53 protein-coding genes and 1 pseudogene (2 of these 54 cut by a window edge) are annotated in these 56,356 nt (G+C 69.5%); 33 read left to right on the top strand and 21 right to left on the bottom strand.

What is annotated here, in order from left to right; translation table 11 throughout:
- A protein-coding gene (locus tag L324_RS33300) for a LytR C-terminal domain-containing protein (RefSeq protein WP_152547072.1) crosses the window boundary here: on the top strand, window positions 1-631 show its 3' portion. It extends 17 nt beyond the left edge of the window; the window shows 631 of its 648 coding nt (coding positions 18-648); its start codon lies off the left edge, out of view; the stop codon is at window positions 629-631.
- Window positions 632-688: 57 nt separating this feature from the next.
- Here L324_RS33300 and L324_RS33295 read toward each other — a convergent pair whose 3' ends face one another.
- The 4 genes from L324_RS33295 to L324_RS33280 all read right to left on the bottom strand — a co-directional run bounded on the left by L324_RS33295 (window position 689) and on the right by L324_RS33280 (window position 5,587).
- A complete protein-coding gene (locus L324_RS33295) occupies window positions 689-2,968 on the bottom strand; it encodes an AAA family ATPase (RefSeq protein WP_037318103.1) in 2,280 nt (759 codons plus the stop codon).
- Between the two features lie 145 nt (window positions 2,969-3,113).
- Entirely contained in the window at window positions 3,114-4,085 is a 972-nt protein-coding gene (pssA, locus tag L324_RS33290) for a CDP-diacylglycerol--serine O-phosphatidyltransferase (protein WP_037318101.1), read from the bottom strand.
- A 3-nt stretch (window positions 4,086-4,088) separates the two neighbouring features.
- Window positions 4,089-4,817 (bottom strand): phosphatidylserine decarboxylase, encoded by a 729-nt coding sequence (locus tag L324_RS33285; protein ID WP_037318099.1) that lies wholly within the window; start codon window positions 4,815-4,817, stop codon window positions 4,089-4,091.
- A 479-nt stretch (window positions 4,818-5,296) separates the two neighbouring features.
- Complete coding sequence (locus tag L324_RS33280) at window positions 5,297-5,587, bottom strand: GlsB/YeaQ/YmgE family stress response membrane protein (RefSeq protein WP_037318864.1); 291 nt, start codon at window positions 5,585-5,587, stop codon at window positions 5,297-5,299.
- An 81-nt stretch (window positions 5,588-5,668) separates the two neighbouring features.
- On the opposite strand from L324_RS33280, the gene L324_RS33275 reads away from it, so the two are divergent.
- Together L324_RS33275 and L324_RS33270 are read left to right on the top strand one after the other, a co-directional pair.
- Window positions 5,669-6,232, top strand: a complete 564-nt coding sequence (locus L324_RS33275; protein ID WP_037318097.1) for an ArsR/SmtB family transcription factor — start codon at window positions 5,669-5,671, stop codon at window positions 6,230-6,232.
- Complete coding sequence (locus L324_RS33270) at window positions 6,229-7,473, top strand: MFS transporter (protein ID WP_037318095.1); 1,245 nt, start codon at window positions 6,229-6,231, stop codon at window positions 7,471-7,473. The genes L324_RS33275 and L324_RS33270 overlap by 4 nt, the downstream gene beginning before the upstream one ends.
- A gap of 23 nt (window positions 7,474-7,496) precedes the next feature.
- Here L324_RS33270 and moeA read toward each other — a convergent pair whose 3' ends face one another.
- Window positions 7,497-8,690 (bottom strand): molybdopterin molybdotransferase MoeA, encoded by a 1,194-nt coding sequence (moeA, locus tag L324_RS33265; RefSeq protein ID WP_037318093.1) that lies wholly within the window; start codon window positions 8,688-8,690, stop codon window positions 7,497-7,499.
- Window positions 8,691-8,763: 73 nt separating this feature from the next.
- On the opposite strand from moeA, the gene L324_RS33260 reads away from it, so the two are divergent.
- The 5 genes from L324_RS33260 to groL all read left to right on the top strand — a co-directional run bounded on the left by L324_RS33260 (window position 8,764) and on the right by groL (window position 13,765).
- On the top strand, window positions 8,764-9,441 hold the full coding sequence (locus tag L324_RS33260) for a TIGR00266 family protein (protein ID WP_007033418.1): 678 nt from the start codon (window positions 8,764-8,766) through the stop codon (window positions 9,439-9,441).
- Window positions 9,442-9,444: 3 nt separating this feature from the next.
- On the top strand, window positions 9,445-10,068 hold the full coding sequence (locus L324_RS33255; RefSeq protein ID WP_037318090.1) for an AIM24 family protein: 624 nt from the start codon (window positions 9,445-9,447) through the stop codon (window positions 10,066-10,068).
- Window positions 10,069-10,182: 114 nt separating this feature from the next.
- Complete coding sequence (locus L324_RS33250; RefSeq protein WP_005164266.1) at window positions 10,183-10,389, top strand: cold-shock protein; 207 nt, start codon at window positions 10,183-10,185, stop codon at window positions 10,387-10,389.
- A 67-nt stretch (window positions 10,390-10,456) separates the two neighbouring features.
- A complete protein-coding gene (locus L324_RS33245) occupies window positions 10,457-11,890 on the top strand; it encodes a serine/threonine-protein kinase (protein ID WP_037318088.1) in 1,434 nt (477 codons plus the stop codon).
- Window positions 11,891-12,136: 246 nt separating this feature from the next.
- On the top strand, window positions 12,137-13,765 hold the full coding sequence (gene groL, locus L324_RS33240) for a chaperonin GroEL (protein ID WP_037318086.1): 1,629 nt from the start codon (window positions 12,137-12,139) through the stop codon (window positions 13,763-13,765).
- Window positions 13,766-14,024: 259 nt separating this feature from the next.
- On the opposite strand, the gene L324_RS33235 is transcribed toward groL, so the two are convergent.
- A complete protein-coding gene (locus L324_RS33235; RefSeq protein ID WP_037318084.1) occupies window positions 14,025-14,249 on the bottom strand; it encodes a PspC domain-containing protein in 225 nt (74 codons plus the stop codon).
- Between the two features lie 119 nt (window positions 14,250-14,368).
- Here L324_RS33235 and L324_RS33230 point away from each other — a divergent pair, with 119 nt between their 5' ends.
- The 3 genes from L324_RS33230 to L324_RS33220 all read left to right on the top strand — a co-directional run bounded on the left by L324_RS33230 (window position 14,369) and on the right by L324_RS33220 (window position 16,967).
- Window positions 14,369-15,163 (top strand): transporter substrate-binding domain-containing protein, encoded by a 795-nt coding sequence (locus tag L324_RS33230; RefSeq protein ID WP_037318082.1) that lies wholly within the window; start codon window positions 14,369-14,371, stop codon window positions 15,161-15,163.
- 77 nt (window positions 15,164-15,240) lie between these two features.
- Window positions 15,241-15,900, top strand: coding sequence for an SCO2207 family protein (locus L324_RS33225; protein ID WP_037318080.1), 660 nt, complete (start codon window positions 15,241-15,243; stop codon window positions 15,898-15,900).
- A 158-nt stretch (window positions 15,901-16,058) separates the two neighbouring features.
- The gene (locus L324_RS33220; protein ID WP_051174229.1) at window positions 16,059-16,967 is read left to right on the top strand and encodes a M23 family metallopeptidase; all 909 of its coding nucleotides are present in this window, start codon (window positions 16,059-16,061) and stop codon (window positions 16,965-16,967) included.
- A 59-nt stretch (window positions 16,968-17,026) separates the two neighbouring features.
- Here L324_RS33220 and L324_RS33215 read toward each other — a convergent pair whose 3' ends face one another.
- Complete coding sequence (locus L324_RS33215; RefSeq protein ID WP_037318076.1) at window positions 17,027-17,971, bottom strand: o-succinylbenzoate synthase; 945 nt, start codon at window positions 17,969-17,971, stop codon at window positions 17,027-17,029.
- Between the two features lie 66 nt (window positions 17,972-18,037).
- On the opposite strand from L324_RS33215, the gene L324_RS33210 reads away from it, so the two are divergent.
- Window positions 18,038-20,857, top strand: coding sequence for an AfsR/SARP family transcriptional regulator (locus L324_RS33210; RefSeq protein WP_438938471.1), 2,820 nt, complete (start codon window positions 18,038-18,040; stop codon window positions 20,855-20,857).
- 120 nt (window positions 20,858-20,977) lie between these two features.
- Here L324_RS33210 and L324_RS33205 read toward each other — a convergent pair whose 3' ends face one another.
- From L324_RS33205 to L324_RS33195, 3 genes are all read right to left on the bottom strand, one after another.
- On the bottom strand, window positions 20,978-21,793 hold the full coding sequence (locus L324_RS33205) for a DUF72 domain-containing protein (protein WP_152547071.1): 816 nt from the start codon (window positions 21,791-21,793) through the stop codon (window positions 20,978-20,980).
- A gap of 118 nt (window positions 21,794-21,911) precedes the next feature.
- Window positions 21,912-22,667, bottom strand: a complete 756-nt coding sequence (locus tag L324_RS33200) for a DUF4253 domain-containing protein (RefSeq protein ID WP_037318860.1) — start codon at window positions 22,665-22,667, stop codon at window positions 21,912-21,914.
- Between the two features lie 212 nt (window positions 22,668-22,879).
- Complete coding sequence (locus L324_RS33195; protein WP_037318072.1) at window positions 22,880-24,526, bottom strand: DNA repair helicase XPB; 1,647 nt, start codon at window positions 24,524-24,526, stop codon at window positions 22,880-22,882.
- A gap of 84 nt (window positions 24,527-24,610) precedes the next feature.
- Here L324_RS33195 and L324_RS33190 point away from each other — a divergent pair, with 84 nt between their 5' ends.
- Entirely contained in the window at window positions 24,611-25,258 is a 648-nt protein-coding gene (locus tag L324_RS33190; protein ID WP_037318070.1) for an LppU/SCO3897 family protein, read from the top strand.
- Window positions 25,259-25,373: 115 nt separating this feature from the next.
- On the opposite strand, the gene L324_RS33185 is transcribed toward L324_RS33190, so the two are convergent.
- Window positions 25,374-26,321: an ABC transporter substrate-binding protein gene (locus L324_RS33185; RefSeq protein WP_235783732.1), complete on the bottom strand. Its 948-nt coding sequence runs from the start codon at window positions 26,319-26,321 to the stop codon at window positions 25,374-25,376.
- Window positions 26,322-26,521: 200 nt separating this feature from the next.
- On the opposite strand from L324_RS33185, the gene L324_RS33180 reads away from it, so the two are divergent.
- The 3 genes from L324_RS33180 (at window position 26,522) to mdlC (ending at window position 31,607) form a co-directional block, all read left to right on the top strand.
- Complete coding sequence (locus L324_RS33180) at window positions 26,522-29,224, top strand: sensor histidine kinase (protein WP_173426429.1); 2,703 nt, start codon at window positions 26,522-26,524, stop codon at window positions 29,222-29,224.
- Window positions 29,225-29,240: 16 nt separating this feature from the next.
- Complete coding sequence (locus L324_RS33175; protein ID WP_037318066.1) at window positions 29,241-29,918, top strand: copper homeostasis protein CutC; 678 nt, start codon at window positions 29,241-29,243, stop codon at window positions 29,916-29,918.
- Between the two features lie 105 nt (window positions 29,919-30,023).
- Window positions 30,024-31,607, top strand: coding sequence for a benzoylformate decarboxylase (mdlC, locus tag L324_RS33170; RefSeq protein ID WP_037318064.1), 1,584 nt, complete (start codon window positions 30,024-30,026; stop codon window positions 31,605-31,607).
- A 195-nt stretch (window positions 31,608-31,802) separates the two neighbouring features.
- Here mdlC and L324_RS33165 read toward each other — a convergent pair whose 3' ends face one another.
- Genes L324_RS33165 through L324_RS33150 form a run of 4 tightly spaced genes read right to left on the bottom strand, consistent with a single transcriptional unit; the run spans window position 31,803 to window position 35,247 of the window.
- Entirely contained in the window at window positions 31,803-32,669 is an 867-nt protein-coding gene (locus L324_RS33165; protein ID WP_037318062.1) for an ABC transporter ATP-binding protein, read from the bottom strand.
- Between the two features lie 24 nt (window positions 32,670-32,693).
- The gene (locus L324_RS33160; RefSeq protein ID WP_037318060.1) at window positions 32,694-33,527 is read right to left on the bottom strand and encodes an ABC transporter permease; all 834 of its coding nucleotides are present in this window, start codon (window positions 33,525-33,527) and stop codon (window positions 32,694-32,696) included.
- Window positions 33,524-34,294, bottom strand: coding sequence for an ABC transporter permease (locus L324_RS33155; protein ID WP_037318058.1), 771 nt, complete (start codon window positions 34,292-34,294; stop codon window positions 33,524-33,526). The genes L324_RS33160 and L324_RS33155 overlap by 4 nt, the downstream gene beginning before the upstream one ends.
- Before the next feature lie 8 nt (window positions 34,295-34,302).
- The gene (locus L324_RS33150; protein ID WP_037318056.1) at window positions 34,303-35,247 is read right to left on the bottom strand and encodes an ABC transporter substrate-binding protein; all 945 of its coding nucleotides are present in this window, start codon (window positions 35,245-35,247) and stop codon (window positions 34,303-34,305) included.
- Between L324_RS33150 and L324_RS42585 the strand changes: the two genes are divergently transcribed.
- Window positions 35,246-35,443, top strand: a complete 198-nt coding sequence (locus L324_RS42585; RefSeq protein WP_152547068.1) for a hypothetical protein — start codon at window positions 35,246-35,248, stop codon at window positions 35,441-35,443. The genes L324_RS33150 and L324_RS42585 overlap by 2 nt on opposite strands.
- 112 nt (window positions 35,444-35,555) lie before the next feature.
- On the opposite strand, the gene L324_RS33145 is transcribed toward L324_RS42585, so the two are convergent.
- Window positions 35,556-36,398, bottom strand: a complete 843-nt coding sequence (locus tag L324_RS33145) for an ABC transporter substrate-binding protein (protein ID WP_418189801.1) — start codon at window positions 36,396-36,398, stop codon at window positions 35,556-35,558.
- Between L324_RS33145 and L324_RS44335 the strand changes: the two genes are divergently transcribed.
- The 8 genes from L324_RS44335 (at window position 36,388) to L324_RS33110 (ending at window position 44,438) form a co-directional block, all read left to right on the top strand.
- A complete protein-coding gene (locus L324_RS44335; protein ID WP_418189802.1) occupies window positions 36,388-36,630 on the top strand; it encodes a hypothetical protein in 243 nt (80 codons plus the stop codon). The genes L324_RS33145 and L324_RS44335 overlap by 11 nt on opposite strands.
- A 606-nt stretch (window positions 36,631-37,236) precedes the next feature.
- Window positions 37,237-40,341 carry a sensor histidine kinase gene (locus L324_RS33140; RefSeq protein WP_037318856.1) on the top strand — a complete coding sequence of 1,035 codons (3,105 nt, stop codon included), beginning with the start codon at window positions 37,237-37,239 and terminating at the stop codon, window positions 40,339-40,341.
- Between the two features lie 20 nt (window positions 40,342-40,361).
- Window positions 40,362-40,820, top strand: a complete 459-nt coding sequence (locus L324_RS33135; RefSeq protein WP_085939650.1) for a roadblock/LC7 domain-containing protein — start codon at window positions 40,362-40,364, stop codon at window positions 40,818-40,820.
- Between the two features lie 25 nt (window positions 40,821-40,845).
- Complete coding sequence (locus L324_RS33130) at window positions 40,846-41,628, top strand: DUF742 domain-containing protein (protein ID WP_037318052.1); 783 nt, start codon at window positions 40,846-40,848, stop codon at window positions 41,626-41,628.
- Entirely contained in the window at window positions 41,609-42,217 is a 609-nt protein-coding gene (locus tag L324_RS33125) for a GTP-binding protein (RefSeq protein ID WP_007033392.1), read from the top strand. Before L324_RS33130 ends, L324_RS33125 begins: the two co-directional genes overlap by 20 nt.
- A gap of 428 nt (window positions 42,218-42,645) precedes the next feature.
- Window positions 42,646-43,068 carry a roadblock/LC7 domain-containing protein gene (locus L324_RS33120; protein WP_037318050.1) on the top strand — a complete coding sequence of 141 codons (423 nt, stop codon included), beginning with the start codon at window positions 42,646-42,648 and terminating at the stop codon, window positions 43,066-43,068.
- 6 nt (window positions 43,069-43,074) lie between these two features.
- On the top strand, window positions 43,075-43,683 hold the full coding sequence (locus L324_RS33115; protein ID WP_037318048.1) for a DUF742 domain-containing protein: 609 nt from the start codon (window positions 43,075-43,077) through the stop codon (window positions 43,681-43,683).
- 422 nt (window positions 43,684-44,105) lie between these two features.
- Window positions 44,106-44,438 (top strand): hypothetical protein, encoded by a 333-nt coding sequence (locus L324_RS33110; RefSeq protein WP_037318046.1) that lies wholly within the window; start codon window positions 44,106-44,108, stop codon window positions 44,436-44,438.
- Between the two features lie 56 nt (window positions 44,439-44,494).
- On the opposite strand, the gene L324_RS33105 is transcribed toward L324_RS33110, so the two are convergent.
- Complete coding sequence (locus L324_RS33105) at window positions 44,495-46,738, bottom strand: helicase-associated domain-containing protein (protein ID WP_037318044.1); 2,244 nt, start codon at window positions 46,736-46,738, stop codon at window positions 44,495-44,497.
- Between the two features lie 93 nt (window positions 46,739-46,831).
- On the opposite strand from L324_RS33105, the gene L324_RS33100 reads away from it, so the two are divergent.
- The 5 genes and pseudogenes from L324_RS33100 to L324_RS44040 all read left to right on the top strand — a co-directional run bounded on the left by L324_RS33100 (window position 46,832) and on the right by L324_RS44040 (window position 51,610).
- Complete coding sequence (locus tag L324_RS33100; protein ID WP_037318042.1) at window positions 46,832-47,014, top strand: hypothetical protein; 183 nt, start codon at window positions 46,832-46,834, stop codon at window positions 47,012-47,014.
- 101 nt (window positions 47,015-47,115) lie between these two features.
- Window positions 47,116-48,516, top strand: coding sequence for an NAD-dependent malic enzyme (locus L324_RS33095; protein ID WP_037318040.1), 1,401 nt, complete (start codon window positions 47,116-47,118; stop codon window positions 48,514-48,516).
- A 149-nt stretch (window positions 48,517-48,665) separates the two neighbouring features.
- Window positions 48,666-50,210, top strand: coding sequence for an alpha/beta hydrolase (locus L324_RS33090; protein WP_037318038.1), 1,545 nt, complete (start codon window positions 48,666-48,668; stop codon window positions 50,208-50,210).
- Window positions 50,211-50,226: 16 nt separating this feature from the next.
- Complete coding sequence (moaC, locus tag L324_RS33085; RefSeq protein WP_037318036.1) at window positions 50,227-50,697, top strand: cyclic pyranopterin monophosphate synthase MoaC; 471 nt, start codon at window positions 50,227-50,229, stop codon at window positions 50,695-50,697.
- Window positions 50,694-51,610 (top strand): annotated as a pseudogene (locus L324_RS44040) (molybdenum cofactor biosynthesis protein MoaE). The gene moaC and the pseudogene L324_RS44040 overlap by 4 nt, the downstream one beginning before the upstream one ends.
- A gap of 175 nt (window positions 51,611-51,785) precedes the next feature.
- Here the strand turns inward: L324_RS44040 and L324_RS44035 are convergent.
- From L324_RS44035 to moaA, 4 genes are all read right to left on the bottom strand, one after another.
- The gene (locus L324_RS44035; protein ID WP_037318030.1) at window positions 51,786-52,421 is read right to left on the bottom strand and encodes a transglycosylase family protein; all 636 of its coding nucleotides are present in this window, start codon (window positions 52,419-52,421) and stop codon (window positions 51,786-51,788) included.
- A 455-nt stretch (window positions 52,422-52,876) separates the two neighbouring features.
- Window positions 52,877-53,728: a phosphatidylinositol-specific phospholipase C/glycerophosphodiester phosphodiesterase family protein gene (locus L324_RS33065; protein ID WP_037318028.1), complete on the bottom strand. Its 852-nt coding sequence runs from the start codon at window positions 53,726-53,728 to the stop codon at window positions 52,877-52,879.
- 284 nt (window positions 53,729-54,012) lie between these two features.
- On the bottom strand, window positions 54,013-54,267 hold the full coding sequence (locus L324_RS33060; RefSeq protein ID WP_037318026.1) for a MoaD/ThiS family protein: 255 nt from the start codon (window positions 54,265-54,267) through the stop codon (window positions 54,013-54,015).
- A 1-nt stretch (window position 54,268) separates the two neighbouring features.
- Window positions 54,269-55,333, bottom strand: coding sequence for a GTP 3',8-cyclase MoaA (gene moaA / locus L324_RS33055; protein WP_051174226.1), 1,065 nt, complete (start codon window positions 55,331-55,333; stop codon window positions 54,269-54,271).
- Between the two features lie 100 nt (window positions 55,334-55,433).
- Between moaA and L324_RS33050 the strand changes: the two genes are divergently transcribed.
- The 3 genes in view from L324_RS33050 to modA are tightly spaced (at most 33 nt apart) and all read left to right on the top strand, a layout consistent with a single transcriptional unit that may run on beyond the window.
- Window positions 55,434-55,907 (top strand): MarR family winged helix-turn-helix transcriptional regulator, encoded by a 474-nt coding sequence (locus L324_RS33050; RefSeq protein ID WP_037318022.1) that lies wholly within the window; start codon window positions 55,434-55,436, stop codon window positions 55,905-55,907.
- Between the two features lie 33 nt (window positions 55,908-55,940).
- The gene (locus L324_RS33045; RefSeq protein ID WP_037318020.1) at window positions 55,941-56,345 is read left to right on the top strand and encodes a TOBE domain-containing protein; all 405 of its coding nucleotides are present in this window, start codon (window positions 55,941-55,943) and stop codon (window positions 56,343-56,345) included.
- Window positions 56,342-56,356 carry the beginning of a molybdate ABC transporter substrate-binding protein gene (gene modA / locus L324_RS33040; protein ID WP_037318018.1) on the top strand. Its footprint extends 741 nt past the window's final position, so the window shows 15 of its 756 coding nt (coding positions 1-15); it begins with the start codon at window positions 56,342-56,344; its stop codon lies off the right edge, out of view. Before L324_RS33045 ends, modA begins: the two co-directional genes overlap by 4 nt.

Below are 56,356 nucleotides of genomic sequence, written 5' to 3'. Positions count from 1 at the left end.
CCTGTCCCGGCCGATGAAGGCCGCCGGACTGGCCTTGGTCGGTGTCGCCGTGATCGCCGCCGTGATCGGCGGGATCACCCTGGCCACCGGGGGCGGCGATTCGGACACCGCCACCCCGCCGGGGACCACGCCGACGACCTCGGACGGCGGCGTCTCGCCGTCGTCCCCCGCGCCGGGTTCGCCGCCGGCCAGCACGCCGCCCGCCTCGTCGGCACCGCCGTCGAGCCCGCCCGCGAGTTCGGCGCCGCCGGGACAGCCGGGACAGACCGGTCAGCCGGGGCCTGGGCAGCCAGGGCCGGGTCAGCCCGGCGGTGACCAGCAGGCCTCCCACAAGTGGGTGACCGTGCGCGTCTACAACAACAGCACGATCCAGGGGCTGGGCGAGCAGGCCGCGAAGGACTTCCGCGCCTCCGGCTGGAACGTCACCGACGTCCACGGCTACCAGGGCAAGCTTCCCTCGACGGCGGCCTACTACCGGCCGGGCACCGACGAGGAAGCGGCCGCGAAGGCGTTGGCACTGGAATTCGGTTTCCAAGCCCTGCCGAGGTTCGCGGAGATCCAGAACGCGGCCCCCGGTGTGATCGTCATCGTCACCAAGGACTACAAGGTCAACGACAAAACCGGCTCCTAGCAGTACGCGAAGGCCCCCTTCACCGCGTCAGGCGCGGTGAAGGGGGCCTTCACGTACTTACGCCTGGGCTTGCGCGTAGGCCTCCAAGGCCGCGAGCTGGGCCGGGTCGAGCGAGGGACGCACAGCCTCGGCCGCCTTCGCCAGATGCCCGGCGGTGACCTCCTTGGCCTCCAGGGACTCCCGCATCGCGGTCAGCGCGGCCTCCCGGATCAGTGCCGCGCAGTCCGCCGCCGAGTAACCGTCCAAAGTGGCCGCATACGCCGCGAGGTCCACATCGGACGCCAGTGGCGTGTTCTTGGCGCTGGCGGCCAGGATCGCCTCACGCGCGTGCGCGTCCGGCGGCGGGACGTAGACGCGGCGCTCCAGCCGTCCCGGTCGCAGGAGGGCGGGGTCGACCAGTTCCGGCCGGTTCGTCGCGCCGAGGACGACGACCTCGCGCATCGGCTCGACACCGTCCAATTCGGTCAGCAGGGCGGCGACGACGCGGTCCGACACGCCGGAGTCCGAGGACTGGCCGCGGCGCGGGGCGAGCGCGTCGATCTCGTCGAGGAAGATCAGCGACGGCGCGGCCTCGGCGGCGCGGCGGAAGAGTTCCCGCACCGCGCGCTCGGACTCGCCGACCCATTTGTCCATCAGTTCGGCGCCCTTGACCGCGAAGACGTTCAGCGCGCCGGTGCCGGCGAGCGCGCGGACCAGGAACGTCTTGCCGCCGCCGGGCGGCCCGTACAGGAGCACGCCGCGCGGCGGGTCGACGCCGAGGCGCGCGAACGAGTCCGGGTAGCGCAGCGGCCACAGCACCGCTTCGGTGAGCGACTGCTTGACGGCGGTCATGTTGCCGACGTCGTCGAGGGTGAGCCCGCCGGTGGCGAGAGTGTCCGAAGTGGACATCGAGATCGGGCGGACGGTGGTCAGCGCGTCGAGCAGATCCTGCTGGGAGATCCGGGGTTCGTCCGCGTCACGCTGCCGCAGCGCGGCCCGGAGGGCGGCGTCACGGCGGAGCGCGATGAGGTCGGCGGCCACGAAACCGGGGGTGCGCTCGGCGATCGGGCCGACGTCGACCCCGGACTCCAGCGGGGCGTCGCGCAACAGGACACGCAGGAGTTCCGTGCGGGTCTTGGCGTCCGGCAGCGGGAGGCCGAGTTCGCGGTCGAGCAGATCGGCGGCGCGCAGCCGCGGATCGGTGGACTCGGCCCGTCCCGTACTGGCGATGACGGCAAAACCCTTGTTGCGCAAGGCTTTGCGCAGTTCGTCAAGGACGACCGTGGCGAGCGGCGGCGGCTGGGACGCGGGCAGCAGCGCGTCGATGTCGGTGATCAGCAGGACGGTGGGCTCTTCGTCGCGGGTGGCCTGCTCGATCGCCGAACGCAGCCGCGCGGCGGCGACATTCGGTTCGAGGACGGCGATGTTCGGCGCCGCGAGCGACACCACGCGGACCTTTTCGGCCTGCGCCACGGCGCGGACCAGGGTCGCCTTGCCGACGCCTTCCGGACCGGACAGCAGAACCCCGAGATGCGCCGACGTCCCCAGTTTGGCCAGCAGTTCGGGGCGGTGGAACGCCAGGTCGAACCACTCGGCGAGCTTGCGCGCGGCCGATTCGGAGCCGGCGAGATCGGACAAGGGAGGCACGGACTCCTCGGCCTCTTCGTCGATCTGCTCGTCTTCGACGATCTCGGCGTCGATGAAATCCTCGTGCGGGGTGGCAGGCGTGCTGCGCACCAGCGTCGTCCCGGCACGGGCCGGTGCCGCGGCGGGCTCGGCCTCACCGGTGCGGGCGCCGTCACGCCAGCTGACCACAGTGGACGGTCCGACGGCGACCGGGCCCGACGGCTCGGTCGCGGTGACGGTGAGCAGCTCGTTCGTCCACGTCATGCCGATGGCGCGGGAAAGCTGGCCGCGGACCGCGGAGACGTCGGAGCCCGGCGCGGGCGCGAGATCCTGCGGGAGCAGGGAAACCGCGTCGCCGACGGTCAGCACCTTGCCGATCAGGGCGAGCCGCAGGGTGTGCGGGGAGAGCGACACGCTGGCGATCCGCGAGCCCGCCACGGTGACCGTTTTCGCGGCCGACACCTCGGCAGGCGCGACGACCACCTCCGACCCCTCGGTCACGCCGAGGTTCGACATCGTGACGTCGTCGAGGAGGATCACGCCGGGAAGGCCCCCGGCGTCCGCCGGGGCGGCCAGCGCCGAGCTGACCCGCGCCCCGGTGACGCGGACGGCGTCCCAGGCCATCAGGCCGAGCGCGTCGAGGACTTCGGGATGCAGCCGGACGACGCCGCGGCGGGAATCCAGGGCGGACGGGGTGTGCCGGACGGTCAGCGTGATCTGGGGTGCGCTCACCCCGCCACCCTATCCACAGGCCTCACCCATTGTGGACAACTCTCACCTCGGAGCCCCGGTTTCCCAGTTCCGGTCGGAGAGCACCGATACGCTGGGCGCGGGGCCGTCCCCCAGGGACGGGCGGGGGGCTGGGAGTGGCGCGCGATCAGCGTTTCCGCAGGCCGATCCGCCGCCAAGAGCGGCGCCGCGGACCGCGGCCGTTTTCCCGGTCCTTCTCGGTGCTGAGGGTGCGCGGGGCGCGCGCGACGTGCTGTTCGCCCCGCTGCAGCCGGACACGCTGGGCGGCACCGGCCACCACCCGCCGCAGGGGCGGGCGCAGGCCGAGACGGCGACGGCTCGTGCTCCGCCGGATCGCCCGCCGTTCCCTCGGCCGGGCCATCCACGCTTCCGGATGCTTGGCGAGCCAGCGGTACCGGTACACCGAGTACGGGATGTGCGCCAGGTACAGGATCAGCGCGATCGCCAGCGCCACCAGCGGGAACTGGATGATCGCGGCGGCCAGCAGGCCCACCCCGACCAGCAGCGGCGCGATGGCCTTCGGCGGCGCCTTCACCGTCTTCAGCGAAAGCGTCGGGATCCGGCTGATCAGCAGCGCGGCCACGGCGATCGTCCACACCCACACCATGTACTGGTGCGACCACCAGCCCTTCCCGAACTGCAGCTCCAGGATCAGCGGCAGCATCGCCAGCAGACCACCGGCGGGCGCGGGCACACCGACGAAGAACTCACCCGCGTACGGCGGCTGCTCGGTGTCCTCGATCAGCGTGTTGAACCGCGCCAGCCGCAGGATCATGCAGACGGCGAAGATCAGCGACGCGACCCAGCCGATCCGCTCGCCCTCGGCGTGCCAGACGTACAGCACCAGCGCGGGCGCGACACCGAACGAGATGCCGTCGGACAGCGAGTCGAGCTCCTGCCCCATTTTCGACGTCGCGTCCAGCAGCCGCGCGATCCGGCCGTCCAGGCTGTCGAGTACCGCGGCGATCCCGACCGAGGCGATCGCCATCGGATAGTTGTCGATCAGCGCGAACTGCACCGACGACAGACCGGCGCACAGAGCGAGCACCGTGATGGCGTTCGGCAGCAGCCGGACGCCGGGAGTGGTCACGCGGACCATGGATCAGCCTTCCGGGTGCGGCGCCGTGGGCAGCTCGGCGATCGGGGTCTCGCCGCCGATCGTGCGCTGGCCCTTCGAGACGAGGACCTTGCTGCCCGGCGGCAGGTACAGGTCGACTCGCGAGCCGAAGCGGATGATGCCGTACGTCGAACCGACGCCGACCTTGTCACCCTCGCGGATCTCACAGAGGATGCGCCGGGCCACCAGCCCCGCGATCTGCACCACGACGAGCTCGTGGCCGTCTTCGGTGCGCATGAGCACGGAGTTGCGCTCGTTGTCGTCGCTCGCCTTGTCCAGGTCCGCGGACAGGAACTTCCCCGGCCGGTAGGCGACCCGCTCGATCACCCCGGACGCCGGGATCCGCTGGACGTGCACGTCGAACACCGACAGGAACACGCTCACCCGCATCCGCGGTTCGGCGGGCAGCCCCAGCTCGGGCGGCGGCACGGCCTCTTCGATCAGCGAAACCAGACCGTCCGCCGACGCCACCGCGAGGCCCTGCTGGGCGGGCGGGACGCGCTTCGGCTCACGGAAGAACGCGGCCGTGGCGGCCGTCGCGAGCGCGCCGACGACGCCAAGGCGCTTGGAGAACCTCCGCAGCACCAGCGTCGCGGCGAGACCGCCGAACACGAACGGCCTGCCGGCCGGGTGCATCGGCGGAACGGTCTCGCGGGCCAGCTTCACGGCGTGCGTGAGTGGGTTTCCAGTGGCTTCCGGCCGGTTGCCGCTCATTGGTCGGGTTCACCGCAGTTCGTGTCGGAGGTGTGGGGTCTTGGAAGAGCCACCACGCTACCGCCCTGTCCGGGACCGGTCCGTGGCCTCCCCCGGAAGGGTTTCCCCGGGCTGGGTGGGAGGGGCCACATCCCGGTAACAGATGGTCGAAATACGCGATAACTCTAGGTAATTGCTGCCGATCGCCGACCTTGAGGACCCGCGAATGCCCGCCAGCCCGGACCCCGCAGGCGAGCGACTCGCCGAGTTGTTCCGAGCCTGGAAGAGGGACATTTCGGCGGCGCCGATGCCACCACTCGTCGACCCCGTCCGCGCCGCCTCGATCATCGCCGAGGCGCGGGCGTCCGGGTGCATATGCCCCCCGACGGCACATGCACCCGGACGCGGGCGCTGGAACTGAGCGAAAGTCCCACTTTAGTTCGCTGGGCGCCGGTGATCACCGGTCGCGAGAAAACCGTTACCAACGGTTACTCCATCGGTCACCGCTGATAGGGCGGGCGCGGATCGCGCCGTCCGGAGCCCCGTACCAGCCGCAGCAGGGCGAGCAGCACGATCGAGCCCAGGATGGCGACGCCGAAACTGGGGAAGTCGAACTCGAAACTCCGCTCGGTACCCGTCGCGAGCCGGTAGACGAAACCGCCGAGGGCCGCGCCGAGTACGCCGATCAGGATGCTGAACAGGCAACCGCCCCGGCGGTCCGGGCCACCCACCACGACGTTGGCCAGCCAGCCGGCGATGGCGCCGAACACGATCCACGAGAAGAAACCCATGCCTCCGAGGTTACCGACCCGGATGGAGTAGCGCACAAGGATACTTGTGCAAGAGTTCTTGTGCAACTACTGTTGTGCGTTATGGCCGACCGTGAAGTCCGTGAAGTCCACGATTCGAAGGTGCTCGCCGCGATGTCCCATCCGCTGCGGCGCCGCCTGCTCGACGTCCTCCGCGTCGACGGCCCGTGTACCGCGTCCGTGCTCGCCGAGCGGACCGGGCAGGCGGTCGGGAACGTCAGTCACCATCTCAAGGTGCTGGCGGCCAGCGAGCTGGTGGAGGAAGCGCCCGAACTCGCCCGCGACCGGCGCGAGCGCTGGTGGCGGAAGGTCGGGTACGCGGTTTCCTGGTCTCCGTCGGACTTCCCGGACGACCCGGTCGCGGCCGCCGCCGAGTCCCTCGCGCTCGAACGCCAGGTTTCGATGGCGCGGCAATGGTTCGCCGAACGCGACAGCTATCCCGAAGAGTGGCATCGGGCGGCTTTCGCCACCGACAGCTGGGCGAAGATGTCGGTCGCCGAGCTGGCCGAACTCGAGCAGAAGGTCCACGAGCTGATCAAGTCCTACAGCGACCGCGCGCTCCCCGACGACGGCCAGGAGCGCCGCCCCGTCTTCATCTCCACCCGCGCCGTCCCGGCCCGCCCGTGACCACCCGCGAACGCGGCGGCTTGCTGCGCTCCCGGGACTTCCGCCTGCTGTGGACCGGCGAGACGACCAGCGTCCTCGGCAGTTCCATCGCCGTCGTCGCGCTCCCGCTCGTCGCCGTGGTCACCTTGCAGGCGAGCACCTTCGCGGTCGGCCTGCTGACCGCGGTCGCCTGGCTGCCGTGGCTGCTGATCGGCCTGCCCGCCGGCGCCTGGGTCGACAGACGGCCGAAACGCCCGGTCATGCTGATCTGCAACACCCTCTCCATGCTCGTGTTCCTGAGCGTCCCGGTCGCCGCTTGGTTCGGGCTGCTCACGATGACCCAGCTGATCGTCGTCGCCTTGGCGGGCGGCGTCGCGAAGGTGTTCTTCAACGTCGCGTACCGCGCGTACCTGCCTTCGCTGGTCGACAAGGAACAACTTCAGGAAGCCAACGAGAAGCTGCAGGGCAGTGAATCCGCCGCGCAGATCGGCGGACCCGGGCTGGCCGGTCTGCTGGCGCAGGGTTTCGGGGCGGTCAGCGGGGTGCTCGCCGACGCCGTCAGCTTCGGGATCTCCGTGCTGTGCCTGCGATCCATCCGCCACCGCGAGCCCGAACGCCCGGCGAAGACGCGTTCACGGCTGCGGGACGAGATCCGCGATGGCCTCGATTTCGTCGTCCACGACCCTTACCTGCGGGTTCTGGCGGTCTTCGGCGCGATCTCGAACGTCGCGCTCATGGGCTACCAGGCGATCGAGGTCGTGTTCCTCGTCCGCGATCTCGGCGTCGGGGCGGGGACCGCGGGACTCGTGCTCGCCCTCACCGGCGCGGGCGGGATCTTCGGCGCCGCGCTGTCGGGCAAATTCGCCGCGCGGGTCGGCACCGCGCGTGCCTTCATCCTCTGTGAGGGCTCCGGAGCGCTGATGATGTTGCTGGGACCACTCGCCCAAGGCGGCTGGGGACTCGCGTTCTTCGTCGTCGCCGGGTTCTCGCTCAGCGCCGGGGTCGTCGGCTCGAACGTCCTCAACGCCACGTTCAAACAGCGGTACGTCCCGGCGGCGATGTTCGGCAGGGTCACCGCGAGCATGTCCGTGCTCAGCCTCGGCGCGATCGCGCTGGGCGGACTGCTCGGCGGGATCCTCGGCGAGACCGCCGGGGTGCGGCAGACGCTGGGCCTGATGGCCGGGCTGGAGGTCGTCGCCGTCTTCGCCCTGCTGTTCACGCCGATCGGCCGGTGCCGCGACTTCCCGGCGGGTCGCGTTTAGCCCGCTAAAGGCGACCTGGGGCGTCAGAGCAGGAGGACGTCGACTTCGTCGCCTTTCGCCGCCGAGTCGACGTCCTCCGGCAGCACGATCAGGCAGTTCGCCTGCGTGAACGACGCCAGCAGATGCGATCCCGGCCCGCCGCGCGGTCCGACTACCCCGGTGACCTCGCCTTCGGAATGTGTGTAGAAGCCCCGCCGGAACTGACGCCGTCCGGCGGGGGACGTCATCGACTCGGTCAGCCGGGCCCGCACCTTCTGCCGGTCGACCCCGGAATGCCCCATCGCCGCGAGCAACGCCGGCCGCAGGAACGCTTCGAAGGAGACGAGCACGCTCACCGGATTGCCCGGCAGCGTCACCACCGGCACGCCGTTCCACCGCCCGCAGCCCTGCGGCCCGCCCGGCTGCATCGCGACCTTCCGGAATTCCACGCCCTGCCCGGTCAGCGCGTCCTTCACCACTTCGTACGCGCCCGCGCTGACCCCGCCCGACGTCACCAGCAGATCCACGTCCGCCAGCCGGGGCTCGATCGCCGCGCGGAACTCGTCGACGTCGTCGACGACACTGCGCACGACTTCGGCCTCGCAGCCGAGCGCCCGGATCGCGGACGCCAGCATGATGCTGTTCGACTCGTAGATCTGCCCGTGCCGCAAGGGATTCGGCGCGTCGACGAGTTCGGTCCCCGTCGACACGACGAGCACCTTCAGCGGCCGCCGCACGGGAACCTCGGCGAGCCCGACGGCCGCGGCGAGCCCCAGGTGCGCCGGTCCCAGCACGGTTCCGGCCGAAAGCGCCACCGTGCCCTCGACGACGTCCTCGCCGAGACGGCGGATATGCGCGCCCGGGACGGCTGTCCTGAAAATCCGGACGTCCGTCACACCGGCGTCCGTGTGCTCCACCATCACCACCGCGTCGGCGCCGGGCGGCAGCGGGGCGCCGGTCATGATCCGGTGCGCCGTCCCCGGCTCCAGCCTCCCGATGTCGACGCGGCCCGCGGGGATGTCGTCGGCGACCGGCAGCGTCACCGGCGCTTCCGCGACGTCTTCGGCACGGACGGCGTAACCGTCCATCGCGGAGTTGTCGAACGGTGGCAGCGAGACCCCCGCGAGCACGTCCTCGGCCAGGACGAGCCCGGCGGCGGAGGCGAGCGGAAGGCGGATGACGGGGGCGTTTCCGAGCAGGCCGGTGACGGTCTCACGGTGGGCGTCGACGGAGATCACCGGACCATCCTCCCCGGTCGGGGGCCGCATGCAAGACTCTGCGCGTCACAACGACCACCGGGGAGACACAGACATGCAGGTTCAGATCCGTCACCAGCCGTCGTTCGCGGTGGCCAGGCTCATGCTCGCACCGGGTGAACCGGCGCAGGTCGAGTCCGGCGCGATGATGGCGACGAGTTATGGCGTGCAGGTCCAGTCCCAGGCGCAGGGCGGCATCATGAAGGGCCTCGGCCGCGCCTTCCTCTCCGGCGAGTCGTTCTTCATCTCCACCTACACCGCCCCGCAGAACGGCGGCTGGGTCGACGTCGCCGCGAACCTCCCCGGCGACATGCAGATCATCAACCTCGACGGCCGCACCGGCTGGTGCGTCACGCGCGGTTCGTGGCTCGCGTCGTCCCACGGCGTGCAGACCGAGACCAAATGGGGCGGGCTCAAGAACCTCGTCGGCGGCGAGGGCGGCTTCCTGACGCACGCGACCGGACAGGGCCCGCTGGTCGTGGCCTGCTACGGCGCGCTGGAGACGGTGACCCTGCAGCAGGGCGAGGTGATCACCATCGACACCGGGCACGTCGTCGCGTTCGCCGACACCGTGCAGTACCAGATCCGGAAGGTCGCCACCGGCGTCATCCAGTCGATGAAGAGCGGCGAAGGCCTCGTGTTCGACTTCGCCGGGCCTGGCCAGCTGCTCACCCAGACCCGCAACCCGTCGGCGCTGTCCGCCTGGGTGATCGCCCAGGTCCCCGCGCGCTGAGCCATGCGGGTCCAGACCAGGCACACCCCGAACTTCGGGGTCGCGCGCGTGCTGCTGTCCCCCGGCGAGGCCGTCCAGGCCGCCGGGGACACCATGCTGGCGAGCAGTTTCGGGATCACCGAAACCGTTCCCGCGCGGGGTGGTTCCCGGGCGAACAAGACCGCGCCGTCGGTGTTCAACGCACCGGAGGGCGGCGGCTGGATCGACTTCGCGCCGCTGACCGCCGGCGACGTCTACCCGCTGGAGTTCACCGGCGGGGCGGGCTGGTGCGTGAGCCGCGAGGCGATCCTCGCCCGCCCGGCGACCATCCGGGCCGACCCGGGCTGGGCGCCGCTGCAGAAGCTCTTCGGGGCGGACGCCGGTTTCCTGGAGCACTACAGCGGAAGCGGCCCGCTCGTGCTGGCGGCGCAGGGCCCGGTCGACGCCTTCGAACTCACCGCGGGCGAGCTGGTCACCGTCCGGCCGGACTTCCTGCTGGCCTATCCGGACACCGTGCAGTGCCGTCTCCGCGCGGTGGACCAGTCCGGCCCGCAGTCGGTCCGCACCGGCGAAGGGCTCGCGCTGGACTTCGCAGGACCAGGACGCGTCCTTGTGCAAGCGCGCAATAGGCGGCTTTCTCGCGGGTGACCTTGGGACGAATTGAGCATTGCCGAAGCCGGTAATTCGGGTAGCGTGAACTGCACTCGAAACCGCCGTCCGGGGCAGAGAAGGCCGGCGGGTCCCGTGCTGAGGGAGGGCGCCGTGGCAGTCGGCACCGTCAAGTGGTTCAACTCGGAAAAGGGCTACGGATTCATCGAATCCACCGAAGGGCCCGACGTCTTCGTCCACTACTCGGCCATTCAGGCCGATGGATTCCGGACGCTCGACGAGGGTGATCGCGTGGAATTCGAAGTCCAGTCCGGGCGTGACGGGCGGAGTCAAGCGGCGGACGTGCGCAAGGTCTCCTGATCGGAGGAGACCTTGGTTCGGGCGAACCCCCGGCGGCCTCCGGAACTGGCGCGTTAGGCTGCGCTGCGTGACAGGCGATGAGTCGGGGGACCTGACCGGTCGCCGGCTGGGCAACTACCGCATCGACGGGGTGCTCGGCAAGGGCGGCATGAGCGTGACCTACAAGGCCACGGACGTGCGGCTCGGACGCAAGGTGGCACTGAAGGTCATCGGTGATCACCTCGGGGCCGACGCCGAGTTCCGCGAACGCTTCGTCGACGAAGCGCGGAACACGTCCGCGATCGACCATGCCAACGTCGTGCCCTTGTACGACTTCGGCGAGCTCGAAGGCATGCTCTACATCGCCATGCGGATGGTCGACGGCGGGGACCTCGCCGGGCTGATCTCCGGCGGCCCGATCGCGCCCGTGCGCTCGCTGACCATGCTCGACCAGGTCGCCGACGCGCTCGACACCCTGCACAACCGGGGTCTCGTGCATCTCGATGTCAAACCGGCGAACGTCCTGGTCACCAGCAAGGAGACCTCGCGCGAGCACGTCTATGTCGCCGACTTCGGCCTGACCCGCCGCGGCGCCACCGGCCACCGGACCCGCGGCGGCGACTTCCTCGGCTCGCCGACCTACGCCGCTCCCGAGCACCTGCGCGGCGAGCCGCTCGACGGCCGCACGGACCAGTACGCGCTCACCTGCGTCCTCTACGCCTGCCTGACCGGCAGCCCGCCCTTCAAGGGCGACGTGCAGACGGTCATCAAGGGCCATCTGAACGGCGAACCCCCGGCCATCTCCCGGATCGTCGGCCTGCCGGCCGCGATCGACGAGGTCATCCGGAAGGGAATGGCGAAGAATCCCGCCGATCGCTATCCGAACTGTGTTGAGATGATCGCGGCCGCCAGGCGCGCCCTGGGTCCGCTCGCGAGCTCGAACGAGCCTCCGGGTCCGCCCGGACAGGCGGCGGCCGCGACCGTCCAGCAGGCGGTACCGCACCAGGCACGGCAGAACACGCCGCCACAGGGAGAGGGGGGCCCCGTGCACCCGTACGGAGGACAGCAGCCGGGCTACAGCCAGCAGGGACCGGGGCCACAGGGTCCGCCGCCCGGCTACGGCCCGCCGCCCCAGCAGGGTGGTTACCCGCAGCAGGGCGGGTTCCAGCAGGGTCCGCCGCCCGGCTACGGCCCGCCGCAGCACCAGGGCGGGTTCCAGCAGCAGGGTGGCTTCCAGCAGGGTCCGCCCCCGGGTTACGGCCCGCCGCCGCAGCAGCAGGGCGGTTTCCAGCCCAAGAAGAAGAGCGGCGGCGCCAAGTGGATCTGGATCATCGTCGGCGTCCTCGTGGTCGCCGGCGCGATCGTCGCCGCGATCTTCGTCTTCAGTGACTCGGGGTCCGGCAACGGTCCGCAGACCACCGCGCCGAACATCCCGGTCGGCCCCGGCGGCTCGCAGTCGCAGTCCCCGCAGTCGTCGTTGAAGGCTCCGCCGACGTCGATCTCCATCAAGCCGAGCAGCTGACACCACCACGCTGACCTGCGGTTCTTGCACTCTCCCCCGGAGAGTGCTAAACACGGCATTGGCACTCGACGCCGTCGAGTGCCAGGTGAGCGGTCACCGATCGCTCGCCTGAAGGTCGGGACGGTGAGGCCGCACCCTTCACGGGGTGGGTCGTCCGTCGCGGGCACCGAGCCTGGCCGAGGACGTGTCCTGCCGCCGCGCTGAGTAGGCGTGCGGCGGCGCCCAATACCGGAGGACCACACCGAAATGGCCAAACTGATCGCGTTCGACGAGGACGCCCGCCGCGGTCTAGAGCGCGGCTTGAACACCCTCGCCGAAGCCGTCAAGGTGACCCTCGGCCCGCGGGGCCGGAACGTCGTGCTCGAAAAGAAGTGGGGCGCGCCGACGATCACCAACGACGGTGTCTCCATCGCCAAGGAGATCGAGCTCGAGGACCCGTGGGAGAAGATCGGGGCCGAGCTCGTCAAGGAAGTTGCCAAGAAGACCGACGACGTCGCGGGTGACGGCACCACCACCGCCACCGTGCTCGCCCAGGCTCTCGTCCGCGAGGGTCTGCGCAACGTCGCCGCCGGGGCCGACCCCATCAGCCTGAAGCGTGGCATCGAGGCGGCCGTCGAGGCCATCACCGAGCAGCTGCACAAGATGGCCGTCCAGATCGAGACCAAGGAGCAGATCGCTGCCACCGCCTCGATCTCGGCCGCTGACCGCACCATCGGCGAGCTGATCGCCGAGGCGCTGGACAAGGTCGGCAAGGAAGGCGTCGTCACCGTCGAGGAGAGCAACACCTTCGGGCTCGAGCTCGAGCTCACCGAGGGTATGCGCTTCGACAAGGGCTACATCTCCGGTTACTTCGTGACCGACCCGGAGCGTCAGGAAGCCGAACTCGAGGACCCGTACATCCTCCTCTTCGGTTCCAAGATCTCCACCGTCAAGGACGTGCTGCCGCTGCTGGAGAAGGTCATCCAGTCCGGCAAGCCGCTGCTGATCATCGCCGAGGACGTCGAGGGCGAGGCTCTGGCCACCCTGATCGTCAACAAGATGCGTGGCACCTTCAAGTCCGTCGCCGTCAAGGCCCCGGGCTTCGGTGACCGCCGCAAGGCGATCCTGCAGGACATCGCGATCCTGACCGGTGGCCAGGTCATCTCCGAGGACGTCGGCCTCAAGCTGGAGAACGCGGACCTTTCCCTGCTGGGCAAGGCGCGCAAGGCCGTCATCACCAAGGACGAGACCACCATCGTCGAGGGTGCGGGCGACGCCGACCAGATCCAGGGTCGCGTCAACCAGATCCGCGCCGAGATCGACAACTCGGACTCGGACTACGACCGCGAGAAGCTCCAGGAGCGGCTGGCGAAGCTGGCCGGCGGCGTGGCCGTCATCAAGGCCGGTGCCGCCACCGAGGTCGAGCTGAAGGAGCGCAAGCACCGCATCGAGGACGCGGTGCGCAACGCCAAGGCCGCCGTCGAAGAGGGCATCGTCGCCGGTGGTGGCGTCGCTCTCATCCAGGCCGCCGAGGCCGCCTTCGCCGGTCTGAAGCTCGAGGGCGACGAGGCCACTGGTGCCAACATCGTCAAGGTCGCCGTCGAGGCGCCGCTCAAGCAGATCGCGATCAACGCCGGCCTCGAAGGCGGCGTCGTGGCGGAGAAGGTCAAGTCCCTCCCGCAGGGTCACGGCCTCAACGCCGCCACCGGTGTCTACGAGGACCTGCTCGCCGCCGGCGTGCCGGACCCCACGAAGGTCACCCGCTCCGCGCTGCAGAACGCCGCTTCCATCGCGGCGCTGTTCCTGACCACCGAAGCCGTCGTGGCGGACAAGCCGGAGAAGGCCTCGGCCGCTCCCGCCGACCCGTCCGGTGGCATGGGCGGCATGGACTTCTGAGTTCGAGCCTGTAGTACCACCGGAAAGCCCGGACGCGCCTCGCGCGTCCGGGCTTTTCTCATGCCGTGACCGGCGCGGATCCAAGCGCTGGCGGCGCGATAGCAAAGGTCCCTTGCTCCCCGCGTACGGCGAAAGGCCCGGACATCCCCATGTCCGGGCCTTACGCCACCCCCTACCCCTCACCCCCTGGATCGCGTTTAGCCCGCTAAACGCGATCCGTGCGGACGCCGCGTCCCCTGCGCGCGGCGTCCGTCTCCGTTCAGGACTCGCCCGGTTGCTCCGGGGTCAGGACCCACGCGGCGACGTAGACCGGGATCGCGAACCCGGCGGTGAAGAAGACGCTCGCCACGAGGGCGATGCGCAGGATCGCGGCGTCGACGCCGAGGTAGGCGGCCCAGCCGCCGGCGACGCCCGCGAGCATCTTGTCGGTCCGGCTGCGGAAGAGCTTCTTGGTGGACTGAGGGGTGTACACGCTGTTCGTCATGACTCGATATTCGCCCGGGACCGCCCCTCCGCACATCGGGGAACGGCCCCGAGCCGACCCTGGAATCCGACCCCTCAGGGATGGGTGCGCGGCTGCCCCGGAGTGTGGAAAATGCGGTGATGACGATCAAGGCGAAGGTGCTCACGTTCGGGGTCGCGGTGCTGACCGTGCTGGGAATCGGCTCGGCCAGTGCCGCGCCCGAGGGGTACGGCGCGCAGAGCAGACTCGACGTCGTTCAGTCCCGCGGCGAGATCCGCGTGTGCTCCACGGGCGACTATCGCCCGTTCACCTACCGCGACGCGGCCGGCGCGTGGAGCGGGATCGACATCGACCTCGCGGGCGATCTCGCCCGGCGGCTCGGCGTCCGCCTGCGACTGGTTCAGACCACCTGGAAGGCGATCGCCGACGACGTCGGGCGGAAATGCGATCTCGCGATGGGCGGGGTTTCGGTGACCTTGGACCGCGCCAAGAAGGGTTTTTACACCGATCCCTATCTGCGTGACGGCAAGACGCCGATCACCTTGTGCGAGAACGAAAAACGGTTCCAGACGCTGGAACAGATCGACCAGCCGGGCGTCCGGGCGATCGTGAATCCGGGCGGTACCAACGAACAGTTCGCCGACGCCAATCTCAAGCGGGCGACCATCGTGCGGCATCCGGACAACAACACGATCTTCGCCGAGATCATGGCGGGCCGCGCCGACCTGATGATCACCGACGCGACCGAAACCCGTTGGCAGGCAAAGCAGAATCCGCGACTGTGCGCGGTGCATCCCGACGAGCCGTTCACCTTCTCGGAGAAGGCGTACCTTCTGCCGCGCGACATCGTGTTCAAGGAGTGGGCCGACCAATGGCTGCGCCTGGTGCTGAACGACGGCACGTACGCGCGGATCGCCAAGCCGTGGCTCGGCTGAAATCGGTTTGAACCACTTTCGTTATCCGACCGTATCTCCAGATGTGGGTGAGGAGGAACCAGACCGGAGGAACACGGATGATGAAGAGCGCCGGGAAACACCGCAAGCGCGCGACGGTCGGCCTCGCGTCCGTACTCGGGGTGGCCGCCATCGCCGCGACGATGTTCGCGGTGAGCACCCCGGACGGGCAGGCCGCGGAAAACTGTCAGGGACTCGACACCGCCCTCCGGAACAACCTGAACTTCATCGCCGGACAGCAGTCGAACCCGGACGCGCTCTCCGGCGCGCGGATCGCGAACCGGCAGGCCGTCGTCGACCTCATCCAGCAGCGCCGTCAGACCGCGGGCTGTACCGAGAACGTGCGGGCCGACGGTGGGAAACAGGAACAGAACCAGGCCGCCGACGAGGCCGAGGAGGCCGCCGAGCAGGCCGCCGGGATGGACGACGCCATGGCGGGGGAGGACGAGATGGCCGTGGATACAGGGGGCGGTGAGGTCGTCTGCCCGGGCTCCACGGTGACGCTGTCCGGCGAGGGCGGCGCGCCCGCCGCGTCCAGCAGCGAGTTCCCGGCGGGCACCAAACTGAAGGTGACGAACCTGGACAACGCGAAGTCCACGACGGTCGAGGTCACCGGCGTTTCCGGGAGTTGCGCGCTGCTGAACAACGCGGCCTTCGAACAGGTCCGTGAACCGGGGAAGTTCCTGATCCGCCGGGCCACCATCGAGCGGGTCGGCTGAAACACCCGCACCGGAACGGGGAAGACGCGGACGGATCCGGTGCGGCGGCGACACGAGTCCTCCTGGCACCCCTCGGCCGGGAGGGCTCGTGGTCGTTTGTATCTCACTTGTACGCCCTTTCGGGACGCTTCTCACGAAACGCCGAGAAAGGACATCCGATGAGATTCAGACGAGTGGTCACCGCGGCCGCCACCGCGCTGCTGGGCATGGCCGGGCTGGCGATCACCGCGACGTCGGCCGAAGCCGCCGTCGGTCCGCGTCCCAACTTCCAGCTTCCGTTCCCCTGCAACCAGGTGTGGAACGGCGACAACGACAACAGCAGTGCGCACCGGGCCTACGAAATCGACTTCAACCGCGGTGGTTCCGCGGACGCGGACCTTGGCGACCCCGTCGTCGCCGCGGCCGCGGGCAAGGTGGTCACCTCGGCGCACCAGGGTTCTGCGAACGGCTTCGGCAACCTGGTCAAGATCGACCACGGTGGGGGGTGGTCGACCTACTACGCGCATCTGAAGGTGCGCTCGGTCGCGGTCGGCGCGCAGGTCGCGCAGGGGCAGAAGATCGGCGAGGTCGGCAACACCTCCAAGCCCGGCAACAACATCAGCCCCCACCTGCACTACGAAGTCCGCACCAACGACGCGTCGTGGCCGGACAACATCAAGCCCGCGTACTTCAACGGGGTGAAGTTCGGCTACCCCAACGCCAACGTGACCTCGAAGAACACCTGCAGCGGCAGCGGGAACCCCAACCCGTATGACGCCGTCGAGGTGTGCGGCGACGGCTACTCGGTGATCGACTCGCAGGCGCTCGGCAGCGCCGCGACCACGTACCTGCTGTACAACGGCACGACCAAGAACAACTGTGTCACCACCATCAAGGCGACCTCCGTCGGCAGCGGCAGCGCGGTTTCGGCCTTCCTCGAAGTGGAGGGTTCGGCCAGGAAGACCGACTCCGGCAGCTTCGAGTACTACGCCGGTCCGGTGAGCGCGGCCGCCGGTGCCAAATGCGTCAGGTGGGGCGGCTCGGCGGGTTCCGTCAGCTACGAATCCCCGCTGGAGCACTGCGGCTGATCTTGCGGAGAACGCCATGAAAGGTCCTTTCCTTGCGAAATTTGCAAGGAAAGGACCTTTCATGGCGTCTGGAGGTGGGCGCGGACCCGGGTGAAGCGGTCCAGCCAGGCCGCGCGGACCTCCGGGGCGGCGGCGTGCACGCCGAACAGATCCGGTTCCGGCGCCTGGAGCGGCACCGGCAGTCGACCGTCCACAGGGGACAGTGAACTGCCGCAGACATCCCCGGTCAGCAACGACATCGTGCCCAGCCCGCAGGCGAAGTCCAAAGTGGGCAGTGCGCCCGCGAGGGCCAGCCCGGCGGCGAGGCCGACACTCGTCTCGACGGCGGAGGACACCACGCACGGCAGACCGCAGGCCTCGGCGACCTCCAGCGCGCGCCGGACCCCGCCCAGCGGCGCGACCTTCAGCACCGCCACGTCGGCCGCCCCCGCCACGGCCACCTTGAGCGGGTCTTCGGCCCGGCGGATGGATTCGTCGGCGGCGATCCGCACGCCGACCCGGCGCCGGACGGCGGCCAGTTCCTCGATCGACGGGCACGGCTGCTCGACGTATTCCAGGCCGCCCGCCGCGCGGTTCAGCTCGCGGATGGCCTTGATCGCGGTGTCCACGTCCCAGGCCGTGTTCGCGTCGACGCGAATCGCGCCTGACGGGCCCAGCGCGGCTCGCACCGCCTCCACCCGGGCGCAGTCCTCGGCGAGGCTCACCCGCGGGTCGGCGACCTTCACCTTCGCCGTGCGACAGCCCGAGGCCGACACGAGGTCGTACGCCGTCTTGGCCGACACCACCGGGACGGTCGCGTTCACCTCGACGCTGTCCCGCACCGGCGACGGCCACCCGTATTCGCTCGCCTCCAGCGCGGACGCCAGCCACGGCGCGCTTTCGGCGTCCGAGTAGTCGGAGAACGGGCAGAACTCGCCCCAGCCGGCCGCACCGTGGATCAGCAGTCCTTCACGGACCGTGATCCCGCGGAAGCGGGTGCGCAGGGGGATCGCGTAGACGTCCATCGACGCCGATCATGCCACCGCACCCGGCGCGTGCCGTTTCGCCCGATCCCGGCCAGAATGAGCGGCGTGGCGCTCGACTTTCGCGTGCTGGGGCCCACCGAGGTCACGGCGGACGGGTTGCCGGTGCCCCTGGGCGGCAGCAGGCCGCTCATCGTGCTGGCCGGCCTTTTGCTGCGCGCGAACAGTGTGGTGCCGGTCGAGGAGCTGGGCCGCTGGCTGTGGCCGGACGACCGGCGGCGGTCCAAGGGCGCCCTGCAGACCTACATCCTGCGGGTCCGCCGCGCGCTCGGCGACGAGGTCACCATCCGCACCGAACGCGGCGGCTACCTGCTCGAACTCGACGAGAACCTGCTCGACCTCGCCCGGTTCCGAGCCTTGGCCGCGGCGGGGGCCGAGGCCGCCAGGGGCGGCGACCCGCGGCTGGCCGCGGACAGGTTCGCGGCCGCGTTGTCCGAATGGCGCGGCCCGGCCCTCCAGAACGTCCATTCCGAAGCGCTGCTTCGGGACGAAGCCGACCAGCTGGGCGAGGAGCGCCTTCGCGTCCGCGAGCAGTGGGCGGACGCGCTCCTCTCCCTCGGCGACCACGCCACCGTCGTTCCCGAGCTGACCAGGTTGTGCCGCGAAAACCCGCTGCGGGAACGCCTGCACGAACAGCTGATGATCGCGCTGTACCGCTCCGGCAGGCAGGCCGAGGCCCTGAACGTCTACCGCCGGATCGGCGCGGTGCTGGCCGAGGAGCTCGGCCTGGACCCCGGCGCGTCGCTGCAGCGCGCGCACCAGGCGATCTTGACCGGCGAGGACTCCGCCGAGACCACATTGGACTCCGAGCTGACGCGGTACCGGCTCGGCGCCGAACCGCTGATCCCACGCCAGCTCCCGACTGATCTCCGGGTCTTCTCGGGGCGCCAGCGCGACCTCAAGGCACTGCACGAACTCGTCCCGGAGGCGCTGGACACCGGGAGATCCACGCCCATCGCGTCGATCGAGGGAATGGGCGGCATCGGCAAGACGACGCTCGCCGTCCATTTCGCGCACGAGGTCGGCGAGCAGTTCCACGGCGGGCAGGTGTACCTCAACCTGCGCGGATACGGTCCCGGCGATCCGGTGGAGCCCGCCACCGCGCTCGAAACCATGCTCGCGTCCGTCGGCGTCCCGGCCGACCGGATCCCGGCGGACGTCGACGGCCGCGCGGCGACCTGGCGCACCTACAGCGCCGGCCGCCGGATGCTGATCCTGCTGGACAACGCCGCGAGTACCGAGCAGATCCGGCCGTTGCTGCCCGGGCCGGGCTGTCTGGTGCTGGTGACCAGCCGCTGGCAGTTGCAGGCGCTCGTGGCGACCCACGGCGCGCGCCGCGTCGCGCTGGAGGAGCTGCCGGACGAGGACGCGATCGCCCTCGTCGCCTCGACGATCGGGCCGGAGCGGGTGGCCGAGGATCCCGACGCCACCGAGCGGTTCGTCCGGTACTGCGGCGGGCTGCCGCTGGCGATCCGAATCCTCGCGGTGCGGGCCGCGCAGTTCCCGGACCTCAGCGTGCGGGACTTCGTCCGGCTGCTGGAGACCGAACAGGACAGGCTGGGTTCGTTCGACCTCGCCGACGGCGACGAAACGAACATCCGCGCCGTCTTCTCGTACTCGTACCGGGCCCTCGACGAGCGTGCCGCGCGGATGCTGCGCCTGCTCGGCCTGCCGACCGGCGGCGACTTCAGCGTTCCCACGGCCGCGGCGGTGGCCGGGGTCGACTTCGCGGAAGCGCATACGGATCTTTCGAAGCTGGCCTCGGCGCATCTGATCGCGCGATCCCGCCCCGGCCGGTACCAGTTCCATGACCTGATCCGCGCGTACGCGGCGGAACTCTCGGCGAAGGTGGACGGGCCCGGCGTCCGGGCGGAGGTCCTGGACAGATGGCTGCACGCTTCGCTGGCTTCGGCGCTGAACGCGTCGCGGCTGCTGCGCCCGGAGCGGCACTACCGGCTCATCGAGCCCGAACGGTTCGCGGGCGCGGGGCTGAGATTCGGCCACTACGACCAGGCGCTGGACTGGTTCGACGAGGAGTGCGGCAACCTCATCGCGGCCGTGAACGTCGCGTACCGCGAACAACGGCACCAGGAGTGCTGGCAGCTCGCCTGGCTGCTCCAGTCGTTCTTCATCGTGCGGGCACGGCTGGAGGACTGGCGTTCGGTGTTCGACGTCGCCCTGCGCGCCGCCCGGGACGCGGGGGACCGGCCCGGTGAGGCCGCGATGCTGAGCGGGCTCGGCGTCGCCTGCGGGGTGGCACGCCAGTACGAGGACAGCGTCGCCTACCTGAAACAGGTGGTCGAACTGCAGCGGCTGGTCGGCGATCGCGAGGGTGAGGCACGCGGTCTGTACAACCTCACGCTGGCCAGCCGGAACGCCGAAGGCGGCCGGATCGCGTGGGAGTACGGGACCCAGGCCCTGCGGTTCATCCGGGAGCACAACGTCGGCTCCGGGATGGAGGCCGACGCGCTGCAGGCGCTCGGCGACATCTGCGCCGGCGACGGGCGGTACGGGCAGGCACTCGACCTCGCCGACCAGGCCCTGGCCCTGCGGGCGCACGCCTTGCCCGACGAAGCCCGGTTCACCTTCCACACCAAGGGCATCGCGCTCGTCGGGCTCGGCCGCAACGACGAGGGCGTCGCCTGCATGCGGCGAGCCGTGGAGATGTTCTTCGCCCACGGCGAGCTGTACGAGGCGGCCGACGTGCTGGCCCAGCTCGGTGCGATCCATCTGCGGCTCGGTGATCCCTCGTCGGCGCGGGAGTGCTGGCTGCGGTCGGTGCGGGTGTTGACCGAGCTTTCGCATCCGGACGCCGAGGACGTCCGGACGAAGCTGGCCGCACTCGTCGGCGGCGAGGTCAGGCACTGAGGTGAGGCACGGGCGCCCGGCGTGCCGACCCCCAGTCGCAGCACGCGAGTACGCCCGTGACCTCATGCGTCACTTAACAGGACACCGCTCACTGCGCGCTGACTGTGCAGCGTGCGCGGCTCACGCCAGGAGTTTCGCGAGGGTGATCGCGTTCTTCGGGGCCTCGACCTTGACGTCGTTGTCGAAGTAGACGTACGTGTCGCGATCCCAGCCTTTGATCTTGCGGGCCCATCGTTCGAGGGCCTTGTCGCTGTATCCGCTGACGTACAGCTCCTCGTCACCGTGCAGGCGGACGTAGGCGAATTCGTCGCTCGTCATCTCGTCGACGAACGGGAACTTCCCGGCGGTGTCGGCCACCACGAGCGCGATGCCGTGCTCGCGGAACAGCTCCAGGCTTTCGGGCTCGGCGAAACTCGGATGCCGTACTTCGACGGCGTGCCGAAGCTTCCGGCGCGGCTTCGGATCGGTGTGCGCCTCGCCCTTGAGTTTGTCGTCGTGCTCCTTCGCGAGCTTCGCGGCGGCGTGGCTGGTGCGCGGCAACAGTTTGAAAAACGCCTCGACCCGCTCGGCGTCGAACGCCAGCCGCGGCGGCAGCTGCCAGAGGAACGGCCCCAGTTTCCGGCCGAGCGCCAGCACTCCGGAGGCGAAGAAGTTCGCCAGCGGCGTCTCGACGTCGCGCAGCTGCTTCATATGCGTGATGAAGCGGCCGCCCTTCACGGCGAAGACGAAGTCGTCCGGGGTCTGCTCGGCCCACGCGCGGTACCGCTCGGGGCGCTGCAGCGAGTAGAACGAGCCGTTGATCTCGGCCGAGTTCATCTGGCCGGAGAGGTACTCCAGCTCGCGCCGCTGCACCAGGCCGCGGGGGTAGAAGTCCCCGCGCCAGGGTGGGTAGCGCCAGCCCGAAGTGCCGATCCTGATCTCGGCGACGTCGATCACCGCCTTTCCGCGCTGCTCTGATTCCCCCTCTCCGTCCGGCGCAAACGCCCGCTCAGGCCGTGTTTCTCAAAGCGCGCGTCCTCACCCGACCAGCCAACCTCAGTTCGAGAGACACGCTCTAGGCCCACGAGAACCGCCAACGGCGGGTTTGGACGAGACTGGCGGCGAACTCGCGCAGATTGCCCGGCTGACCGGCGAATTCGGGCAGGCAGAACGAGCGATGCTCGGCGGCGACCGTGAGCGCGCGGCCCTGGGTGCGCGGCGGCGCGGCCACCGACAGCTCCATCGAGTCGAAGCCCAGCACCGTGAGTGTCGCGCCGAAGCGGTCTTCCCAGCTGCGCAGGACCGCGGACAGCTCGTGGACCTGGTCGGTCGCCTTGATCATGCCTGTCCAGCCCAGGATCGCCGGGATGTCGGCCGGCCGCTCTGTCTGCACCAGCGCGAGCCGGTGCGGTCCGCGCGCGGCCAGGATCGACCCGGTGTTGCCCGCCTCGGCCAGCGGATCCGCGCGGCGCGAGGGGCGGCGCGCGAGGCCGGGGAACCTCGCGCCGAACGGGCGCAGGCAGGCGCCGTCGCAGCACGACGTGTCCCACCAGCGGGCCAGCACCTCGGCCGGATCCACCGAGGAGATCCGGTGGTCGGCGGGGGCGAGCCTGCCGCGGTCGTCGATCCAGTCCTCGCCGTTGGCCGCGAAGCGCTGGTCGTGCGGGATCAGCACCGGCCACAAGCCGGACCGGTCGAACTCGGCGACGCAGCCGGTGTAGCGCTCCGGCCTGGTCAAAGGCAGGTCCGAGACCCAGATCCGGCCGTGCCATCGGCCGGGCGGCAGGGTCTGGACGGGCGGCGTGCCTGGGCGGAACGGTGCGATCGTCATCGGCTTCCCCTCGAACTGGTGTTCGGTCAACTCTACCCGAACACTAGTTCGAAGCACCGACAGTTTTCGATACCCCGTTCGCGGGACCCCGCCCCTCCGGCTCGCGTTTAGCCCGCTAAACGCGAGCCACCCGGACCGCCCTCCGCATTTCGTCCTCTGGATGAGTTGGCCGCCCGCGCGGGGATCGCGTTCAGCCCGCTAAAGGCGACGTGTCACAGGGGGCGCAGCAGGTCGTCAGCGTCCACGATCCGGTACGCGTAGCCCTGTTCGGCCAGGAAGCGTTGCCGGTGTGCCGCGTACTCCGTGTCGACGGTGTCCCGCGAGACCACCGAGTAGAAATGCGCCTGTCGTCCGTCGCCCTTCGGCCGCAGCAGCCGTCCGAGCCGCTGCGCCTCCTCCTGCCGCGAACCGAACGTCCCGGAGATCTGGATCGCCACCGAGGCCTCCGGCAGGTCGATCGAGAAGTTGGCGACCTTCGACACGACCAGCGTCCTGATCTCGCCGCGCCGGAACGCGTCGAACAGTTCCTCGCGTTCCTTGTTCCGCGTCGCGCCCTGGATCACCGGCGCGTCGAGTTCGTCGCCGATCATCTCCAGCTGGTCGAGGTAGGCCCCGATGACCAGGGTCGGCTCGCCGGGATGCCGGTCGACCAGCGTTTTGATCACCTTGGTCTTGGTGTCCGCCGTCGCCGCCAGTTTGTACCGCTCCTCGGCCTCGGCCGTCGCGTACGCGAGCCTCTCGGCGTCGGTCAGGGTCACCCGCACCTCGGTGCATTCCGCCGGTGCGATCCAGCCCTGCGCCTCGATGTCGCGCCAGGGGACGTCGTACCGCTTCGGTCCGATCAGGGAGAACACGTCGCCCTCGCGCCCGTCCTCGCGCACCAGGGTCGCGGTCAGGCCCAGCCGCCGCCGCGACTGCAGGTCCGCGGTCATCCGGAAGACCGGCGCGGGCAGCAGGTGGACCTCGTCGTAGACCACCAGGCCCCAGTCGCGCGAGTCGAACAGGTCCAGATGCTTGTACTCGCCCTTGGTCTTGCGCGTGACCACCTGGTACGTCGCGATGGTGACCGGCCGGATCTCCTTCTTCTCACCGGAGTACTCGCCGATCTCCTCCTCGGTCAGCGAGGTCCGCGCGACCAGTTCCCGCTTCCACTGCCGTCCGGCGACGGTGTTCGTCACGAGGATCAGCGTCGTCGCCTTCGCGTGCGCCATCGCCGCCGCGCCGACCAGCGTCTTGCCCGCGCCACAGGGCAGCACCACGACGCCGGACCCGCCCGCCCAGAACGCCTCGGCGGCCTTGCGCTGGTAGTCGCGCAGCTCCCAGTCGACCTCGGCGAGTTCGATCGGGTGCGCTTCGCCGTCGACGTACCCGGCGAGGTCCTCGGCGGGCCAGCCGACCTTCAGCAGCGCCTGCTTGAGCCGTCCGCGTTCGGACGGATGCACGATGACGGTGTCCTCGTCGATCCGCGCGCCCAGCATCGGGCTGATCTTCTTGTGCCGGAGGATCTCCTCCAGCACCGCGCGATCGATGGTCGACATCACCAGGCCGTGCGCCGGATGGTTGGCGATCTGCAGCCGCCCGAACCGGCCCATCGTGTCCACGATGTCGATGAGCAGCGGCTGGGGGACGGGGAACCGCGAGTACGTCGTCAGCGCGTCGACGACCTGTTCGGCGTCGTGGCCGGCCGCACGGGCGTTCCACAACGCCAGCGGCGTGATCCGGTAGGTGTGGACGTGCTCGGGCGCGCGTTCCAGTTCGGCGAACGGCGCGATGGCGATCCGCGCGTCGTCGGCCTGGCTGTTGTCGACCTCGAGGAGCACGGTCTTGTCGGACTGGACGATCAGCGGGCCATCGGTCACCTCCCCTTTATACGTTCCGGCCACACCGGCTCCCGTCGCGGCACCGCTGGTGGAAGGATGTGCGAAAGGTGACTGGAGGGGACCTTGACGACTACACCGACCGGCGGGACGCCCGAGTACGACCCGTTCAACCCGCCCGCGCCACCGCCGTCGACGCTGCCCTCGATGCCGGAGGCGGGACCGCCGACACCGTTCCCGAAGCCGAGGCCGCTGAGCGTGCCGGCCAGGGTGGCCATCGTCGTCGGCGTCGTCGCCGCGCTGGGCCTGGGGAGCCTGGCGGCCTGGGGGATCACGCAGACGGGCCGGTTCACCTCGGTGGAGGCGGGCAAATGCCTGTACCTGACCGACGAGGCGGGCGGCTCCCAGAGCTACACGACCGCGAGTTGCACGTCGAGCCGCGCGACCTTCCGCGTCGACGAGGTCCGCACCGGCTCGGCCGAGTGCCGCGGCGCGGACTACGTCCAGTTCGAGCTGTACAGCGATTCCGCCTCCCGGAGGGCTCAGAAGACGCTCTGCCTCGCACTGAACGTCGAGACCGGGGACTGCCTGCGCGACGTCGTGCACGAGACGCGGATCGCGAAGGTCCGCTGCACCGATATCACCGCGGAGGCGCGGGTGCTCGTGATGCGGGGATCGTCGGAGAGCGTGTGCTCGTCGGAAGACACCGCCCTGCACTACACCGGGCCGCCCGAGCGCACCGTGTGCCTGCGGCCGACGGGGGAGAACATCTAGCGGCCTGTCCGTCGAGGGTGTTGGCGGGACCGGCTGGCGCGGCACCTGCTGAGCGAGGTCGTGAGTGGTAATGAGGGTTAGAACCCTCGTTACCACTCACGAGCAGGCTGGCGGCTCAGCGCGGCACCATCGACTGGACGTCGAGCCGGGCGCCGAGCATGCCCGAGTTGTGCATCAGGTCGGCGACGCGCTGCAGCCGGATGCCGTTGAGCGACACCGGGTACGTCCCGAGCGAGATCAGCGACGCCGTGGTCCGGTCGATGTCGGAGAACGTCGGCAGCGCGTCGCGGACGACGGCCGGGTCGGCGGCCCGCACCTGCGCCTCGCCGAGCACCTTCCGGAAGACGGCGAGCGTGCGGGCGTTGGCCTGGCCGAAGGCGCCGGTCGAAACGTAGGACGACATCGGGAAGTCCAGTGTCGCGCCGCGGGCGCCGTCGGCGAGGATGCTCGCCCCGAGTTCCTTCTCGGCCCTCGTGATGTACGGCTCGACCATCCACGCGGCGTCGACCTCGCCGCCCTGCAACGCCTGCGGCATCCGGTCGAACGCGTGCTGCTTGAACTGGATCCTGGACACGTCGACCCCCGCCGTCCCGAGTACCGAACGGGCCGCGAGCACGCCGACGTCGTCGAGCATGTTCACCGCGATCTTCGGCGACTTCTTGACCGTCGGCTCGGTGTAGTCGGAGCCCGGGAGTGTGACGAGCGCCATGGTGTTGCGCCCGGCGGTGTAGGCCTCGCCCTGCAACTGCAGCGCCGTCCCGGCCGCGGCGGCGCGGAAGATCGTGACGTCGCCGGCGAACGCGATGTCGATCTCGCCCGCCGAAAGTTTGGCGATCGCCTGGTCGGCGGGGGCGTCGACGAGGGTCACGGAAAGACCGGCCGCGGTGAACCGCCCGTCCGCGACGGCGACCCGCAACGGCGCCGTGTCGATGGGGCTTCCGACGCCGATCCGCAGCTCGGTCCGTTCGAGCGGGGCGCCGGAATCCGGGTCACCATCGGAAAACACTCCGCAACCGGCAGTCGCCAGCAGGGCCGCTACCAGCGGAATCGCCAAGACGCGCATCATCGCCACCGCTCACCTACCGAGAGAATGTGCTCCTCCTTCTGGATCGTATGGTCCGTGCCCCATACGATCGCGTGCGGGAGACGCCGGATGGCGCGGCTTTCGATCGTTCTCGAACCTTGTTACTCTACAGTAGGTTCGGGCTCTCGTCCCCGATGTCAGCCATGGGAAAGGGTCCCGTGGTGGGAAAAGGAAACCAGGTGGCCCGTCGCGACAAGCGTCCCCGTGGGGGCGACGCGGCGGAACGGCATCCGCGCGTCGGAGGACGCTGGCGGCTGCGCAACTGGCACCTGCGTACCAAACTCTTCGTGGTGCTGCTGATCCCCGCGCTCGCGGTGGTCGCCCTCGTCGGGCTCCGGGTCAACTCGGATCTGCGGGATGCCCAGCAGCTGGCCGAATTCGCCACCCGCGGCCGGGTGGACAGCACCGTCGCCGAAGCGGTGCACCAGCTGCAGCGCGAACGCGACCTCACCGTCCGGTTCGTCGCGGGCGATCGCAAGGGTGACGTCTCCGAACTGACCGAGCAGCGCAAGCGGGTCGACGAGGCCATCGGCTTGTTCGAACGCACCCTCGGCGAAAGCAAGAGCAGGCTCGACGGCAAGGCCGCGACCAGCCTGCAGCTCACCAGTGACAGGCTGCGCGTCCTCACCGGGCTGCGGTTTTCCGCGGAACACTCCGCTTTTCCCGCCGACGCGGTCCTGCGCTCCTACAGTGAACTGATCTCCGGTCTGCTCGACATCAGCGATTCCGCCGCCGCCGACGTCTCCGATCCGGACCTCGGGAAGCTCCGCCTCGCCGGAAACGCGCTCGCGCGGATCAAGGACCAGATGTCGGTCAAGCGCGCGATCATGGCCGCCGCGCTCGCCCAGGGCGGTCTCAACCGGGACAGGACCCGCGCGCTGCTGGGAGCCGAGGCCGAACTCGCCGCCGCCCGCAACGACTACCGCACCTTCGCGACCCCCGAACAGCAACGGATGTACGACGACACGGTGATCGGCCTGATCGTCGACATCGGCAACGACATGGTGGAATCGGCGCTCATCCGCGCCGAGAACGACCAGGGACTCGGCGGACTGGACCCGAACCAGTGGGACACCTCCGCCACGTACACGGTCAATCTGGCCCATCAGGTGCAGCAGGCGCTCCTCGTCCAGTTGCAGGAACGCACGGACACCCTTGCGGCACAAGCGAGAACGTCCGCGATCTGGGACGGCGGCATCGTGCTCGCGGTACTGGTGATCGCCGGTGTGCTCTCGGTGATCATCGCGCGTTCGCTGTTGCGGCCGTTGCGGATCCTGCGCCGCAGCGCGTTGCAGGTCGCCGAACATCAGCTGCCCGCGGCCGTCGAAGGTCTGCTCAGCGATCCCGAACCACAGCCGGAGAATCTGCGACGGCGGCTGGCCGTCGCGCCTGTCCCGGTGTTCAGCCGCGAGGAACTCGGCCAGGTGGCGCGGGCGTTCGACGCGGTGCACGGCGAGGCCGTCCGGCTCGCCGGGGAACAGGCCATGTTGCGGGAGAACATCAACGCGATGTTCGTGAACCTGTCGCAGCGGAGCCAGGATCTCGTCGAGCGGCAGCTGTCCGTGCTGGACCGGATGGAGGCCGACGAACAGGATCCCGACACGCTCGCCGGGCTCTTCGAACTCGACCACCTCGCGACGCGGATGCGCCGCAACAGCGAGAACCTGCTGGTGCTCTCCGGAACCGACGTCGTCCGTGAGGACGTCGGCGCCGTCGTCGCCGACGAGATCATCGGCGCCGCGCTGTCGGAGGTCGAGCACTACCAGCGCATCGAACTCGGTGCGGCGCCGCGGATCGCGGTGCGGGGCGAGGCCGTCAACGACCTCGTGCACGTGGTCTCCGAGTTGCTGGAGAACGCGACCCGTTACTCGGACCAGAGCACGATGGTGCAGGTCGAGGGCCATACGACCGAACGTGGCGAATGGCAGATCGAGATCACCGACCACGGCGCCGGGATGCCGCAGGCGGAGATCGACCGGACCAACACACGGCTGGCGAATCCGCCGGACGTCGACGTCGAGGTCTCCCGGCGGATGGGCCTGTTCGTGGTCGCGACACTGGCCGTCCGGCACCGCATCGACGTCCGCCTGCGCTCCGCCGACGGGGGCGGGATCACCGCGGTGGTCGTCGTTCCGTCCGCGCTCATCGTCGACGCGCCACAGCCCGCCCCGCTGCCGGAACCTCCGCCCGTCACCGCCGCGCCCGAGCCGGAACCCGAACCGCCGCTGGAAGTCCCGCCGCTGCCCGAACCCGAGGAGAGCGCGGAGGAGTCGCGGTTCGCGCCAGTGCTGGATCCCGGACCGCCGCGGCGCGCGCCCGTCGTCGAACGCGAGACGCAGCCCGAATGGCCGTCGGCGGACGACGACGCGGGCAACCACCTCGAACTGGACTCGCCGACCGAGCGGATGCCCAAGTACCAGAGCGTGCTTTCGCAGTGGTTCGACCACGGTGGCCCCCGCGAAGGGCCCTCGCCCGCCGAGCCCGGCCCGCCGTCCGTTCCGTCGTTCGAGCCGGTCAAGGCGCCTGGGGAAGCCGACGCGGGCGAAGAACCCACCGTGGATCCGGACGAGCCGACCGAACCGACGCTGAAGCCGGTGGAGGCGAAGGAAAAGGCGCCGGAGCCCACACCGGAACCCGAGCCCGAACCCGCTTGGCCGACGTCCGCCGAGCTGGAACAGGAGGACGGGGCGGAGGAGACCTGGCCGGTCTTGCCCGCCGTCGTTCCCGAGGCGCGGTCGCAGGACGACAGGCCGGAAAAGCCGCGAGGGGAGAGGCCGATACTCTCACTTTCCCCCGAAGCGGTCCGCGAACGGATGACCAGCCTCCAAGGCGGGTTCCGGCGCGGTCGCCATGCCCGGGGTGAAGACAACCCTTCGGCTTGAGCGAATTGGAAGGTCCATGAGTGCGAAACCCGCCCTGCTGGAAGTGATCGCGCTGACCGCGGCGGACGCGGAGCGCGCGCAGGAGGGCGGGGCCGATCGCCTCGAACTGGTCAGCGACATGGCCAGTGACGGGCTCTCGCCGTCGGTCGGGACCCTGCGCGAAGTGCTCGCGGCCACCGATCTCCCGGTGCGCGTCATGCTGCGCGACAACCTGTCCTTCGCCGCCGCCGACCTCGACGGCCTGCGCGCGGACACCGCGCGGCTGATCGACGCTGGCGCACGTGAGTTCGTCTTCGGTTTCCTGGACGGGGAAAGCGAGATCGACGTCGACGCCTGCGAGACGCTGGCCAAGGAGCTCGACGGGCTGCCGTGGACCTTCCACCGCGCCATCGACCGAGCGCGGGATCCGTTGCGTGCCTACGACCAGCTGATCGCGCTCGGCTGCGACACGGTGCTCGCGGCCGGGCATCCGCACGGGGTCGCGCACGGCCTTTCGGTTCTGCAACGGCTCGCCCGCCGGTCGGACGGGCCCCAGCTGCTCGTCGGCGGCGGTCTGCGGGCCCAGCAGGTGCATCTGCTGCGGGCGGGCGGGGTGCGCGCGTTCCACGTCGGCAGCGCGGTCCGGCCGGCAGGCTGGGAGTCCGATGTGGACGTCGCCGCCGTTCGCGAGTGGACGGCGCTGGTCAAGGACTGAGTCGTTCGAGGACTGGGCCGTGCGCGGGCGGTCAGGTCCAGACCACATACGGTGATTCGAGGTTGCATCTTCAACTATCGGGAGCCGACCGGCTAGCGTGTGGGCATGGCTACCCGCACCGTACGTGACGCGACCAGGGAACTGCTGCGCGAACTGGGCCTGACCACGATCTTCGGCAATCCCGGCACGACCGAGATCGCCTTCCTCACGGAATGGCCCGACGACTTCACCTACGTGCTCGCGCTGCACGAGGCGTCCGTCGTCGCCATGGCCGACGGTTACGCGCGTGCGGCGCGGCGTCCGGTACTGGTGAACCTGCACTCGGCGGGCGGGGTCGGCCACGCGCTCGGGCATGTCTTCACCGCCTACCGCAACAATGCCCCGCTGATCGTCCTCGCCGGACAGCAGACCAGGTCGCTGCTGCCGGACGACCCCTTCCTCGGCGCGGTCGAGGCGGCGAACTTCCCCAAGCCGTACGTGAAGTGGAGCTGCGAACCGGCCAGGGCCGAGGACGTGCCCGCCGCGCTGGCGCGGGCGTATCACATCGCGACGCAGGCGCCCATGGGCCCGGTGTTCGTCTCGGTGCCGGTGGACGACTGGGACGTCGAGACCACTAAACCGATCGTCTCCCGGCCGCGGATCCGGGGTTTCGCGCCCGATCCGTCCGCTTTGGACGAACTGGTGTCCGCCTTGGACGCCGCCGAACGTCCGGCGATCGTGGTCGGCGCGGCCGTCGACGACGAGGGCGCCGTGCCGGACGTCGTCGAACTGGCCGAGAAGGTGGGCGCGGGCGTCTGGGCGTCGCCGATGGCCGCCCGCTGCTCCTTCCCCGAGAACCACCCGCAGTTCTTCGGTTTCCTGCAGCCGGAACGGAAAGCGCTCGCGAGCGCGCTGATCGAGCACGACCTCGTGGTCGTCATCGGTGCCCCGGCGTTCATCTACCACGTGTACCGGGGCGAGTCGGAGACCTCGTTGCCGCCGCTGTTCCTGCTCAACGCCGACGAGCAGGTACTGGCCAGGGCCGAGGTGGGCACCGGGATCCGGGCGACGCCGAAGCTCGCGATCCGCGCGCTGATCGACAAGGCCGCGCCGCGGGAAGCGCCGAAATCCCGTACCCGGCTGGAAAAGCCCGCCGCGGTCACGCCGATCACGCCGGACTTCGCCTACGCCGTGATCTCGGAAGTCCTGCCGGACAACGCGATCGTCGTCGAGGAGACGCCGAGCCACCGCAACGAACTGCACGATCACCTGCCGATCAAGTCGACCGACTCGGGTTTCCTCACCGTCGCCAGCGGCACCCTGGGCTACGGGCTCCCGGCCGCCGTCGGCGCCGCGCTGGCCCGCCCGGACCGCAAGGTCGTCGCGATCCTCGGCGACGGGTCGAGCATGTACTGCGTCCAGGCACTGTGGACGGCGGCGCAGCACAACCTGCCGGTGACGTTCGTGATCTTCGACAACGCGCAGTACGCCGCCGTGCGGATCCTCGGCGAGGCGGCCGGTGGGGAGAAGGTGCCGGGTGTCGACCTCGGCGGTATCGATTTCCCCGCGCTGGCCAAGAGCCTTGGCCTGAACACGTCGGTCGTCGAGAAGGCGGAGGACCTCAAGCCGACGCTGGAGGCCGCGCTGCCGGACGCCCGCCCGCATCTGGTGCACGTCCGCATCGACGCGAACCCGCGCACGCTCTACTGAGGAGCTGAAGGGCGCTTTCCCCGCATGCGATGCGGGGAAAGCGCGCTGGTGAGGACCTCGCGTGTCGGCCGGTGTCTCCAATGTGGCATTGGGGACACTGAACGTCTCCAATGCCACATTGGAGACACCGGCTCGCGGCAGAGCCGGACCCACCTCCCTTGACTTACCCCATCACTGATGCGGGGAAAGTCCCCTTCAGCTCTTGGTGTGGGCCTTCGTGGCGGCGTCGGCGGCCGCGTCCTGCTGCGCGAGTTCGTACTCGGCCGCGTCCGAAGCCGCGGTGACGGCTTCCGGGGCACCACCGTGCAGCAGCCGCGCCACCTCACCGCGCAGCGTCACGAACTCCGCGGACTCGCGGGTGGTGATCTGGTTCCGCTCCGCGGGCAGCCCCACCGGCAGATCCGCGACGATCGTCGCGGGCGACTTGGACAGCACCAGCACCCGGTCCGACAGGTAGACGCTCTCGTCGATGTCGTGCGTGACCACGAGAACCGTGCTCCCGTTCTCGCGCTGGACGCGGCGGGTCAGGTCTTCGAGTTCGAACCGCGTCTGCGCGTCGACGGACGCGAACGGCTCGTCCATCAGCAGCAGAGCCGGCTTGCTGGCCAACGCCCGCGCGATCGACACACGCTGCTGCATACCGCCCGAGAGCTGCCACGGGAACTTCGAGCCGACACCGGCCAGGCCGACCGACTCCAGTGCCTCCTGCGCCCGCGTACGGCGCTCGGAGCGGCTCAAGTTACGCCACCGCAAGGGGAACTCGACGTTCTTCGCCACGGAGAGCCACGGGAACAGCGAGCGGCTGTAGTCCTGGAACACGACGGCCAGATCCTCCGGCACGCCGGAGACGTCGTCGCCGTGCAGGCTGACGCGGCCGGACGTCGGCTTGATCAGCCCGGCGATACAGCGCAGGAGTGTCGACTTGCCGCAGCCCGACGGGCCGACGATGCTCGCGAGCTGTCCCGCTTCCACGGTGAACGACAGGTCGTTGACCGCGACGTGCGCCTTTTCTCCCGCGCCGTACCGGTGGTTCAGCCCGGAGACCTCGAGCATGGTTGACATCTTGCTGACCCTTCGAAAGAAAGACTAGATACGGCCGTTGCGGGTGGGTTGCCAGCGAAGCACTCTCTGCTCCACCGCGAGGAAGGCCGCGTTGAACCCGAAGCCGAGCAGGCCCAGCAGGACCAGCCACGACCACATGAGCGGGAAGTCGAACGCCTGCTGGGCGTCCATCAAGGACCGGCCGATGCCGTTGTAGGAGCCGACCAGCTCCGAGATCACCATCAGCAGCAGGGAAATGGACAGGCTCAGCCGAAGGCCCGCGAAGATCTTCGGCCCGGCCGCGGGCAGCACGATCGAGCGCACCCAGTACGACCGCGGCGTCCGGAACGACCTCGCGGTGTCGATCTTCACCTGGTCCACCGACCGGACCCCGTCCACGGTGTTGAGCAGCACCGGCCAGATCGCGCCGAAGATGATCGACCCGGTCTGCATGCCCGGCCCCAGTCCGAAGAGGACGATGAACACCGGGATCAGCGCGGGCGGCGGCACCGAGCGGAAGAACGCGAAAAGCGGGCCGACGTAGTCCATCCCGGTCTTGGACCGTCCTAACGCGACACCCAGCGCGACACCGACGGCGCCCGCGAGCAGCCAGCCGCCGAGCGTCCGGCCCAGGCTCGGCAGGACGTTGTCGAACACGGTGTCGGTCAGGAACAGCTGCGACGCCGGGCCGCTGAACCACAGCTTCACCGAGGTGGCCACGATTTCGGTCGGCGGCGGGAAGAACGGGCTCTCGGCGAGCCGGGTCGACAGCTCCCAGATCCCGACCAGGGCGAAGAACAACAGCCAGTTGCGGACCAGGAGGCCGATGCCCCGGCCCACGCGCCTGCCGACGCGGCTGGAGAGCGTGAGGGTCGTCACGAGACCGCCTCCCGGTCGACGGTGCTCCAGCGGAAGGCCCGCCTGCCGATCATCTCCAGCCCCCCGTTGATGAGGAAGCCGAGCACGCCGACCACCACGGTCCCGGCGAGCACGAGGTCGAACCTGGTCGAGCCGGTACTGGCCTGCATGATGAAGTTGCCGATGCCGAGTTTGGCGCCGGCCAGGAATTCGGTGCTGACCACCGCGATCAGCGCGATGTTGGCGGACAGCCGGACCCCGGTGAACACGAACGGCGCGGTATGCGGCAGCGCCACCGACGTCATCGTCCGGAACTTCCCGGTGCCACAGGCCTTCGCCGTTTCCAGCAGGACGGGGTCGATCTCGCCGAGCGCGTAGATCGTGTTGAACATGATGGGCCACAACGACGCGTACACGGCCAGCGTGATCTTCGCTTCGGGGCCACCGCCGATGAGCAGGAGCACCAGCGGGATCAGCGCGACCGCGGGGATCGGCCGCAGGAACTCGATGATCACCGCGGTCGCCGTCCGCAGGCCGGGGATGCTGCCCAGCAGCAGTCCGGCGGGTACGGCGATGGCGACCGAGATGACCAGGGCGATCGCCCACGCGAGGAACGTGGCGATCAGGTCCCGGATGAACTGCACCTCGCCGAACTGCTCGACGATCGTCACCAGCACGACGGACGGCGGGGGGAGGAACTCTTTACGGACCAGGCCGGCCTGGACGATGACTTCCCAGATGAGGAAGAAACCGGCCAGACCGGCCAGGGCACGGAGAAATCGTGGCACCTTGACCTTTATCCAGCTTGAGGGGCGAGCATCGGGGCGGCGTCGAGCTTGGCCGTCAGCACCCCGGTCTGCAGCAGCAGGTCCGGGACACGCTGCAGGCGACGGGCGTCCAGGGTGGACCCGAACGTCGGCAGCGTGAGCAGCGACGCGGTTTCGGCGTCGACCTTGGCGTACTTGACGATCAGCGGTTCGATCTTGGAACGGTCGGCCGAATCACGCACGGCCTTGGTCAGCGCACGCTGGAACGCGGCCAGCGTCTTGGGGTTCTTGTCCACGAAGGAGCCGAGAGCGCCGAAGCCCGCCAGGGGGAAGTCCTGGGTGGCGCCGGTCGCGATGTCGACGACCGGGGTCGCGCCGACGATCTTGGAGGCCTGGGTCAGGAACGGCTCGGGCAGGTAGCCCGCGTCGACCTGGCCCGAACCGAGCGCGTTGGCGATGTTCGGCAGTGCCATCGGCACCCACTGGACCTTGCTGGTGTCGACACCGTGGTCCTTCATCACCGAGACGGTGAGCAGGTGGGAGGCGGTGTTCTTGTCGGTGATCGCGATCTTCTTGCCCGCGAGGTCGTTGATCGTCTTGACCGACGAGTTGGGCGTGGTGACCACCGCGTTGCTCTTCGGGCTGGCCGACACGGCGTCCGCGACGAGCCGGATGTCGGCCGCGCCCTTGCTCTTCGCGATGAAGAAGGGCATGTAGGTGGAGAAGGCGATGTCGACCTCGCCACCGATCATCTTGGTCATCGACGCCTGGCCGCTGGGCGCGTCGACCGCTTCGACCTCGAGGCCCTCGGCCTTGAAGTAGCCGCCTTCCTGCGCCAGCCGCAGCGGGGCGAGGTCGACGACGGGCAGCAGGGCCACCTTGATCTTCGGCTTCTCCAGAGCGCCGTCACCACCGGACGCCTTGGGCGCTTCATCGCCCCCGAGTGCGCCACAGGCGCCCAATGTGGCCAGCATGAGCGCGCTCAAGGCGATGCTGATGGCACCCCGTCCGCTAGGCGAGCCGCTTCTGCTCATGGCGTTTCGAAACAAAGCCAACTCCTCGGAAACAATGAATCACCGTTTGGGGAATTTCATCAGTGTCGTGGCTTCATTCCGCCAGGCACGCGGTCACCTTAGAGATTTGCCCACCCGCTCACAATGGGTGTCGTGAGCGGGTGATCATTTTAGGCCATTCGCCCGATCACCTGATCACCCGCTTGGACACCGCTACTTTTAGTAATCAAATTGCGGGTTGAACGGTAATTCGGAGTAACCGCGTGTCATCAGCTGGTGGTCTGCGGCGCGATCATCGGGCCGACGTCGATCTTGCTCTGGATGGCGCCCATCTGCAGGAGCAGGTCCGGGACCCGCTGGATGCGGCGGGGGTCCAGGGTGGACTGGAAGGTCAGCAGTGTGGTCAGCGCGGCGGTGTCCTGGTCGATCTTGGCGTACTTGACCAGCAGCGGCTCGATCTTGGAGCGGTCGGCGGCGTCGCGGGTCGCCTTCTGCATGGCGCGCTGGAAGGCGGCCACGGTCTTCGGGTTCTCGGAGACGAACTTGCCGAGCGCGCCGTAGCCGGCGGTGGGGAAGTCCTGGGTGGCGCCGGTGGCGGTGTCCACGACCGGGACGGTGCCCGCCTGCTTCGCGGTCTGCGTGATGAACGGCTCGGTCAGGAAGCCGGCGTCGATGTCGCCGTTCTTGAGCGCGTTCCCGATGTTCGGCAGCGGGACCGGCACCCACTGGACCTTGCTGGCGTCGACGCCGTGGTCCTTCATGACCGACTTGGACAGCGTGTCGGACACGGTGTTCGGCGCGGTGATGCCGATCTTCTTGCCTGCCAGGTCGCTGACGCTCTTCACCGAGGACGTCGGCAGCGTGACCAGCATGGTGCTCTTCGGGCCCGCGGAGGAGGCGTCCGCGACCAGCTTGATGTCGGCGGTGCCCTTGCTCGCCGCGATGAAGAACGGTGTGTAGCTCGCGTAGGCCACGTCGACCTCGCCGCCGATCAGCTTGGTCAGCGAGACCTGGCCGGTCGCGGCTTCGATGGCCTCGACGTCGAGGCCCTCGTTCTTGAAGTAGCCGCCGTCCTGTGCGAGCCGGAGCGGGGCGAGGTCGATGGTCGACATCACGGCGACCTTGATCTTCGACTTCTCGAGGTTCCCGGAGCCGCCGGAGGAGGACGAATCGTCGCCGCCGAGGAGGCCACAGCCGCTGACCGATACCGAAACGACGGCCGCCATCGCGAATGCGAGGGCTCCACGCCGACCGAGGCTGACGCTCAAGGCCTTCTTCGAGCTTGCAGAGCCAAGCAAAGGGGTGCTCCTGATCAAGGGAGGGACACGTGATGACGTGGCCTGATGTGGAATTCGGAAGTGACTCTTTGTCGAGCCACGGGCCCACTGTAGAGAACGGACACAGCGCTCACAATGGGTGGTCATCCCATGATCCCAAGTGGTAACGATCACCCGAACAGGTTGTTTGTCAGAAGTGAACACAACTCGGCGTGTTCATGCTGGGGACTTGTTGACAACTGAGTGCCCACGGGTCAAGGGCCGTCCGGGGTCTTCTTGTACGTCTTGACCGAAGGGTTACATCTGGCCCTCCCGTTCGCTACCCTCATGCACCGGTAGTGAGGTGTGGACCACTGATGTAGTGAAAGAGAGTGCCTTGGATGGCCGAACGCTCTGGACCTTTCCCGAGGTGCAAGGCACTCTGTGTCGAACAAGCTGAACACGTCCGTGCTTCACTGGTGCGTGTCCACGCACTGGCGGGTTAGGCCGAACAGACCAATGAAGCCAGGCGGGAATTCGGCAAAGTGCACCTGAGAGACTGCGTCGAAGACGACCCCCTCATCCGGAGGAGTGACCCCGCGCGTCACGAACATCCCTGCCACGCGGCAGGAGTGTGCGGGTAGTGGTCTCCGACAATCGACGCAGACAGCAGAACGGCCAGTTCGAGAACGGCATGTCCAAAATGGGCTTTCCCGGCCCGGATGAAGATGATGGTGGTGCGGCGGTGCCGAACGAAGACACCGCGGGGGTGGGAGGGGCCCCTGCGCGGGATACCGGAGACGGTCCTGGCGGGAAGTCCGGGTCGTTCCTGGGCCTGCGTAACTGGCGTCTGCGATCCAAGCTCGCGGCCGTCCTGATCATTCCGACGCTGACCGCGCTCGCGCTCGGCACGCTGCGCGTGATCGACGACAGCAGCGAGGCCGCCCGGTTCCAGGACACGGCCGATCAGGTCGCGTTCGCCGACAAGATCACCCTCGTGGTGCACGAGCTGCAGAGCGAACGCGCGCTCGCCGTCGCCAAGATCGCCGCCGACGAACCGTCGCGCCAGGCCGGTCTCGACGCGCAGATCGCCAAGGTCGACCGCGCCGTCGACGACCTGCGGGCTTCGGCGAACCAGATCAACCCGGACGATCAGGACACGAGGGACCGCTACTCGCGTGGTCTGCAGCGGCTCGACGCCCTGCGCCCGCTGCGCGGCGCGATGAACACCTCGCTGCTGGGCGACACCCCGGTCCTCATCGCCTACTCCGGCATCCTCGACTCGCTGGTCCAGCTCGGCCGCGAGGTGACCACCGCGGTCACCAACCGCGACGTGCTCCGGCTCGGCACCACGGTGCAGGCGATCAGTGAGAGCAAGGAGTACATCGCCCGCGGTGACGCGGCGCTGCTGATCGCCTCCTTCCGCTCCTCGTTCCCCGGCGACCTGTTCGACCAGGCCCGTTCGGCGGTGGCCAGTGGCGACGCCTCGACCGCGGCCTTCCTCGCGAACGCCAGCCCCGAACAGCGGCAGCTGTACTCGGACACCTTCTCCGGTCCCGAGGTCGACGACCGCCGCCGGATCACCACGATGGCGTTCTCCCTGCACCAGCAGAACCAGCCGCCCGCCATCGACAACGTCGCGCTCGGCAACGACAGCCGCGTCGCGCTCGACAAACTGCGCGCGGTCGAGACCAACCTGCTCGGCCAGCTGCGGGCACAGGCCGACGACCTGGCCACCTCGGCGATCAACTCGGCCTGGATCGGCGGCGCGGTCGTGCTGCTGGCCCTGCTCGCGGCGCTCGCCCTGATGCTCGTCATCGCCCGCCTGATGCTGCGCCCGCTGCGGATCCTGCGGAAGACCGCGCTCGACGTCGCCTACACACGACTGCCGGAAACCGTGCAGGCGATCCTCGACGACCCGGATCCGGTCAACGCCTCGAAGCGCTCGGTCGAACCGGTTCCGGTCACCTCGCGTGACGAGATCGGTGAAGTCGCGCGTTCGTTCGACGTCGTCCACGCACAGGCCGTCAAGATGGCCGCCGAGCAGGCCCTCCTGCGCGAGAACGTCAACGGCATCTTCGTGAACCTGTCCCGCCGGTCGCAGCGGCTGGTGGAACGCCAGCTCGGCGTGATCGACCGGCTCGAGGCCGACGAGCAGGACCCGGACCACTTGGCCAGCCTGTTCGAACTCGACCACCTCGCCACGCGGCTGCGCCGCAACGGTGAGAGCCTGCTGGTGCTCTCGGGCGCCGGTCTCGCGAAGTCGGTGCCCAAGCCGGTGCCCGCCGCCGACGTCATCGGCGCCGCGGTCTCGGAGATCGAGCAGTACGCCCGGATCGAGATCGGGATCGTCCCCGACGTCGCCGTCCAGGGCCTGACGATCCACGACCTCGTGCACGTGCTCGCGGAACTGCTGGACAACGCCACCTACTTCTCCGAGCCGGAGACGAAGGTGACCGTCCGGGCGGTGATCACCCGCAAGAAGGCGCTCGCCATCCAGGTCACCGACCACGGTGTCGGCATGACCGAGGACCGGCTCGCCGAGGTCAACCAGCGACTGGCCGACCCGCCGGACCTGGACGTCTCGGTGACCCGGCGGATGGGCCTGTACGTGGTCGCGCGCCTGGCGCGCCGCCACGGCATCGAGGTCCGGCTCCGCGAGAACGAGGACATCGAAGGCGGCGTGATCGCGCGGGTCGTCGTGCCCGCCGAGCTGCTCACGCAGATGCGGCCCGGCTCGCGGAACACCCCGCCGCCGTCGAACCGCTCGGAGACGTCGATGCCGTCGATGTCCGAGATGTCGACCTCGCTGCCCAGCATCCCGGCGTCCGACCGCGGTCTGGAGATGACCCCGCCGCCGCCGTCGAAGCCGCCGTCCCACCAGCCGGTCGCGCAGCAGGGCGGGCTCGTCCCGCTCGACCAGCCGATCAGCCTCGACGACCTGGTCGCGGGCAAGAACGCGGCCGGGCCGTTCCTCAGCCCGGCGGCCCCCGCCGAGGAGACGCCGGCGTGGCCGACGGCCGAGGACATCTCGCCGGCGAACGGCGACGGCGCCTCCAGCGGCACGGAGACCCAGTTCGCGTCGCTCGTGCTGCCGAAGCGCGAGCCGAGGTACGTGCCGGTGAACCCGGTCGAACCGCCGTCGCAGCCCGAGGAGCCCGCGGATTCGGGCAAGTCGGCGCTGGACGACGACGTCCCGACCAGGCGCCTCCCGATCTACCAGTCGGTGCTCTCGCGCTGGTTCAGTGAAGGCGACGAGGCTGGTGAGCCTTCGGGTGCCTCCTACGCGGAGGACACCGAGTCGGACGTGCCCGAGCAGGCCCGCAACGGCGCCACCGACGTCGAAGACCCCGCCGCGGAGAGCCCCGACGAGGCGTTGCCCACTCGGACCCCGCAGAGTGTTCCGCCGGAGACGGTGCTCCAGGACAATGGCTGGCGGAGCGCGTCGGACGACGGCTGGCAGGCGGCGCAGGTCCTGTACGAAGACCGGAACGAAGAGATCACCCCGGCGGGCCTGCCCAAACGGGTGCCGAACCAGTACCTCGTCCCGGGCTCGATCGGCGGGAACGAGCCGAAGAAGGAAGACTCCTTCGCCGACAAGACCTCCGGAATGCCGGGAACGGGTGCGATCGCCCGCTCGGCGACGGCGGCTCGGAGCCGGATGGCAAGCTTCCAGAAGGGCTACACGTCGGGACGGCACGCGTTGAAGGAACGCCCGCTCGATGCGCTGGATGACAACGGCGTTCCGGTGACTGGCAGGGGTGCGGGTTCCCCTGCCGATGACAGCAGTAAGGAGTGAAAGTGACACGGGCGGGTGCGATGCAGCCGGGGGGTCCGGCGCAGCCTGGCGGCCAGGCGCAGGGTAAAGGACACACGAGCAGCTTTGCCTGGCTGATCACGGATTTCGTGCACCGGGTCCCGGGCGCGGCGCATGCCGTGGTGGTGTCGGCGGACGGTTTGCTGCTGGCCTCCTCGAAGGGACTTCCCAAGGACAGGGCCGACCAGCTCGCCGCGGTCGCGTCGGGGCTCACCAGCCTCGCGCGCGGTGCGGCCAAGGTGTTCGAAGGCGGCACGGTCGCGCAGACGGTGGTCGAGATGGCCAACGGCTTCCTCTTCCTGATGTCGGTGTCCGACGGGTCCTGTCTGGCGGTCCTCGGATCGCCCGAAAGTGACATCGGCCTGGTCGTCTACGAGATGACCCTGTTGGTGGAACGCGTGGGACAACAGCTGACACCGGAGATGCGCGCGCAGCTGCAGGGCGCGTCGGTCCGCCGCTGAGCGACCGGGAACCGAGGAGAATGCCGTGGACGACGGGCGCTTGAGGGGCGATGGCCGGCTCGGTGACGACTTCTCCGGCGGGTGGTCGGAACGTGACGACGGCCGGGAGGACTGGACGTCCTTCCGGGACCGGGTCGACCGCGAATGGCGATCGCGCCGGGCACAGGGGTCGGACGACGACCCCGTGTCCCCGGACGAGGCCTCCCGCTGGCTGACCGATTCGAACGCGGGACAGGGACCCGCCGATTTCAGCGTTTCCGACTACCGGGAACGCCTGCTCGGCGGCCCCGGTGCCGAACTGTTCGGCGGTGGGAGCGGTCCGCTGTACGACTCGGGCGAATTCGCCAAGTTCTCCTTCGACAAGGAGGAGGAGCGCCGGGCGGCGGCCGCCGCCGACCCGCTGGCCGCGGCACTGCCGCAGCAGGCGCAGAACGAGTACGTCGACGAGCCGTACACCACCGACGTCGAATCCTCAGGCCTGGTCCGGCCGTACTTCCGCACGCGGGGACGGACCAAGCCGACGTACGACCTTGCCATCGAGGCGCTGATCTCGACCAGTGAACAGGGACGCGTGCTCGACCGGGTGCGCGTTCCCGAACACCGGTCGATCTGCGACCTTTGCCTGGACACCCGGTCCGTCGCCGAAGTCGCGGCGCTGTTGCGCCTGCCGCTCGGCGTGGTCCGGGTGCTCATCGGAGACGTGGCCGGCCTCGGCCTGGTCCTGGTGCACACCGCCAGCCAGAACGTGGGTGACCGGCCCAGTATCGAGTTCATGGAGAGGGTGCTCAGTGGGCTTCGGAGAATTTGACTCCGACGCGAATGCGCCGCAGGTGACCGGACCGACTTCGTCGGCCAAGATCGTGGTCGCTGGCGGATTCGGCTCGGGGAAGACCACGCTGGTCGGGGCGGTTTCGGAGATCGATCCGCTGACCACCGAGGCCATGATGACCGAGGCCAGTACCGGCGTCGACGACAATTCGGCAACCCCGAACAAGTCGACGACGACCGTGGCCATGGACTTCGGCCGGATTTCGCTGGACTCGGACCTGGTGCTGTACGTGTTCGGTACGCCGGGCCAGCACCGGTTCTGGTTCATGTGGGACGACCTCGCGGTCGGCGCCATCGGTGCCGTCGTGCTGGTCGACACGCGACGGCTCGCCGACGCGTTCCCGTCGATCGACTTCTTCGAGAACCGGAAGCTGCCGTACGTCGTGGCGATCAACTGCTTCGACCGGCTGCTGCACCACCAGATCGAAGATGTCCGGCACGCGCTGACGATCTCACCGTCCGTGCCGATCATGGCCTGTGACGCTCGGGAACGTGAGTCCGCCAAGCAGGTGTTGATCTCGGTCGTGCAGCACGCCATCGCACACGATTCGGCGTTGCGGGCCGGATAAAACAGACGAATGCCCGGAGCGGATGCGGCCGTTGGAGTGAACTCGGCAGGCTTCACCCGCTTCGGGCATCGGCGCCACCGGCCGGAGTGCACGTGGGGCGATCCCCTCGGCCCGATCCGGTGCTGCCGTCGCCCGATCGGGCGACCGAAATGCCGGTGACCTGCGCGGACGCCGATTCACGCCCGGTCGCACGACGCCACCACAGGGTGACCCACGAATGCGTGGTTCGCGATGAGTCGACGCGGTGAGCGGCTGGACGTTCACGTTCGGTTAGCGCTCTCGGCCGGGTGGCGGGCTCGACACGATCGGCGGGACGAATACGCTGGGTGGAGGCGTCTTTCGGCTCATCGGTGCTTGGTCGGTGCTGGTCAGCGAGAGAGGTCCGGACCACGCCGCCCAGGTGGTCTTGACGCAGCGAGGAGGGACTTGTGACGGCATCCGGGCAGCAGCAGAGCTCGTTCGGCTGGCTCATCACGGATTTCGCGCGCCGGGTTCCCGGTGCGGCGCATGCCGTGCTGGTCTCGGCGGACGGGCTTCTCCTCGCGCCGTCAGAAGGGCTGCCGCAGGAACGGGCCGAGCAGCTGTCCGCGGTCGCCTCCGGGCTGATCAGCCTCACCGCGGGCGCGGCGCGCTGCTTCGACGCGGGCGGGGTCAACCAGACCGTCGTCGAGATGGAGCGCGGGTACCTCTTCCTCATGTCGGTCTCCGACGGCTCGTCGCTCGCTGTACTGGCCGCGCCGACCTGCGACATCGGCACCGTGGCCTACGAGATGACGCTGCTCGTCGAGCGGGTCGGTCAGCAAATCACCCCCGAGCTGCGGGCGCAGCTGCAGGGCGGCGTACGTGGGTGACCGCCGATGAAGATCACCGGGTTCACCGAGCCGGAACCGTCCGGCTGGGACTCCCTGTACCAGGGCACCGAACGCGAGGCCTTCGACTCCCCGAGCCGGTTCGAGCTGAGCTCGATCAGCACGGTCATGCCGCGGCGCCCGCCCGCTCCGCCGGAGTCCGTCCCGACGGCCCCTTCGCCGATCCGCCAGCCGTCTCCGCGGCCCGCGTCCACGGGTAACGGCGCCGCGGGTTCGGGTCCTTCCGGCAGCGCGCCCGCGTCGGTCTACCTGCCGTCCTCTGGCTCCCGTGTCCGGCCCTACACGCGCACCGGCGGGCGCACCCGCACCGCGCACGACCTGGCGCTGGAGGCGCTGGTGTCGACCAGCGACGACGGCCGCCGGTATCGCGGCGTGCGGACCATCGAGCACCGGCAGATCTGCGACCTCTGCCTGGACACCCGGTCGATCGCGGAGATCGCCGCGCATCTGCGGCTGCCGCTGGGCGTGGTGAAGGTGCTCGTCGGCGACATGGCGGACGCGGGGCTGGTGCTGATCCACCAGACGGAGCTGATCCTCGGGGACTCCTCTTCGCGCGCCTTCATGGAACGCGTCCTTCAAGGCCTTCGCGCCCTCTGACCCCCTCCCCTCCGCATTTCGTCCTCTGAATGCGGTGGTGGAATCTTGCGACCAGTTGACTACTTTAGGGTCAACATCGGTCGCCTTGGGTAATGGTATGCGCTCCGTCCCGATAGCACCTCGGTCGTCAGTGAACGGGATCTCAGCGTGACGCCGGTCTTCCTGATCTGCGTTAACCTGGTCGAGGAGTAGTCGGTGGGGTACTGGAGAAAGCATCCTAGGAAGGATCTGGAAGCTGTTCTGGAGCACTTCCATCGGGCAGGATGGCGGATCTTGGATCCGCCGACCTACTACACCATCCGTTGCCCTTGTGGGCAGCATCAGCGGTGGATCCACCTGACGCCAAGCGGCGCCAACTACGGAAAGAACGCAGTGTCCTGGCTGCTGCGTCAACCTTGCTACCAGATCGAAGGGGGTTCCTGATGGGTGTGACGGTCCACACGCACTGGGTGTTCATCGCCGACGGCGACGGTGATCTCTTCGATTACTGCGACAAGGTGATGCGAGCGCTCCTCGAACAGGAACGGTGCCTCGGCGTATTCGCCGACAGCGCGGTATCCGCGGACGCCGGTCGGGCGGTGATGGAGATCGAGGCCGATGTGTCCGGCGACGACCTCTCCCACGCCATCGCGGAAGGTCATGCCGCTGTTCGGTCGGCCTTGCATTCGGTCGGGATCGGAACGCCGGACTGGCCGACGCACGGCGAGGCCATGTCGATGGTGCTGAAAGACCTCCGCACCGAACAGCTCGTCTAGTCACCCGCGCAACTACCGCATCCAGAGGACGAAATGCGGGAGTCCGAGCAAGGTGGTCACTCCTCGACGAGGGCGGCCGAGGTGATCCGGTGCAGCGGGTAGCGCTCGTTGTCGGTCCCTTCGAGGACCCCGCCCCCGACCCGCATCGGCCGCACCACGCGCTGGCTCGACGTCCCGCGTGAGTCGACGAAGCCGATCCACACCTCGCGGCGTTCCATGGTCGCCTTGGACAGCAACGCCAGCGTCGCGGACGTGTCCCCGGCGCCGCCGCCCTGGGGCGCGCGCACCGTCTCGCCGCGACGACGTGCCGAAGCGGCGTCACCCGCCCGGACGTGCGCGACGATCTTGCCGACCTGATCGTCCGTCAGTCCGGCCTGCTCTCCAGGCGCGCGACGCGGGCCACGCGCCTTCGCGGGCAGACGACGTCCAGACGGCCTGATGTCCATGACGCGCCCGTCGGGCCCTTCGGCGGCCGGGGCGAACCCGGCGGCGCGAAGCGCGTCGAGGACCTCGGCGAGCGGGTACACGCTGATGAGTACCGTCGGCGCGATCATGCGCAGGCCGTACTCCGTCGCGACCGGGCTGCCCATGACCTCCGCGAGCAGCGACGCGTCATCGCAGCGCAGGAACGACTCCGCGGCGCCACCGCGCAGCCGTCCGTGCCGCCGGGCGACGTCGTCGATCAGGTAGGTGAGGCCCTGCGGCACCGGCGTCGCCGACCGGGCCGCGAACAACGCGTGCAGTTCGCCCGCGGTCCGTCCGGTGTCCAGCGCGCGCCGCACGGACGTCTCGGTGATCCGGTAGACGGTCGCGTGCCCGGCCGATTCGATATCGGCCACGGCGGTCATCTCGGCCGCGAGTTCGGCCTCCAGCGGCCCCGGCGCGACCACGGTGAGGTCGGCCTGGACCAGGACGTGGTCCACCGGACGCGGGAGCGCGTCGAGCATCGCCTCCACCGCGCCCGGCCGGTCCTCGGCCAGCAACGCCCGCGTCGCCGTGGTGAGCCCGCCGAGCCCGAGCAGGCCGAGCGCGGCCCCTTCGGCCATCGTCCAGCGCACGGTCTCGTCCCGCAGCCGCCCGCCCCGCCGCGGCGCGCGCCAGGCGAGCGCGGCGACCAGTTCGTCGGTGCTCTTCACCCCGGAGCCCTCGGGCAGCGCGGCCAGGGCGAGGAGGATCCGCCGCCGCGAGACCGGCGCCAGTGGCCGTCGAAGGTCCTCCGACAACGGCGCGATCGGCTTGTCCTTCGCGTCCCTGCCACCGGCGAGGCCGGGCAGCCGGGGCAGTTCGAGCCATGCCTGCGCGAGCGTCATCCAGCGCTGCGCGGTGGGCGACGCGAGCCATGAATCGGTGAGCGTCGTCGGGATCCATTCCGGCGTGGTCGCTTCGCTGTCGGCGACCAGACCGGCGCCGACGGCGATCTCCGCCAGCAGGGTCACGCGGGTCTCGTCGACGTCGAGATCCTTGGCGAGTTTCTTCAGCTCACGGACCCCGAGGCCGCCCGACTTCAGCACCGGTGGCGGCGTCGCCGACCAGGCGCGGAGCATGTTTTCGGTCTGGCGCAGGAACTCCATCGCCTCGCCCGCCGCCGTCTCGTCCACTGTGGACCGCTGATGCGGATGCACGGGGAGTTCCGGTTCGCGCAGTGAGGCCGGGTCGAAGACCGAACCGCCGCGCAGGGCGATCCCGAGTTCGCGCGGCAGTTCCACGGTCTGGTCGTCCCGGCGCAGCAGGAGACCCCTGGCGAGCAGCCGCTGGACCGGCGTCCGCGCCCGCTCCAGCGGGACGTCGGCCGCGGCGTCGCGGGTCCGGCCGATCGGGGGCCCGGCGGCCAGCGTCGCCAGCAGGCCGCGTTCGTCCTCGCCGATCTCCGCGAGCGCGGCCTCGATGTCCGTTCCGGTGAGCGCGGGCGACGACGCCCCCAGCCCGGCCGGAAAGGGGCCGAGCGCGTCGCGGGCCGACGGCGGGACACGCAGCCCGTCGTCCTCACCCCAGACGAGCGCCCGCCCGCGAAGCAGGGTCAGCGCCTCGCCGATCTCGGTGCCCACCAGCCGCGAGACCTCGGTCACCGCGACCGGATCGGTGTCCGCCCCGGCCAGCAGCAGGGCGTCGAGGACGGCGAGGGTGAAGGTGTCGAGGTCTTCGCAAGCGCGCGCGACCGAGCCCGGCGTGCCGGCCCGGGTGGCGAGCACGATGGTGTCGGACGGGGGCGGCGTGGACAGGTCGCGACGCGTGCGCAGCAGTGCGGCGAGCGCGTCGTCGGACTCCTGGCGCAGCCAGTCCGCCAGGGATGGCGCGGGCATAGACGACCAGGATACCGGGCGGGTGGTGGACCGGCAGCCGCGTTCGGGCAGACTGTCCCTCGAGAACGGCTTGACCATGCTCTGGAGGACGTTGTGGCGAAGGGCGAGAACAAGAAGCGCGCGGGAATCGACCCGACGTGGCCCGGTGAAGACGGCGAGCACCCCGTCACCGAGCTCGCTTCCGACCGGCAGGGTGCGCTTTCCCCGTTCGGTGATGTGACCTTCCCGCTCGAGAGCGTGCCCTACGTGCACCCCGAGACCGAGATCAACAAGTAAGAAGTTACTGGTCAGTCACCCCCTGCGAGGCTTCGTGGCGGTCGTCACGGGAGTAGGTTTTCGATCGACCTATTCGAGCGTTCCTCAGCGGGGGTAGTGCCATGCCGGTTCCCGGTCCCGGATATTCGATCACCGTCCGGGTGGAGGCCCCCGCGTCGTCCACCGCGGCGGGTGATCTGACGACCGCCGTCGGCCGGGTCGGCGGTGTGCTGACCGCGTTCGACGTCGTCGAGTCGCACCCCGACTCGATCGTCGTCGACATCAGCGCCAACGCCCTGTCGGAGAACCACGCGCAGGACATCACGCAGACCCTGGACTCGCTCCCGGGCGTGCGGGTCCGCAAGGTCTCCGACCGGACGTTCCTGATCCACCTCGGCGGCAAGATCGAGGTCACCCCCAAGGTCGCGCTCCGCAACCGTGACGACCTCTCCCGCGCGTACACGCCCGGTGTCGCGCGGGTCTGCCAGGCGATCGCCGCGAACCCCGAGGACGCGCGCCGCCTGACCATCAAGCGGAACACCGTCGCCGTCGTCACCGACGGTTCGGCCGTGCTGGGGCTGGGCAACATCGGCCCCGCCGCCGCGCTCCCGGTGATGGAGGGCAAGGCGGCGCTGTTCAAGAAGTTCGCCGACGTCGACGCCTGGCCGGTGTGCCTGGACACCCAGGACACCGAAGAGATCATCAAGATCGTCAAGGCGATCGCCCCGGTCTACGCGGGCATCAACCTCGAGGACATCGCCGCGCCGCGCTGCTTCGAGATCGAGAAGCGCCTGCGTGAGCAGCTCGACATCCCGGTGTTCCACGACGACCAGCACGGCACCGCGATCGTCGTGGTCGCCGCCCTGCGCAACGCGCTGCGCGTGGTCGGGAAGAACATCGAGGACTGCAAGATCGTGGTCAGCGGCGTCGGCGCGGCCGGTTCGGCGATCATCCGCCTGCTGCTGGGCAAGAAGCCGGGTGACGTGGTGGCCGCCGACATCGACGGCATCGTGCACTCCGCACGGGGCAACCTCGACGAGAACCTGACCTGGATCGCCGAGCACACCAACAAGGAGCAGCAGTCCGGCACGCTGCACGAGGCGCTCGTCGGCGCCGACGTGTTCATCGGGGTCTCCGCGCCGAACCTGTTCGGGGCCGAGCAGGTCGCGACCATGAAGTCCGACGCCGTCGTGTTCGCGCTCGCCAACCCGGACCCGGAGATCGACCCGCTGGAGGCGCAGAAGCACGCCGCCGTCGTCGCCACCGGCCGCAGCGACTTCCCGAACCAGATCAACAACGTGCTCGCCTTCCCCGGCGTGTTCCGCGGCCTGCTCGACGCGCACGCGCACCACATCGACGACTCGATGCTGCTCGCGGCGGCCGACGCCATCGCGGACGTCGTGGACAACGGCAAGCTCAACGCGTCGTTCATCGTGCCGAGCGTCTTCGACAACGCCGTCGCGCCCGCGGTCGCCGAGGCCGTCAAGAAGGCGGCCAAGGCCGCGCAATCGGCCGAGCGCTGACGAAGCGATAGCAAAGGTCCCTTGCTCCATTCGGTGGCCGCGTCATCACTCAGGCCGACGCGGGCACCGACTTCAGGGTGACGACTCCGTACCCGGCCCGCTCATAGGCTCGATTCCGACCAGGAAGTCGATCTTGACGGGGGTTGGGGATGAAGCACTCTGTCCTGAGCAGAATCGGGACACTCACGGCCGCGGCGGTCACCTTGGCGGTATTCGTACCCGCCACGGCGTCCGCCGCGCCGTCTTCTTCACTGAAGTGGGCACCTTGCCCGGACGTGGCCACCCTGCAGTGCGCCACCTTGAAGGTCCCGCTCGACTACCGGAAGCCGGGCGGGCCGACCATCGACATCGCCGTGTCGAAGCTCGCCAGCACGAAACCGGCCAAGCGGCGCGGGGTCATGCTGATGAACCCGGGCGGGCCAGGGGGCCCGGGGCTGACCATGCCGGACGGCCTGCGGGCCGCGGGTATGCCGTCGAGTGTGCTCGACGCGTACGACCTGATCGGTTTCGATCCGCGGGGCATCGGCAGCAGTACGCCGGTCACCTGCGATCTGAAGCCCGAGCAGCTGGTCAGCAACGTCCCGCCGTACGCACGTGACGCGGCGGCGGTGGCGGAGCGGGCGAAGTCCGTGGCCGGCGTCGCCAAGCAGTGCGGTGACTCGAAGACCGCGGCGAATCTGCCGTACATCACCACGGCCAACACCGCCCGCGACATGGACCGCATCCGGGAAGCCTTGGGCGAGAAGAAGATCTCGTACTACGGCGTCTCGTACGGGAGTTACCTCGGCGCCGTCTACTCGACGCTGTTCCCGCAACGGACCGATCGCGTCGTGCTCGACAGCGTGGTCGGCCCGGGTGGGCTCGACCCCATGGGTTCGCGTCGGCTGGCGGAAGGATTCCAGGACCGCTTCCCGGACTTCGCGAAGTGGGCGGCGGCGCGCCACGCCAGCTACGGGCTGGGCCGCACTCCGCAGCAGGTGACGGCGAAGTTCTACGAACTCGCCGCCAAGCTCGACGGCGGCGCGGTCCCGGGTGTGGACGGCGCGGCGTTCCGGATGCTCACGTTCGGTTCGCTGTACTCGACCAGCGGGTTCCCCACGCTGGCACAGCAGTGGCAGTCGCTCGACGGCGAAGGCGTCCTGAAGCAGTCCGAGCAGGCGGCGCCGCAGATCGACGTGGGGCAGTTGCTGTCCGGTCAGCTGCACGTGGTCTGCAACGACGTGAACTGGCCGGAGGACGTCGCGACCTACCAGCGCAACGTCGAGAAGGACCGCGTCAAGTACCCGATGTTCGGCGCGGCCGGGGCGAACATCTGGGCGTGCGCCTACTGGCCGTCCGAGCCGATCGAGCCGCCGGTGCGGATCGGCGACCGGGGACCGTCGAACATCCTGATGGTGCAGAACCTGCGTGACCCGGCGACGCCGCTCGGCGGGGCCAGGGAGACGCGTCGCGCGCTCGGTGACCGGGCGCGGATCGTGACCGTGGACGAGGGCGGGCACGGGGTCTGGCTGACCGACGAGAACGCTTGCGGCAACAACGCCGTCAACCGGTTCTTCGTGGAAGGCAAGCGCCCCGCGTACGACACCAGCTGCGCCGCGGACAAGGGCGGGCTGTTCGATTCGATGACGCCGGAGCAGCGGCGCGACCGGGAGAAGGCGCTCGACGAGGTTCGCTCGAAGCAGCGCATCTTCTGAGGACTAGCCTGCTGGCGTGAGTGAACTCAGCCACGTCGACCATACGGGCGCCGCCCGTATGGTCGACGTTTCCGGCAAGACGCCCACCGCCCGCACCGCGCTGGCGGGCGGCACCGTGCACACCACGGCCGAGGTGCTCGGCCTGCTGGCGAGCGACGGGCTGCCCAAGGGCGACGCACTGGCGACGGCGCGGATCGCGGGCATCATGGGCGCGAAGAAGGTGCCCGAGCTGATCCCGCTGTGCCATCAGATCGCGCTGTCCGGCGTGAAGGTCGAATTCGCCCTCGGTGAGACGGCCGTGCACATCACCGCGACCGCGAAGACGAACGACCGGACCGGCGTCGAGATGGAGGCGCTGACCGCCGTCGCCGTCGCCGGGCTGACCCTGCACGACATGATCAAGGCCGTCGATCCCGCGGCGACCCTCGACGACGTCCGCCTGATCCGCAAGGACGGCGGCAAGACCGGGACCTGGGAGCGGCCATGAGCAGGGTCGCGAGGGTGATCGTCGCGTCCAACCGGGCCGCGAAGGGTGTCTACGAGGACAAGACCGGGCCGGTCATCACGGCCTGGCTCGCCGCCCGGGGCTGGGACGTGCCGGATCCGGTCGTCGTCGAGGACGGTGACCCGGTGGGCGCCGCGCTGCGGGAGGCCGTCGCGGCCGGGGTCCAGGTGATCGTGACGACCGGCGGCACCGGCATCTCGCCGACAGATCGCACCCCCGACGTCACGCGTGCGGTCCTCGACTACGAACTCCCCGGCGTCGCGGACGCGATCCGGGCCGCCGGACTGCCCGCCGTGCCGACAGCCGTGCTCTCGCGCGGGGTCGCCGGCGTGGCCGGGCGGACCCTGGTGGTCAACCTGCCCGGCTCGCGCGGCGGCGTGAAGGACGGCCTGGGAGTACTGGACGGGATTCTCGACCACGCCGTCGACCAGCTGGCGGGCGGAGACCACCCACGGGAGGGACAACAGTGAACGTTCGGGTCGCACGGGTCGCGGTGGTCGACGAACCGCTTTCGGTCGAGGAGCACGCCCGGCTGGTGGACGACGTGGCCGCGGGCGCCGTCGTCACCTTCGGCGGGGTCGTGCGGGACCACGACGGCGGCCGGTCGGTGGAGCGGCTCGCCTACGAGGGACACCCCAGCGCCGCGGACGTGCTCGCGGAGGTCGTCGCGGACCTCTCGGCGAAGTGGACCGGTGTGCGGGCCGTCGCCGTCAGCCATCGGCTGGGCGCGCTGGCCATCGGGGACGTCGCGCTGGCGTGCGCGGTGGCCGCCGAGCACCGCGGCCAGGCCTTCGCCGCCTGTTCGGAGCTGGTGGACGAGGTCAAGGCCCGGCTGCCGGTCTGGAAGCACCAGCACTTCACCGACGGCAGCGACGAGTGGGTCAACTCGCCGTAGCGGGCCCCGTGTCTCGTGAGTGGTAATGAGGGTTAGAACCGTCACTACCACTCACGAGACACCTGGACGCGACAGAGCCCCACCGCCGGGGGAATAGCGCGGTGGGGCTCTGTCAGTCGCGACCTGGCCACGCGGGGAATCCCGCGGGCATCACGACTTACTGGTGCTCATGAGCTCACTTGGTGGCGAGCTTCTGACCGACGACGATGAAGTCGGCGTTCGGCACGTATTCCTTGTTCAGCTCCTGCAGCTTCTGGTAGCCGCCCTGGACGTTGAACTTGGAAGCGATCTTGGACAGCGTGTCGCCGGCCACGACGGTGTAGTCACCCGCCGGGTTGGAGTTCGCGACAGTGGCGGCGGCCGGGGCCGGAGCCTGCTGCTTGACGACCGGGGCGGTCGACTTCTTCGGGGTCACCTTCTTGGTGGCCTTCGGGGCGCTCGACTTGGCCTTGGCGGGGCTGGCGGAGCCGCCCTTCTTGCCACAGTGCGGCCACGCGCCGATGCCCTGGCCCTGCAGGACCCGCTCGGCGACGGCGATCTGCTGCTCGCGCGAAGCGTTGGCGGCGCTGCCGGTGCCACCGTAGGCGCGCCAGGTGCTCTGCGAGAACTGCAGCCCACCGTAGTAGCCGTTACCGGTGTTGGTGCTCCAGTTGCCGCTGCTCTCGCACTGCGCGATGGCGTCCCAGTTGGTCGCCGACGCGGGGGTCGCGGCGATCGCGAGGGGGGCGCCGACCGCGACACCCGCAATGGCGACGCGGGCGATGTGACGGGTGGCGGCGGACATCTTGCGGTGCTTGCCTCGGTACGACATGTGAGTAAATCTCGCTCCCTGCGCCTACGAGCCTGTGCTGAGGGAAAGACCCGTGGGTCTGGCCGGCCGTCTCAGGCCGGCTGACTTCGCCTGACGCACGACGCGTCGGCTCGGTCCCCTCGTCCCTGTCCGGAAATGCTTTCGCTCGGGGTTGGGTCCGGGAATCCGTTGGACAGGGCTCGGCGCTACGGGTTCCCGGTGTTGCGTGGTCGGTCGGGGCCAACCGAAAAGCGACGGTACGTAACGAACGGCCTGATCGGAAATTATTCGAGCTGTGACCTACATCACAGTAACAGCACGCAACCCATAACGATTCGGCCGTTTGTGCAGGTCAGAGGGCCGTTATCGGACCGTTTCCTGGCCGAGATAATTCACAGATCGTGAGGCTTGCATCACGTGGATTAAGGGATGACTGGCCCATTCGTGCGCCTTCGCGCGCTAATGGGCCGCGCACTTTAGCGAGACCTCAAGAAGTTCGCCAGCCCTGGCAGGTCATCCGTATTCAGGTGGTCGACCCCGGCGGCGACCAGCTCATTCCACAACGCTTCCCGTGCAGGTCCAGCGGCATCCGGCGTCGCCCAGAAACGCACCCGCTGACCCGCCGCGTGGGCCCGCTTGACGATGTCGTGGAGCTTCGCGCGCTCCGCGGCGGGGAAAGGACCGGTGCCGGTCCAGGTGAACAGCCCGGTCCAGGAATCGGAGACCAGCGGGGCCACCCGGGGGTCCGAACCGATGTTCAGATCGTTCACGTCCTTGATCCGGCCGTCGTAGAAGGCGAGCCGGACCTGTTGCCCGAGCATGACGTCCTTGGGTCGCCCGCCCGAGATCACCGCGGTGACGGCCCGCTTCTGAACGTGTCCGAACGCGTACAGAGAGAAGAGGAAGGAGTAGCGCGGGTCGTACAGCCGCTTCTCCAGGGCCGCGTACGTGCTGTTCGCGTCCCCCTTGACGTCGATCAGCAGCTGGAACCCGGCGCGCTGCCGGTAGACCCCGACGCCGTGGTTGGCCAGGACGCGACGGCGCAGCGGCTCCAGGTAGAGCGACTCCAGGGTGCGGTCCGGCCGCGTGTCCGCGAGGTCGTGTGCGACCAGCAGCTGCCCGTCCACGAGGAAGATGTCGGCCTCGACGCTGGTGAAGCCCTGATCGAGCGCGTCCTGCAGTGGACGCGTGTGCTCGTAGTCGTTGTGGCTGTGCGCCTGCGGCAGCGGCCGGACGCCGCGTTCGTGGGCGGAGGCCGGGGCGGTCGCCAGGCTCGTGGCGGCGACGGCCGCGAGCAGCGCGGCGAGGATACGGCGGGGAGTGATCACTGGCGCATCCTCAGCGGCTTCGGCGTCCGGATGGTGAATTCGGAACGGACTGCAGGTCAAAGGCCCTGGAACGCCTCGCGGGGGAGCAAGGGACTGTCGTATTCACGCGCGCTGACGTAAACCCGCCGAAGGGGCGCAGATTCGCTTCAGCGTCCCATCGAGCCCAAAGGCGCCCCTTCATCGTGTTTCCGTGGCCTTCGGCCGAAAGAGGCGCGCGGAGGCAAAGTCTCCCGTCGCGCTGGCACGCTCCGTGAGGCGCTATCGTTTTCCCCCGTTTCCGCAGGTCAGCCGCCCGCGAACGGGGGCAGGACGTCCAGTTCGGCGGCCTCGGTCAGCGGCCGCGTGAGATCCCGCACGGCCACGCCGTCCAGCAGGTACGAGACGGCTTCGAGCAGCTTCGGCAGCTTCTCCGGGTGAAGCTCGCGAAGGCGGGCGACGGCGTCGGCGACGCGCGCTCCGTCCGGCAGGCTCACCTTCTCCTCGTCGACGCCCGCCGCCGCGCGAGCCGACGCGAAGTACCGCACCACGATGGTCACCATGTCAGCCGCCGATCGCGCTCATCGGCCGGATCGGCTGCGCGAACCCGGCCTCGTTGATCTCGTGCCCGGCGAGCTTGCCCCACATGGTCGCCCGCCACGCGTCAGCCACCTCTTCTTCGCGCGCGCCCGCGCGCACGAGGGCGCGGAGGTCGGTTTCGTCGTTGCTGAACAGGCACGAGCGCACCGCGCCGTCGGCGGTCAGCCTCGTCCGCTCGCAGGCGCCGCAGAACGGCCGCGTCACCGACGCGATCACGCCGACGTCGCCCGGACCGCCGTCGACCAGCCAGCGTTCGGCGGGCGCGCCACCGCGGGCGGCGGGGAACGGCGTCAGCGTGAACTCCTCGCCGAGCATGCCGAGGATCTCCTCGGCGGTGATCATGTCGCGCCGGTTCCAGCCGTGCTGCGCGTCGAGCGGCATCTGCTCGATGAACCTCAGGTGATACCCCTCGGCCAGGCAGAATCGCAGCAGCGGCACGGCCTGGTCCTCGTTCAGCCCGCGCATCAGCACCGCGTTGACCTTCACCGGGTCCAGCCCGGCCACGCGCGCGGCCGCCATGCCGTCGAGGACGTGCGACAGCCTGTCGCGACGGGTGATCGTCTCGAACAGCGCGCGATCGACGGTGTCCAGTGAGACGTTGATCCGGTCCAGGCCGGCGTCGGCGAGCGATTTCGCGCGCTTCGCGAGGCCGATCCCGTTGGTGGTCATGGAAAGCCGCGGCCGCGGTTCGAGTGCCGCGACCCGCTCGACGATCTGTTCCAGGCCCGGCCGCAGCAGCGGTTCGCCGCCGGTGAGCCGGATGTCGGTGACGCCGAGCCGTTCGACGGCGATCCGCAGCAGGAACACGAGTTCGTCGTCGGTCAGCACGTCCGCGCGCGGCATCCACTCGAGCCCTTCGGCGGGCATGCAGTAGGTGCAGCGCAGATTGCACTTGTCGGTGAGCGACACCCGCAGATCCGTGGCTACCCGGCCGAAGGTGTCGATCAGGGCGGGATTGTCCGGCCTGGGCACGGTTGACGGGCCGCGTGTACCGGGGACACGGGGAAACCCGAGATCGACTGCTGTCATTGCCACCAGACTAACCCCGAAGCGGGAGAAACCGACTGTCTAGAATGCTATTCGTACCTAAACGCCGCGCGGCCTGGTTTCTTCCCGAAGGGTTTTCCGGATGGCGAAATACCCGCTGTCGGCGGAGGAAATGGCCCGGTTCGCCCATCTCGGCCGGGAAGGCAGCACGCTGACCGTCCTCCGGCACGCCAGGATCGCCGAGCGGATGGGCCTGTCGGCCACCGACCACAAGGCACTCGAACTCGTCGGTCAGGCGCCGGGACCGTTGACAGCGGGCAGGATCGCCGAGCTGACCGGACTGTCGACGGGTGCTGTGACCGGCGTCATGGACAGGCTCGAGAAGGCGGGTCTCGCCCGCCGGGTCCGCGACCCCATCGATCGCCGGAAGGTCCTGATCGAGGTCGTTCCCGGCGCCATGGAGCGGCACGCGCCGCTCTTCGAATCGGCGTACACGAACATGAAGACGGTCCTCGAACAGTTCTCTCCCGAGGAACGGAAAGTGCTGGAGCGATTCCAGAGCGCGTTGCTCGACGGCCTCCGCGAGGAACTGCTCGGCGATTCCTCTCGTCCGTAGCTTTTCCGCATCTGCGGAAGTAACCTGCCAGACATGCCGCAGTTCCGGTTGTCTGAAGCCGCTCGCCTGCTCGGCGTCAGTGACGACACGGTCCGCCGCTGGGTGCGCGCCGGTCAGCTGACCGCGTTCGACGACTCGGCGGGCCGCAAGGTCGTCGACGGCGCCGAGCTGGCCGCGTTCGCCAAGGCGCAGGCCGAACAGCCGGAGGATCCGTCGAGTGTCGGCCGTTCCGCGCGCAACCGGTTCGTCGGCCTGGTCACCGAGGTCGTCACGGACAAGGTGATGGCGCAGGTCGAACTCCAATGCGGTCCGCACCGCGTGGTCTCCCTGATGAGCGCGGAGGCCGTCCGCGAACTCGGGCTGCGGCCCGGCGTGCTCGCGGTGGCCGTCGTCAAGGCGACCACCGTCGTGGTCGAAACCCCGGAGGGAAGCCGATGAGGAGACTGGTC

The sequence above is a fragment of the Amycolatopsis orientalis DSM 40040 = KCTC 9412 genome (assembly GCF_000478275.1).
Taxonomy (GTDB): Bacteria; Actinomycetota; Actinomycetes; order Mycobacteriales; family Pseudonocardiaceae; genus Amycolatopsis; species Amycolatopsis orientalis.
The sequence above is the reverse complement of the archived record's forward strand: the minus strand, read 5'-3'. Positions and strand labels throughout refer to the sequence as shown.

Excerpts from the sequence above, each read along its gene's own strand:
- pssA (WP_037318101.1), bottom strand. The coding sequence starts at position 4,085 with ATGGTCCGCGTGACCACTCCCGGCGTCCGGCTGCTGCCGAACGCCATC.
- L324_RS33285 (WP_037318099.1), bottom strand. The coding sequence starts at position 4,817 with ATGAGCGGCAACCGGCCGGAAGCCACTGGAAACCCACTCACGCACGCC.
- L324_RS33280 (WP_037318864.1), bottom strand. The coding sequence starts at position 5,587 with ATGGGTTTCTTCTCGTGGATCGTGTTCGGCGCCATCGCCGGCTGGCTG.
- L324_RS33275 (WP_037318097.1), top strand. The coding sequence starts at position 5,669 with ATGGCCGACCGTGAAGTCCGTGAAGTCCACGATTCGAAGGTGCTCGCC.
- L324_RS33260 (WP_007033418.1), top strand. The coding sequence starts at position 8,764 with ATGCAGGTTCAGATCCGTCACCAGCCGTCGTTCGCGGTGGCCAGGCTC.
- L324_RS33255 (WP_037318090.1), top strand. The coding sequence starts at position 9,445 with ATGCGGGTCCAGACCAGGCACACCCCGAACTTCGGGGTCGCGCGCGTG.
- groL (WP_037318086.1), top strand. The coding sequence starts at position 12,137 with ATGGCCAAACTGATCGCGTTCGACGAGGACGCCCGCCGCGGTCTAGAG.
- L324_RS33235 (WP_037318084.1), bottom strand. The coding sequence starts at position 14,249 with ATGACGAACAGCGTGTACACCCCTCAGTCCACCAAGAAGCTCTTCCGC.
- L324_RS33230 (WP_037318082.1), top strand. The coding sequence starts at position 14,369 with ATGACGATCAAGGCGAAGGTGCTCACGTTCGGGGTCGCGGTGCTGACC.
- L324_RS33225 (WP_037318080.1), top strand. The coding sequence starts at position 15,241 with ATGATGAAGAGCGCCGGGAAACACCGCAAGCGCGCGACGGTCGGCCTC.
- L324_RS33220 (WP_051174229.1), top strand. The coding sequence starts at position 16,059 with ATGAGATTCAGACGAGTGGTCACCGCGGCCGCCACCGCGCTGCTGGGC.
- L324_RS33215 (WP_037318076.1), bottom strand. The coding sequence starts at position 17,971 with ATGGACGTCTACGCGATCCCCCTGCGCACCCGCTTCCGCGGGATCACG.
- L324_RS33200 (WP_037318860.1), bottom strand. The coding sequence starts at position 22,667 with ATGACGATCGCACCGTTCCGCCCAGGCACGCCGCCCGTCCAGACCCTG.
- L324_RS33185 (WP_235783732.1), bottom strand. The coding sequence starts at position 26,321 with ATGCGCGTCTTGGCGATTCCGCTGGTAGCGGCCCTGCTGGCGACTGCC.
- L324_RS33175 (WP_037318066.1), top strand. The coding sequence starts at position 29,241 with ATGAGTGCGAAACCCGCCCTGCTGGAAGTGATCGCGCTGACCGCGGCG.
- mdlC (WP_037318064.1), top strand. The coding sequence starts at position 30,024 with ATGGCTACCCGCACCGTACGTGACGCGACCAGGGAACTGCTGCGCGAA.
- L324_RS33165 (WP_037318062.1), bottom strand. The coding sequence starts at position 32,669 with ATGTCAACCATGCTCGAGGTCTCCGGGCTGAACCACCGGTACGGCGCG.
- L324_RS42585 (WP_152547068.1), top strand. The coding sequence starts at position 35,246 with ATGAGCGCGCTCAAGGCGATGCTGATGGCACCCCGTCCGCTAGGCGAG.
- L324_RS33150 (WP_037318056.1), bottom strand. The coding sequence starts at position 35,247 with ATGCTGGCCACATTGGGCGCCTGTGGCGCACTCGGGGGCGATGAAGCG.
- L324_RS44335 (WP_418189802.1), top strand. The coding sequence starts at position 36,388 with ATGGTCGACATCACGGCGACCTTGATCTTCGACTTCTCGAGGTTCCCG.
- L324_RS33145 (WP_418189801.1), bottom strand. The coding sequence starts at position 36,398 with ATGTCGACCATCGACCTCGCCCCGCTCCGGCTCGCACAGGACGGCGGC.
- L324_RS33140 (WP_037318856.1), top strand. The coding sequence starts at position 37,237 with ATGTCCAAAATGGGCTTTCCCGGCCCGGATGAAGATGATGGTGGTGCG.
- L324_RS33135 (WP_085939650.1), top strand. The coding sequence starts at position 40,362 with ATGCAGCCGGGGGGTCCGGCGCAGCCTGGCGGCCAGGCGCAGGGTAAA.
- L324_RS33115 (WP_037318048.1), top strand. The coding sequence starts at position 43,075 with ATGAAGATCACCGGGTTCACCGAGCCGGAACCGTCCGGCTGGGACTCC.
- L324_RS33110 (WP_037318046.1), top strand. The coding sequence starts at position 44,106 with ATGGGTGTGACGGTCCACACGCACTGGGTGTTCATCGCCGACGGCGAC.
- L324_RS33105 (WP_037318044.1), bottom strand. The coding sequence starts at position 46,738 with ATGCCCGCGCCATCCCTGGCGGACTGGCTGCGCCAGGAGTCCGACGAC.
- L324_RS33095 (WP_037318040.1), top strand. The coding sequence starts at position 47,116 with ATGCCGGTTCCCGGTCCCGGATATTCGATCACCGTCCGGGTGGAGGCC.
- L324_RS33090 (WP_037318038.1), top strand. The coding sequence starts at position 48,666 with ATGAAGCACTCTGTCCTGAGCAGAATCGGGACACTCACGGCCGCGGCG.
- L324_RS44035 (WP_037318030.1), bottom strand. The coding sequence starts at position 52,421 with ATGTCGTACCGAGGCAAGCACCGCAAGATGTCCGCCGCCACCCGTCAC.
- L324_RS33060 (WP_037318026.1), bottom strand. The coding sequence starts at position 54,267 with ATGGTGACCATCGTGGTGCGGTACTTCGCGTCGGCTCGCGCGGCGGCG.
- moaA (WP_051174226.1), bottom strand. The coding sequence starts at position 55,333 with ATGACAGCAGTCGATCTCGGGTTTCCCCGTGTCCCCGGTACACGCGGC.
- L324_RS33050 (WP_037318022.1), top strand. The coding sequence starts at position 55,434 with ATGGCGAAATACCCGCTGTCGGCGGAGGAAATGGCCCGGTTCGCCCAT.
- L324_RS33045 (WP_037318020.1), top strand. The coding sequence starts at position 55,941 with ATGCCGCAGTTCCGGTTGTCTGAAGCCGCTCGCCTGCTCGGCGTCAGT.